We start from the raw sequence: 56,203 nt of genomic DNA on the forward strand, positions 1-56,203 counted from the left end.
GCAGCACGTGCTGATCTGGGTGGGCGAGCGCAATGACGTGCGCGGCGACCTGGTCTCACGCATCGTGCGCCACACCCTGGCGCCCTTCCTGGTAGGCAGCCTGGCCCTGGCGCTGCTGGTCTGGCTGGCCATCGGCTGGGGCCTGAAACCGCTGCAGAACATGGCGCGGGTGATCCGCGCGCGGCACGCCGAATCCCTCGAACCGCTGCAACTGGTGCCGCTGCCCCGGGAGCTGGAACCCATGCAGGCGGCCCTGAACCGCCTGCTCGGGCAGATCGACGCGCTGCTGCGCCGCGAGCACCGCTTCATCGCCGATGCCGCCCACGAAATGCGCACGCCGCTGGCCATCCTCCGGCTGCACGCGCAGAACGCCCTGCAGGCGGAGAACGAACAGGACCGGCGCAAGGCGCTGGATTTCCTCATCGGCGGGGTGGACCGGCTCAGCCGGGTGGTCAACCAGCTGCTGACCATGGCCCGGGTCGAGCCACTGCTGGCCCAGCGCCCCTGCACCCCCATCGACCTGGCCAAGGTGGTCACCGACACCCTGGCCGAACTCACCCCCTGGATCATCGGCAAGGGCATGGAGCCGGCCATGGAGATCGAGCCCGGCGACTACCACCTGGACAGCGATGCCGGGGTGATCGGCATCGCCGTGCAGAACCTGGTGGCCAATGCGGTCAACCACTCGCCCCCCGGCGGGCTGATCCGGGTGTCGCTGCGGCGGGAAGGGGATGAACTGCTGCTGGCCGTGGACGACCAGGGCCCAGGCATCGAGCCGGACAAGCTGGAGCGGGTGTTCCAGCGTTTCTACAGCGAGGGCAACAGCCACGGCGCCGGCCTCGGCCTGTCCATCGTGGCGATGATCATGGAGCGCCTGGGCGGCAGCGCCAGCCTGCACAACAAGCCGGAAGGCGGCCTGGTGGCGACGCTGCACCTGCCCCTGGCGCGGCCGCTGGCGGCCTGAACCGCCTCAGGCAGTCGGCAGCAGCAGGCTGAAGGTGGAACCCACCCCCGGTGTGCTGCACAGCTCGATGCGGCCGCCGTGGGCGAGCATGATCTGCTCGGAAATGAACAATCCCAGCCCCAGCCCCGCCACCTTGTCGGCGCCGCCGGCCCGTTCGAACTGCTGGAAGATGCGCTTCTGGTCCTCGGCGCAGATGCCGATGCCCTGGTCGCGCACCTCCACCCGCGCCCATTCGCCGTCACGCCGCACCACCACCTGCACCGGGTTGCCGGTGCCGTAGCGCAGGGCGTTGCTGAACAGGTTGCTGACCACCTGCTCGATGCGGAAGGCATCCCACACGCCGGTGACGCCGTCCTCCACCTGCAGGTCCAGCGCGCAGTCGGCGGCCTCCATCTGCGCGGCGAAGTTCTCCGCCACATGGCGCACCAGTTGCCCCAGCTCGCAGGGCTCGGGGCGGATGGAGAGCTTGCCGGTGCGGATGCGGGAGACGTCGAGCATGTCCTCGATCAGCCGGACCAGGCTGCGGATCTGCCGCTCGTCCCGGTCGAACAGGGTGCGCAAGCGGGCCTCGGTGAACACCGCGACGTTGCCCTTGGCCAGGTGGTTCTGGCGCAGCTGGGTGTCAAGCATCAGGCCGTTGAGCGGGGTGCGCAGCTCGTGGGAGACGATGGACATGAAGTCGTCGCGCATCTGCACCGCGCGCTGCAGCTCGGCCTGGGTGGCGCGCAGTTCGGCCAGCAGGGTGTCCTGCTCGCGGCGCGCCGCCTCCAGGGCTTCCAGCTGCTGGGCCATCAGCTTGCGCTGGCGGTGCAGCTCGACGAACACCGCCACCTTGCTGCGCACGGCGTGGGTGTCCAGCGGTTTGTAGAGGAAGTCCACCGCGCCGCTCTCGTAGCCCTTGAAGGCGTAGTTCAGCTCGCGGCCGGCGGCGCTGACGAAGACGATGGGGATGTGCTTGGTCTTCTCCGTGCCGCGCATCAGTTCGGCCAGCTCGAAGCCGTTCATGCCCGGCATCTGCACGTCGAGGATGGCCAGGGCGAACTCGTGCTCCAGCAGCAGGGCCAGGGCCTCGTCGGCGGAGGCGGCCTGGTGCACCTCGCGGCCGTCCTCCTTGATCAGGGCTTCCAGGGCCAGCAGGTTCTCCGGCAGGTCGTCGACGATCAGCAGCTTGCTTGGTGGATTACTCGGCATGGGTAGGGTCCAGTCGTGCCAGGAGGTCGCGGATGCCCCGCAACGGGAGGATGTGGTCGGGACGGTGAGTGGCCAGCGCGGCCTCGGGCATGGTCGGCACCTGGGCGTCGTGCGGGTCCTGCACGACGCTGAGGCCGCCCTGTTGCTGGATATAGGCCAGCCCGCGGGCACCGTCTTCGTTGGCGCCGGTCAGCAGCACCCCCACCAGGCGCTCGCCGTAACAGTCAGCGGCGGACTCGAAGAGGATGTCGATGGAAGGCCGGGAGAAATGCAGCGGCTCCTCGCGGCTGAGGGAGAAGCTGGCGTCGCGTTCGATGGACAGGTGGTAGCCCGGCGGGGCGACGTAGAGGGTGCCGGGGGCCAGGCTCTCCTTGTCCCGGGCCTCGCGCACGCGCACCGCCAGGCGCCGGGCGAACAGGTCGGCCAGCAGGCTCTCGCGCCCTTCGGGCAGGTGCAGCACGCAGGCCAGGGTGAGCGGGTAGCCCGCCGGCAGCCCGGCAAACACCTGAAGCAGGGCCTCCACCCCTCCGGCGGAGGCGCCCACCACCACGGCCGTGCGCTCGGGCCCGTTCATAGCTTGCGGAACACCCGTTCCGGGCGGTTGAGGGCTTCGAAGTGGCCGGCGTAGGCGGAGAAGTCGAGGCTCTCCTTGCTGCCCAGGCCGAGGAAGCCGCGGTGGCAGAGCGATTCGTGGAACAGGCCGAGGGCGCGGTCCTGCAGCTGCTTGTTGAAGTAGATGAGCACGTTGCGGCAGGAGATCAGCTGGGTCTCGGAGAACACGCTGTCGGTGGCCAGGCTGTGGTCGGCGAAGGTCACGTTCTCGCGCAGCAACTTGTCGAACAGGGCGCCGTCGTAGGCGGCGGTGTAGTAGTCCGACAGCGAGCCCTGGCCGCCGGCCAGGCGGTAGTTCTCGCTGTACTTGCGCATGTCGTCGAGGGCGTAGATGCCGCGCCGGGCCTTCTCCAGGGAGCGCGGGTTGATGTCGGTGGCGTAGATCAGGGTGCGCTCCAGCAGCCCTTCCTCGTGCAGCAGGATGGCCATGGAATGCACCTCCTCGCCGGTGCTGCAGCCGGCGATCCACACCTTGAGCGAGGGGTAGGTGCGCAGGATGGGCACCACTTCCTGGCGCAGGGCGAGGTAGTAGGAGGGGTCGCGGAACATCTCGCTGACCGGGATCGTCAGGTACTGCAGCAGCTCGTGGAAGGCCTGCGGGTCGTGGATGATGCGCTCCTGCAGGGCCGAGATGGTGGCGCAGTCGAACTGCCGCAGGGCGTAGAGCACCCGGCGCTTGAGGGAAGCGCCCGAGTAGTCGCGGAAGTCGTAGCTGTACTTGAGGTAGATCGCCTCGATGAGCAGGCGCAGCTCGATTTCCTGGGTGCGGTCGGCCATCTAGATGCGCTCCAGACGCGGTAGCCAGACACGGATCAGCGAGAACAGGCGATCCAGGTCGATGGGTTTGGCCAGGTAGTCGTTGGCGCCGGCGCGGATGCACAGGTCCTGGTCGTCCTTCATCGCCTTGGCGGTGACGGCGATGATCGGCAGCTTGGCCCAGCGTGGCTGCTGGCGGATGCGCCGGGTGGCTTCGTAGCCATCCATCTCCGGCATCATCACGTCCATCAGCACCAGATCGATATCGTCCACGGCTTCGAGCTTGTCCAGCGCCTCACGTCCGTTGCGAGCGATTTCCACCCGCGCGCCCTTCTGTTCCAGGGCGCTGGTGAGGGCGAAGATGTTGCGCACGTCGTCGTCCACCAGCAGGATCCGCCGCTCTTCGAACACACGGTCGCGGCTGCGGGCGGTCTTGAGCATCTTCTGCCGTTCGCTGGAGAGTTCCGACTCGACCTTGTGCAGGAACAGGGTGACCTCGTCCAGCAGGCGCTCCGGCGAGCGCGCGCCCTTGATGATGATGGAGCGGGAGTACTTGAGCAGCTCGGCCTCTTCGTCCCGGGAGAGGTTGCGCCCGGTGTAGACGATCACCGGCGGGAAGGAGCAGATGTCCTCGCTGCCCATGCGCCGCAGCAGCTCGTTGCCCTGCATGTCGGGCAGCTTGAGGTCGATGATCATGCAGTCGAACAGGGTGCTGCGCAGCAGCTCCAGGGCCTGTTCGCCGAACTCGACGGCGGTGATCTGGATGTCGTCGTCACCGATCAGCCGGGCGATGCTGTCGCGCTGCAGGGCGTCGTCCTCCACCAGCAGCACGCGCTTGACCTTCTGGGTGAGCTTGGCTTCGAGGCGGGCGAACACGTCCTTGAGCTGCTCGCGGGTGGTGGGCTTGACCGCGTAGCCCACCGCGCCCAGGTGCAACGCGGCCTCGCTGAGGTCCTCCACCGAGATGACGTGCACGGGAATGTGGCGGGTGCGGGGCGTGTCCTTGAGGCGCTGCAGCACCGAGAGGCCCGGCTCGTCGGGCAGGCGCATGTCCAGCAGGATGGCGTCCGGTGCATGGCGCTCGGCGAGATGGAAGCCTTCATCGGCACCGTGGGCCACCAGGCAGCGGTAACCCAGTTCGTGGGCCAGGTCGTAGAGGATCTGGGCGAACTTGGGCTCGTCCTCGATCACCAGTACACAGCGCTCATCCGACGAGGCCTGGTCACGGTCGTCGGGGAAGGTGGGGATCGGCGCGTGGGTGGCCGGTGCCAGGGTCGCAACCACGGCCGGGCGGGCGGGCGGCGGAGTCGGCGCACTGGGCTTGGGCGCGGGCAAGGGCGCCGGCGGCTCCTCGGCCGGCGTCCAGTGTTCCGGCAGCACCAGGGTGAACAGGCTGCCCCGGCCCGGCTCGCTGCTGGCCTGGATGCTGCCGCCAAGCAGCTGCGCCAGGTCGCGGGAGATGGACAGGCCGAGGCCAGTGCCGCCGTAGCGGCGGTTGGTGGTGCCGTCGGCCTGGCGGAAGGCCTCGAAGATCAGGTCCAGCTGGTCGGCGCGGATGCCGATGCCGCTGTCGCGCACGGCGAAGGCGATGCCCTCCGGAACCCGCTCGACCCGCAGGGACACGGCGCCCTGGTCGGTGAACTTGATGGCGTTGGACAGCAGGTTCTTGATGATCTGCTCCACCCGTTGCCGGTCGGTGCAGAGCTGGTCGGGCACGTCGTCGGCCACCTCGACGCTGAAGGCCAGGGCCTTCTGCTCGGCCAGCGGGGTGAACAGCTCGCGCAGGCCGTCCACCAGGCGCCGCACCGGGGCATTCTCGGCGCGCAGGTCGAGCTTGCCGGCCTCGACCTTGGAGATGTCGAGGATGTCGTTGATCAGGTTGAGCAGGTCGTTGCCGGCGGAATAGATGGACTCGGCGAACTTGACCTGCTCGTCGTTGAGGTTGCCCTCGGGGTTGTCGGCCAGTAGGCGGGCGAGGATCAGCGAGCTGTTCAGCGGGGTGCGCAGCTCGTGGGACATGTTGGCGAGGAACTCGGACTTGTAGCGGCTGGCGCGCTGCAGCTCTTCGGCACGGGCCTCCAGCTCCAGGCGGGCCTGCTGCAGGGCGGTGTTCTTGTCGTCCAGGTCATCGCGCTGGGCGGCCATCTCCTGGGCCTGTTCGGCCAGGCGCTCGTTGGTCTGCTCCAGCTCGGCCTGCTGGGCCTCCAGGCTGGCCTGGGACTCGCGCAGCACGCGGGACTGTTCTTCCAGTTCCTCGTTGGCGGTCTTCAGCTCTTCCTGCTGCACCTGCAGCTCTTCGTTGAGCTGCTGGGTCTCGCCCAGCACTTCCTGCAGGCGCTGGCGGTAGCGGGATGCGTCCATGGCGGTGCCGAGGTTGCCGGCGATCAGCGGCATCAGCGCCTGGTCGCGGGCGGAGAGGCGCCGCAGGAAGCCCAGCTCCAGCACGCCGTTGACCACGCCGTCACTGTGGGTGGGCACCAGCAGCACGCCTTCGGCGTCGGTCTGGCCGAGGCTGGTGGCGACCCTGAGGTAGCCGGCGGGCAGGTCGTCCAGAGCCATCACGCGGTTCTCCTGGGCCGCCTGCCCCACAAGGCTTTCGCCCGGCAGGATCTGGTCGGGCGCCTGGTCGTCGCGCTCCAGGCCGTAGCTGGCGACGCGCCGCAGGGCGCCGCCCTCTTCCCGCAGGTACAGGGCGCCCACGGCCATGCCCAGGTACGCGGCAAGGAATTCCAGGGCGTTGCGCCCGATCACCGGCAGCGACTGCTGGCCGAGCAGGCGCTCCGACAGGGCCGCCTGGCCGTCCCCCAGCCAGCGCTGCTGGGTGAGGTGCTCGCTGTGGGCACGCTGCTGGGCGAGGGACTCGCCGTAGGTGCTGGACAGCGCCACCAGCTCACGGCGCCCGAAGTACGCCAGCGCCCCCGCGAAGGTCAGGCTGAACAGCAGGTAGAGGCTGATGGTGAAGATGGCGGTGGAGTTGGCCTTTTCGTTGCGCTCGTGGCGCAGCTGCCGCTCCATGTTGATGAAGGTGCGGTACTGCTCGCGGATGGCGTCCACCAGTTGCTTGCCACGGCCTTCGCTGACGGTGTCGGAGACGTTCTCGCCGTTCTGCTTGCGGCTGATCATCTGGGTGGCGAAGCGGTCCCACTCGGCCTGCAGGGCTTCGATGGCGCGCACCCGCTCGACCTGGGCGGGGTTGTCCGCCACCAGTTCGCGCAGGCCCTCCATGGCGGCCTTGATCCGCGGCCGCGCCTGTTCGTAAGGCTGCAGGAAGGCTGCATTGCCGCTGATCAGGTAGCCGCGCATGCCGGATTCCTGGTCGACCGACAGGCGCAGGCCATCGTTGGCATTGCTGATCACCTGGTCGGTGTGCTCGACCCAGCTGAGGACATAGAGCAGGTAGGAGATCAGGGCCACGAACAGGGCGGCCCCGGCGACGCCCACCCCCAGCGGCAACGCAACGTTGCGCGCGAGGATGCGACGGAAACGCGTCTCGTCTGTCAGATCATTGGTCATCTGGCTTCCCTGGCTTAGCGCCGAAAATCACCGATATGAAGGGTAAAAATGCGGGTCCGGCATGGTAATGCGAGTTTTTGCATTAACCAATCGAATCCTGGGCGACGATGGGGTGCCGCATTATCGCTTCGCTTGGAGCACCTTAAGCGTGGGAAAGGTTCACATAAATTGTGGGAATTTTTTCTGCCCGTGTTCTTCTAAACTGCCGTACCCGGTCACGCACTGTCCGGGTGCCCGCGCACCGATGCGGCGCGGACACGGGGGCGCCACGGCGCCAACCGTGCTATATCGCCCAGCCCGGCGCCGGCAAGCGCCCGCCATGAACCCGTCGGAGGTTTCCTTGCCCATAGAAGAACGTCACGCCGATGCCCTCGGGCAGGGCACCCCGCCCCTGGGGCGCGTGCTGGTGGTGGAGGATGCCGAGGTGGTCCGCATGCTCACCGTGGAAGTGCTGGAAGAGCTCGGCTACGAGGCGCTGGAAGCCGGCGACGCGGCACAGGCCCTTGCACTGCTGGAGCATGAGTCGGTGGACCTGCTGCTCACCGATGTCGGCCTGCCCGGGATGAACGGCCAGGAACTGGCGACGCGGGCTTGCACCCTGCACCCGTCATTGCGCGTGCTGTTCGCCACCGGCTACGCCGAATCGATCCGCCCCGACCCCGCCCGCGCCGCCCTCCAGGACGTGATCGCCAAGCCCTTCGGCATCGAGGAACTGCGCGGCAAGGTCAGCGCCCTCCTCGCCCGCTGACCGCGACGGCCTGGCACTGGAATTGCCAGGCGTTTGCGCGTAGGGTGCGCCGCACCCGCTTTTCCAGGCCTTCTTGCGTCCGCGCGACAATCGCCTGCAATGATGCGACAAGCCAGCGAAACCGCCCGGTCACGCCCCGGAAGCGCCCTTGGCGCCCCCTGGGGCCTATGCTAGGTTGCCCCCTCGCCAGGAAGGCCGATCGCAGCCGGAGCGCATCCGAACAATAAGAGGAACCCCCATGGCCGAGGCCACGCCCGCGCTAGAAATCCGCGACCTGCATAAACGCTACGGCGAACTGGAGGTGCTGAAGGGCATTTCCCTGACCGCCCGCGACGGTGACGTCATTTCCATCCTCGGTTCCTCCGGTTCCGGCAAGTCCACCTTCCTGCGCTGCATCAACCTGCTGGAGAACCCGCACAAGGGCCAGATCATCGTGGCCGGCGAGGAACTCAAGCTGAAGGCCGCCCGCTCCGGCGAACTGGTGGCCGCCGACAACCGCCAGATCAATCGCCTGCGCAGCGAGATCGGCTTCGTCTTCCAGAACTTCAACCTCTGGCCGCACATGACGGTCCTCGACAACATCATCGAGGCGCCGCGCCGCGTGCTCGGCCAGAGCAAGGCCGAAGCCACCGAGGTGGCCGAGGCCCTGCTGGCCAAGGTCGGCATCGCCGACAAGCGCCACGCCTACCCCGCCCAGCTCTCCGGCGGCCAGCAGCAGCGCGCGGCCATCGCGCGGACGCTGGCGATGCAGCCTAAAGTGATCCTGTTCGACGAGCCCACCTCGGCCCTCGACCCCGAGATGGTACAAGAAGTGCTTAACGTGATCCGCGCACTCGCCGAAGAGGGCCGGACCATGCTGCTGGTGACCCACGAGATGAACTTCGCCCGCCAGGTGTCCACCGAGGTGGTCTTCCTCCACCAGGGCCTGGTGGAGGAACAGGGTCCGCCGCAGCAGGTGTTCGAAAACCCGACCTCGGCGCGTTGCAAACAATTCATGTCCAGCAATCGCTAAAACACGGAGCAAGTACGCATGAAGAACTACAAGAAGATCCTGCTGGCCGCTGCCGCCACCCTGGCCTTCGGCACCCACGCCGTGGCCGCCGACAAGCTGAAGATCGGCACCGAAGGCGCCTACCCGCCCTTCAACCTGATCGACGCCAGCGGCAAGGTCGGTGGCTTCGACGTCGAGGTCGCCCAGGCCCTGTGCGCCAAGATGAAGGTGGAGTGCGACGTGGTCACCTCCGACTGGGACGGCATCATCCCGGCCCTGAACGCCAAGAAGTTCGACTTCCTCGCCGCCTCGATGTCCATCACCGAGGAACGCAAGCAGGCCGTCGACTTCACCGACGCCTACTACACCAACAAGCTCCAGTTCATCGCCGCCAAGGACGCTGACTTCAAGACCGACAAGGCCAGCCTGAAAGGCAAGGTCATCGGTGCCCAGCGTGCCACCATCGCCGGCACCTGGCTGGAAGACAACATGGCGGACATCGTCGACATCAAGCTCTACGACACCCAGGAGAACGCCTACCTCGACCTGGCCTCCGGGCGCGTCGACGGCGTGCTGGCCGACAAGTTCGTGAACTGGGAATGGCTCAAGAGCGATGCCGGCAAGGGCTTCGAATTCAAGGGCGAGCCGGTGTTCGACAACGACAAGATCGCCATCGCCGTGCGCAAGGGCGACCCCCTGCGCGAGAAGCTGAACGCGGCCCTGAAGGAAATCGTCGCGGACGGCACCTACAAGAAGATCAACGACAAGTACTTCCCTTTCAGCATCTATTGATGCCCGCCTGACCGGCGCCGCCCACGCGGCGCCGGTCCCCAGCAGTAGCCTTGCAGATGAACCTCGACCTCTACGGATTCGGCCCCGCCCTGGCGGCCGGCACCCTCATGACCATCAAGCTGGCGCTCTGCGCGCTGTCGCTCGGTCTGGTGCTGGGTCTGCTCGGTGCGCTGGCCAAGACTTCCCCCAAGAAGCCGCTGCAGTGGCTTGGCGGGACCTACTCCACCCTGGTGCGCGGGGTGCCCGAGCTGCTCTGGGTGCTGCTGATCTACTTCGGCACCGTGAACCTCATGCGCGCCATCGGCGACAAGATCGGCGTGCCCGGTCTGGAGCTGTCGGCCTTCGCCGCCGGTACCATCGCCCTCGGCCTGTGCTTCGGCGCCTACGCCACCGAGGTGTTCCGCGGCGCCATCCTGGCGATCCCCAAGGGGCACCGTGAGGCCGGCCTGGCGCTGGGCCTGTCCAACGGGCGCATCCTCTGGCGCCTGATCCTGCCGCAGATGTGGCGCATCGCCCTGCCGGGCCTGGGCAACCTGTTCATGATCCTGATGAAGGACACCGCGCTGGTCTCGGTGATCGGCCTCGAGGAAATCATGCGCCGTTCGCAGATCGCCGTGACCGCCAGCAAGGAGCCCTTCACCTTCTACCTGGTGGCGGCCTTCATCTACCTGGGCCTGACCGTCCTCGCCATGATCGGCATGCACTGGCTGGAAAAACGCGCCGGACGCGGCTTCAAGAGGAGCGCGGCATGAACTGGGACGTGATCATCAAGTACCTGCCGCGCCTGTTCGACGGGGCGCTGCTGACCCTGGAGCTGGTGGCCATCGCCGTGGTCGCCGGGCTGATCCTGGCGCTGCCCATGGGCATCGCCCGCGCCTCCCGCCACTGGTACGTGCGCGCCCTGCCCTACGGCTACATCTTCTTCTTCCGCGGCACGCCGCTGCTGGTCCAGCTGTTCCTGATCTACTACGGCCTGGCCCAGTTCGAGGCGGTGCGCCACAGCGACCTGTGGCCGTACCTGCGCAGCCCGTTCTGGTGTGCGGTCATCACCATGACCCTGCACACCGCCGCCTACATCGCCGAGATCATCCGCGGGGCCATCCAGGCCATCCCGCCGGGCGAGATCGAAGCGGCGCGGGCCCTGGGCATGTCCCAGGCGAAAACGCTGGTGCACATCATCCTGCCGCGTGCCGCACGCATCGGCCTGCCGGCCTACAGTAACGAAGTGATCCTGATGCTCAAGGCCAGCGCCCTGGCCAGCACGGTGACCCTGCTGGAGCTGACCGGCATGGCGCGCACCATCATCGCCCGCACCTACCTGCCGGTGGAGATCTTCTTCGCCGCCGGGGTGTTCTACCTGGTGATCGCCTTCGTACTGGTCCGCGCCTTCCGCCTGCTGGAGAAATGGCTGCGGGTCGACGCCTGCCAGGGCCGCTGACCCTGAGCGCCGCTCCCACCCGGGAGCGGCGTATACTCCGGCTCCCCGCCATCACCCACGTCCTCCCAGATGCCTCATCCCGCCCCGCTCCAGGGCGCCGAACTGCTGGAACGCTTCCAGGCGCTCGACCGTTTCCTCGTCGACGGGCAGCGCTTCTGGCAACCCGAGCCCTTCACCGAGCCCGTCCTGGCCTGGGAATCCGAGCTTCCCGAACTCGCGGCCTGGCTGCGCAGCCGGACACTGGAACAGGCCGAAGCCGCCCATGGTGAGCTGGACCTGCCCGACGCACCGACGCCCTTCGCCGAACTGGCCGCCACAGCCCGTGCCCTGACCGCACTGCCGCCACTGGACAGCCTGGGCAACGGCGAATGGCCGGCCAAACTGGAACTGGATGTACCCGGGCGCAAGTGGCAGCAGATCCGCGCCTTTGCCGATCACCTCGCCTTCCAGCGCCAACCCCGGCACTGGCTGGACTGGTGCGCCGGCAAGGGCCACCTCGGCCGCGCCCTGGCCTGGCGCCACGGCGAGCTCACAGCCCTGGAGCTGGACCCGCAGCTGGTGGAGGACGGGCAACGCCTGAGTGATCGCGTACCGATCAAGGCCCAGCACCGCCAGCAGGACGTACTGGCACCCGACACGGGCAGTTGCCTGGCCCCGGAACACACCACCGTCGCCCTGCATGCCTGCGGCGACCTGCACGTGCGCCTCATGCAGCTGGCCAGCCAGGCCGGATGCCAACAGCTCGCCATTGCACCCTGCTGCTACAACCGCATCGCCAACGAGGCCTACACCCCGCTCTCCGCCGCCGCACAAGCCAGCAAACTCCACTTGGACCGCCGGGACCTGCGCCTGGTGCAGAGCGAAACCGTCACCGCAGGCGCGCGCGTCCGCCGACAGCGCGACCGCTCCATGGCCCGCCGCCTGGCCTTCGACCACCTGCAGCGGCATCTGCGCGGCAGCGACACCTACCTGACCACGCCCTCCTTGCCGGTCGCCTGGCTGGACAAGCCATTCGACCGGTACTGCCATGACCTGGCAGCCCTTCGCGCGCTCACCATCACCACCGAACCGGATTGGGCAGCGCTGGAAGCCCTCGGCTGGCAGCGCCTGGCCCAGGTACGCAACCTGGAGCTGCTGCGGGCCCTCTACCGGCGGCCCCTGGAATGCTGGCTGCTGCTGGATCGGGCGCTGTACCTGGAGGAGCAGGGCTACCGGGTCAAGGCCGGCCCTTTCTGCGCCCACCACCTGACGCCGCGCAACCTGATGCTCCTGGCCGAACGCGAAAAGTTGCCCACAGAACCTGTGGATAACTCTGTTGATGCTTTCTGAGCAACACCCCGGAACGCCTTCAAGCCGCCACGCCGGTCGAGTCGGTCATTTTCTGGCCAGGTCGGCAAAGCGCCTGTGAAACAGCCACTTGCGGCATTTCCATGAACAGCGTCACAGGTTTGCTGCACGATCGTCCCAGCTTCATGCCTTTTGTGCATAAGCATCGGCCGACATCACGCCCTCCCTCTGAGGGAGGTTTACTCGGCCCAGCCAATCGCTATAATGGCGCCCCTCGCCGGTATAGCTCAGCAGGTAGAGCAACTGACTTGTAATCAGTAGGTCCCGGGTTCGATTCCTGGTGCCGGCACCAATTATCTAAAATCCTCGCACTGCGAGGATTTTTTCTATCAGAGGTTTAATAACTTAGAGCCGTCAATTTACTCTCTGCGAACACATCAACATCCACCCAAGGGACTCGGAAGGCCCCGCACATTCAACGACCATTCCTGTTCGCGGCCCACGCCCCCAACGTTAATCATCTGGTCCAAGATATGCGCATTCTTATCACCGGCGGAGCCGGTTTCATCGGTTCGGCTCTCGTCCGACACCTGCTGAACGAGACGGACCATGAAGTCCTCAACCTCGACAGACTGACCTACGCCGGCAACCTGGAATCGCTGGTCAGCATCGAAGGCCATCCCCGTTACCGCTTCCTCAAGGCCGATATCGCCGACAGCGAGGCAGTAAGCAATGCACTGGCCCAGTTCCAGCCGGACGCCATCATGCACCTGGCCGCCGAGTCCCATGTGGACCGCTCCATCGACGGCCCGGCGGCCTTCATCCAGACCAACATCGTCGGCACCTATGCCCTGCTGGAAAGCACCCGCGCCTACTGGTCGTCCCTGGACGCCGAGCGCAAGGCAGCCTTCCGCTTCCACCACATTTCCACCGACGAGGTGTATGGCGACCTGCATGGCGTGGACGACCTGTTCACCGAGACCACGCCCTACGCCCCCAGCTCGCCCTACTCCGCGAGCAAGGCCGCGTCCGACCACCTGGTCCGTGCCTGGCACCGCACCTATGGCCTGCCGGTGCTGCTGACCAACTGCTCGAACAACTACGGCCCCTATCACTTCCCCGAGAAGCTGATCCCGCTGATGATCCTCAACGCCCTCGAAGGCAAGCCGCTGCCGGTCTATGGCGATGGCCTGCAAGTGCGCGACTGGCTGTTCGTGGAGGATCACGCCCGCGCCCTGGTGGAGGTGGTGACCCGTGGCCAGGTGGGCGAGACCTACAACATCGGCGGCCACAACGAGCAGAAGAACATCGGGGTGGTGCGCGGCATCTGCGCCCTGCTGGAAGAGCTGGCCCCGGCCAAGCCCGCCGGCATCGCCCGTTTCGAGGACCTGATCACCCACGTCAAGGACCGCCCGGGCCACGACCTGCGCTACGCCATCGACGCCGGCAAGATCGAGCGCGAACTGGGCTGGAAACCCCAGGAGACCTTCCACAGCGGCCTGCGCAAGACCGTTCAGTGGTACCTCGACAATCTGGAATGGTGCCGCCACGTACAGGACGGCAGCTATCAACGCGAACGGCTGGGAGCCCACGCATGAAAGGCATCATCCTCGCGGGGGGCTCAGGCACCCGTCTGCACCCCATCACCCTCGGCGTGTCCAAGCAGCTGCTGCCGATCTACGACAAGCCGATGATCTACTACCCCCTCTCGGTGCTGATGCTCGCCGGCATCCGCGAGATCCTGGTGATCTCCACCCCCCAGGACCTGCCGCAGTACCGCAACCTGCTGGGCGATGGCAGCGCCTTCGGCGTCAGCCTCCATTACGCCGAACAGCCCTCGCCCGATGGCCTGGCCCAGGCCTTCCTGATCGGCGAGGATTTCATCGGCGACGACTCGGTGTGCCTGATCCTCGGCGACAACATCTTCCACGGCCAGCACTTCACCGAAAAGCTCAAGCGCGCGGCCAGTGGCGCCAAAGGCGCGACCGTGTTCGGCTACTGGGTCAACGACCCGGAGCGCTTCGGCGTCGTCGAGTTCGATGCGCAAGGCCAGGCCCTTTCCATCGAGGAGAAGCCTGCCAAGCCCAAGTCCAGCTATGCCGTTACCGGGCTGTACTTCTACGACAGCGACGTGATCCGGATCGCCAAGGCCGTGAAGCCCTCGCCGCGTGGTGAACTGGAGATCACCGACATCAACAATGCCTACCTCGCACGCGGTGATCTGCGGGTGGAAAAACTCGGTCGCGGCTTCGCCTGGCTCGACACCGGCACCCACGACAGCCTGCTGGAAGCCGCCCAGTACGTGCAGACCATCGAGCACCGCCAGGGGCTCAAGGTGGCCTGCCTGGAAGAGATCGCCTACCAGAACGGCTGGATCGACAAGACGCTGCTGCTGGAGCGGGCCAAGGCCTTCGGCAAGACCGGCTACGGCCAGTACCTCTTCAAGCTGGCGGGAGAACAGGCATGAACGTCATCAAGACCGACCTGCCGGACGTACTGATCCTCGAACCCCGCGTCTTCGGCGACGAGCGCGGCTTCTTCATGGAAAGCTTCAACGCCCGCTCCTTCGAAGAGGCCACAGGCCTCAAGCGGGACTTCGTGCAGGACAACCACTCCCGCTCGCAGAAGGGCGTGCTGCGCGGCCTGCATTACCAACTGCAGCAGCCCCAGGGCAAGCTGGTGCGGGTCACAGCAGGTGAGGTATGGGATATCACCGTCGACATCCGCCGCAGCTCGCCCACTTTCGGCCGCTGGGCCGGTGTGCACCTGTCCGCCGAGAACAAGCGCCAGCTCTGGGTTCCGGAAGGCTTCGCCCACGGTTTCGTGGTGCTCAGCGAGTTCGCCGAGTTCCTCTACAAGACTACCGACTACTACGCCCCGGCCCATGAACGCTGCATCCGCTGGGATGACCCGACGCTCGCCATCGACTGGCAACTGGGCGAAGCCCCCCAGCTCTCCGCCAAGGACCAGGCCGGCGTGCGCCTGGAAGACGCCGAGGTGTTCCCGTGAAGATCATCGTCACCGGGCATAGCGGCCAGGTCGCCCGTGAACTGGCACTGGCCCTCGCCGGCCAGGGCGAACTGCTGGTTTTGGGCCGCGACCGTCTCGATCTTGCCGACAGCGAGGCCATCCGCCAGCGGGTCCGTGCCGAGCGCCCGGAGCTGATCATCAACGCCGCCGCCCACACCGCCGTGGACCAGGCCGAGAGCGAGCCCGAGGCCGCCTTCGCCCTCAACGCCACCGCCCCCGGCGTGCTGGCCGAAGAGGCCGCAGCCCTGGGCGCGCCGCTGATCCACTACTCCACCGACTACGTCTTCGATGGCCGCAAGACTGCGCCCTACACCGAGGACGACCGACCCAACCCGCTGGGCGTCTATGGCCGCAGCAAGCTGGCCGGGGAAGAGGCGATCCGCGCGGTGGGCGGTGCACACCTGATCCTGCGCACCAGCTGGGTCTACTCCCTGCACGGGCGCAACTTCCTGCTCACCATGCAGCGCCTGCTGCAGGAGCGCGAACAGCTGAACGTGGTGGACGACCAGGTCGGCGCACCCACCTGGTCCGGCGACATCGCCACCGCCACCGTTGCCCTGATCCAGCGCTGGCAACAAGGCCGCCAGGCCTGGGGCACCTACCACTTCACGGCCGGCGGCGAGACCTCATGGTTCGGTTTCGCCAGCGCCATCGCCGAGACGCTCAAGACCCAAGGCAAGCCCTGCGCCCGCCTGGAGCCCATCCCCAGCAGCGCCTACCCGACGCCCGCCCAACGGCCGCTCAACTCGCGGCTGGACGGCAGCAAGCTGCGGCGCGACTGGGACGTCGCCCTGCCCGGCTGGCGCCAGGGGCTGGAGGCGTGCCTGCGCCACCCTCGCTGAGCCCGCCGGTGTCATAATGCGCCCCACCCCGGGCGCATCCTGACACCATGACCGCGAACACCCTCCCCTACCGACCCCGCTGGCGCAGCCTCGTGCTGCTGGCACTGGTGCTCGCGCCCCTGCTCTGGCCCGCGCACCACCTGGCCGACCGCTACTACAACCGCACCCTGGCCGAGCAGAACCGGCAGACCCTCGACCTCTACGTCGCCAACCTGCTGGGCACCCTGCGCCGCTTCGAGGTGCTGCCGCCGATCCTCGCCGACCTCCCGGCCCTGCGCGAACAACTGGCCGCCCCCCAGGACAAGGCCCGCCTGGACGCCGCCAATCGCCTGCTGAGTGAGGTGCGCGAGGAAACCGGGGCCGACGTCATCTACCTGATGAACCCAGAAGGCCGCACCCTCAGCTCCTCCAACTGGGACAAGGCCGACAGCTTCGTCGGCCGCGACTTCTCCTTCCGCCCCTACTTCCGCGAAGCCCTGCAGGGCCGCCAGGGGCGCTTCTTCGGCCTGGGCACCACCTCCGGCAAGCGCGGCTACTTCTACGCCAGCCCGGTGCAGGAGCAGGGCCGGGTGATCGGCATCCTGGTGGTCAAGGTCGACCTGGACGACGCCGAAACCCTCTGGGGCAACACACCCGAGCAACTGATGGTCACCGACGGCAACGGCGTCGCCATCATCACCTCCCGCCCCCAGTGGCGCTTCCACGCCACCCGCGAGCTGGACGCCGCCGAGCGCGCCGCCATCGCCGCCAACCAGCCCTACCCGACCCAGGTGCCAGAGCCCCTGCGCCTGCGCAGCCAGGACTGGATCACCCAGAGCCGCGAACTGCAGGAAACCGGCTGGACCGTCAGCATCCTCGCCCCGCGCCTGCTGATCGACCGCCAGGTGCGCACCACCGACGCCATCGTCGCCGCCACCCTGCTCGCCCTGCTGCTGCTCATCGGCCTGATGATGCAGCGCCGCCGGCACTACCTCGACCGCATCGCCCTCGACGCCCGCGCCCGCCAGGAGCTGGAAGCCCGCGTGCAGGAGCGCACCCGCGACCTGGAGGCCCTGAACAACCGCCTCAAGGACGAAGTGCTCGAACGCGAGCAGGCCCAGCAGGAACTGGTGCGCGCCCAGGACGAACTGGTGCAGTCCGGCAAGCTCTCCGCCCTCGGCACCATGTCCGCCAGCATCAGCCACGAGCTCAACCAGCCCCTGGCGGCCATCCGCAGCTACGCCGACAACGCCGTGGTGCTGCTCGACCACCAGCGCCACGACGACGCCCGCGCCAACCTCAACCTGATCAGCGAACTGACCGGGCGCATGGCCTCGATCATCGCCCACCTGCGCGCCTTTGCCCGGCGCGACCGCCACGCCCCCGAGAGCGTCGCCCTGCAGCCGGCGGTGGACGACGCCCTCGCCCTGCTGGCCAAGCGCCGCCGCGCCATGGACGTGGAACTGGTCCGCGACCTGCCCGAGGCCCAGCTCTGGGTACAGGCCGGCGAAACCCGCCTGCGCCAGGTGCTGGGCAACCTCCTGGCCAACGCCCTAGACGCCCTGGGCGAAAAGCCCCAGCCACGGCGCATCTGGATCAGCACCGCCGCCCCCGAACCCGGCATCGTCGAACTGCACCTGCGGGACAACGGCCCCGGCTTCAGCGCCGAGGCCCTGCAACGGGCCCGTGAACCCTTCTTCACCACCAAGACCAGCGCCCAGGGCCTGGGGCTCGGCCTGGCCATCTGCGACAGCCTCATGCGCGCCCTGGGTGGCGAGCTGCTGTTCGACAACCACCCCGAAGGGGGCGCCCTGCTGACCCTGCGCCTGCGCACCGCCGTACCCGGCGCCAACCCCCTGTCGCCCGAGGACATCGCCTCATGACCGTACCCCTCGACCCCACCGTCCAGGTCCTGCTGATCGACGACGACCCGCACCTGCGCCAGGCCCTCAGCCAGACCCTCGACCTGGCCGGCCTCAAGGTCGCCAGCCTGGGGGATGCCAAGGGCGTCGCCGACACCCTCGACCCCGACTGGCCCGGCGTGGTGGTCAGCGACATCCGCATGCCCGGCATCGACGGCCTCGAGTTGCTGCGCCAGCTCCACGCCCGCGACCCGCAGTTGCCGGTGCTGCTGATCACCGGCCACGGCGACGTGCCCCTGGCCGTGCAGGCCATGCGCGCCGGCGCCTACGACTTCCTGGAGAAGCCCTTCGCCAGCGACGACCTGCTGGACAGCGTGCGCCGCGCCCTCGACCTGCGCCGCCTGGTGCTGGAGAACCGCAGCCTGCGCCTGGCCCTCTCCGACCGGCAGCAGCTCAGCGCCCGCATCATCGGCCAGTCCGCCGCCAGCCAGCGCCTGCGCGACCAGGTCGGCGCCCTCGCCGCCACCCAGGCCGACGTGCTGATCCTCGGCGAGACCGGGGCCGGCAAGGAGGTGGTCGCCCGCGCCCTGCACGACCTGTCGAGCCGGCGCGACGGCCCCTTCGTCGCCATCAACGCCGGCGCCCTGGCCGAATCGGTGGTGGAAAGCGAGCTGTTCGGCCACGAGCAAGGCGCCTTCACCGGCGCCACCAAGCGCCGCATCGGCAAGTTCGAGTACGCCAACGGTGGCACGCTGTTCCTCGACGAGATCGAGAGCATGAGCCCCGATGTCCAGGTCAAGCTGCTGCGCCTGCTGCAGGAGCGGGTGGTGGAGCGCCTCGGGGCCAACCAGCTGATCCCGCTGGACATCCGCATCATCGCCGCCACCAAGGAAGACCTGCGCCAGGCCGCCGACCAGGGCCGCTTCCGCGCCGACCTCTACTACCGTCTCAACGTCGCCAGCCTGCGCATCCCGCCGCTGCGCGAGCGGGGCGAAGACATCCTCCTGCTGTTCCGCCACTTCGCCGAAGCCGCCTCGGCCCGCCACGGCGGCCAGCCGCGCCCGCTGGACGCCGGCCAGCGCGCCACCCTGCTGGCCCACAACTGGCCGGGCAACGTGCGCGAACTGCAGAACGCCGCGGAACGCTTCGCCCTGGGCCTGGACCTGGCGCTGGACAACAGCGCGCCGGAGGTGCCCCTCAGCGGAGGCGGCCTCAGCGAACAGGTGGAAGCCTTCGAGAAGGCCCTGATCCAGGCCGAGCTGGCCAACCCCCACAGCTCCATGCGCAGCCTGGCGGAAGCCCTCGGCCTGCCGCGCAAGACTCTCTCGGACAAGCTGCGCAAGCACAACCTGGCCTTCATCGGCGGAAATCCGAACGACGACGGCGAAAGCTAGGCGGAAAACCGCCCAGCGCCACACGCGCTCTGCAGCCACAGGGCACGCCGGGCAAGGGTTTCAGCCATGGAATGGGCCTGGCACAGCCCTTGCTCAGTCGCACGTGCCCGGCACGCGCCGGGCCTGGGCACCCGCCACCGGCCGGCGCCCGCCCGCAACGGCCACAAGCCGCCAGCGGGTCACTCCCTCGATCGGCTGCCCTGCAGCCAGGCGCCGGGCCACACGCCTGCCGTCACCGGTGAAGAGCCCGGCCATCCGCCGGGCTCTTCGTCACTCCTCCCGCTCCCGCAGGAATCGCTCCAGGTCCACCGGCGTCCCCGGTGCCGCGTGGAGCTGCGCGCGAAGGTCATCGAACACCCGCACGTAGTCCCGGTGATGGGCCAGGGGTTCGAGCGCGCCCGGTGCCAGGCCGTGCCGTCGCAGGCAGCGGCAGGTGCGGTGGAGGAAGTTGTAGGCAACGTCGCGGTGCAGGCGGAAGCGATCCTGGAAGGGCTGGCCACTGACCTCACCGACCAGGTCGAAGTGCACATAGGGGCCGTCGTCGTCCTGACGCAGTGCGTAGTCCAGGTCGAAGCGATAGGCCGGGAACGCGCCCAGCGCCTCGCTGCGGATATCCAGGTGTCCGGGGCGGAACATCATTCACCTCCACCGATGTCGAGAAGTCGGGGGTATGCCCTGTCCCTGGGCCTGCTTATAGCGGAACGCAATTACCGCCTCGCAGCGTCATTCCCTTCGGCAGCAAGGCGAAACCGCTCACCCGCGCCGTCACCAATCCCCGCAACTTGAATTGAAATGAAAACCGTCTAGCTTGAATCGGACGCTGCTCCAGGGAAGGCCAAAAGCCCCGCCAATCGCGGCTCGCAGTCCTTCATGGAAAGCTGTCGAGCTGTTCAGGTTTTCTGTCGGAAATTGTTCCTCGCACATCGTTAGCTGGCTATTGACCCACGTCATCACTCTTCCATGAAAGGAAGAGCCAACTAAGCACAGTTCCTACTCGAATGGAGGTGCAAGATGTCAGACTCCACGCACAAACTCCGACTTGGCGCGCTCGTCGCCCTGGTGGTCGGTTCCATGATCGGCGGCGGGATCTTCTCCCTGCCCCAGAACATGGCAGCCAGTGCAGATGCCGGCGCGATCCTCATCGGCTGGGCGATCACCGCCGTCGGCATGCTGACCCTGGCGTTCGTCTTCCAGACCCTGGCCAACCGCAAGCCCGACCTCGACGGCGGCGTCTACGCCTACGCCAAGGCCGGCTTCGGCGACTACATGGGCTTCTCCTCGGCCTGGGGCTACTGGATCAGCGCCTGGCTGGGCAACGTCGGCTACTTCGTCCTGCTGTTCGGCACCCTCGGCTACTTCTTCCCGATCTTCGGCGAGGGCAACACGCCCGCAGCCATCGTCGGCGCCTCGGTGGTGCTCTGGGCGGTGCATTTCCTGGTGCTGCGCGGCATCCGGGAAGCGGCCTTCATCAACCTCGTGACCACCATCGCCAAGGTGGTGCCGCTGTTCCTGTTCATCCTCATCTGCCTGTTCGCCTTCAAGCTGGACATCTTCACCGCTGACATCTGGGGCACCAAGAACCCCGAGTTGGGCAGCGTGATGAACCAGGTGCGCAACATGATGCTGGTCACCGTCTGGGTGTTCATCGGCATCGAAGGCGCGAGCATCTTCTCCGCCCGCGCCGAGAAGCGCAGCGACGTCGGCAAGGCCACCATCCTCGGCTTCGTAATCGTGCTGCTGTTGCTGGTGCTGGTGAACGTGCTGTCCCTCGGCATCATGACCCAGCCGGAACTGGCCCAGCTGAAGAACCCCTCCATGGCGGCCGTGCTGGAGCACGTGGTGGGGCACTGGGGCGCGGTGCTGATCAGCGTCGGCCTGGTGGTCTCGCTGGTGGGGGCGCTGCTGTCCTGGGTGCTGCTGTGTGCGGAGATCCTCTTCGCCGCCGCGAAAGACCACACCATGCCGGAGTTCCTGCGTCGCGAGAACGCCAACCACGTTCCCGCCAACGCGCTCTGGCTGACCAACGCCATGGTGCAGCTGTTCCTCATCGTCACGCTGTTCAACAACAGCACCTATCTGTCGCTGATCTACCTGGCCACCTCGATGATCCTGGTGCCGTACTTCTGGTCCGCCGCCTACGCCGTGCTGCTGCCGCTGCGGGGCGAGACCTACGAGCAGGACGCCAGCGAGCGCGGCAAGGACCTGGCCATCGCCGGCCTCGCCCTGGTCTACGCCACCTGGCTGCTGTACGCCGGCGGCGTGAAGTACCTGCTGCTCTCGGCGCTGCTCTACGCCCCCGGCGCCATCCTCTTCGCCAAGGCCAAGCATGAACTCGGCCAACCGGTATTCACCCCTGTCGAGAAGCTGATCTTCGCCGCCGTCGTCATCGGCGCGCTGGTAGCGGCCTATGGCCTCTACGACGGCTTCCTGACCCTCTGATCCGCAAGGAGACCTGCCATGTCCAACGTCAAACTCGGCGTCCACTCCGAAGCCGGCAAACTGCACAAAGTGATGGTTTGCTCCCCGGGCCTCGCCCACATGCGGCTGACCCCGAACAACTGCGACGAACTGCTGTTCGACGATGTCATCTGGGTCAACCAGGCCAAGCGCGACCACTTCGACTTCGTCACCAAGATGCGCGAGCGCGGCATCGAGGTGCTGGAGATGCACAACCTGCTCACCGACATCGTGCAGAACCCCGAGGCCCTGAAGTGGATCCTCGACCGCAAGATCACCCCCGACCAGGTCGGCGTCGGCCTGGTCAACGAAGTGCGCGCCTGGCTCGAAGAGCAGGAGCCGCGCAAGCTCGCCGAATACCTGATCGGCGGCGTCGCCGGCTCCGACCTGCCGGACAGCGAAGGGGTCAGCGCGATCAAGATGTACCGCGACTACCTGGGCCACTCCAGCTTCATCCTGCCGCCGCTGCCCAACACCCAGTTCACCCGCGACACCACCTGCTGGATCTACGGCGGCGTCACGCTCAACCCCATGTACTGGCCGGCGCGACGCCAGGAAACCCTGCTGACCACCGCCATCTACAAGTTCCACCCGCAGTTCACCGGCGCCGACTTCGAAGTCTGGTACGGCGACCCTGACAAGGACCACGGCATGGCCACCCTCGAAGGCGGCGACGTGATGCCCATCGGCAACGGCGTGGTACTCATCGGCATGGGCGAGCGCACCTCGCGCCAGGCCATCGGCCAACTGGCGCAGTCGCTGTTCAGCAAGGGCGCGGCGCAGAAGATCATCGTCGCCGGCCTGCCCAAGTCCCGCGCCGCCATGCACCTGGACACCGTGTTCACCTTCTGCGACCGCGACCTGGTGACCATCTTCCCGGAAGTGGTGCGCGAGATCGTGCCCTTCATCCTGCGTCCGGACGAGAGCCGCCCCTACGGCATCGACATCCGTCGCGAAGAGAAGCACTTCGTCGACGTGGTCGCCGAGTCCCTCGGCCTCAAGCAACTGCGCGTGGTGCAGACCGGCGGTGACAGCTTCGAGGCCGAGCGCGAGCAATGGGACGACGGCAACAACGTGGTCTGCCTGGAGCCCGGCGTGGTCATCGGCTACGACCGCAACACCTACACCAACACCCAGCTGCGCAAGGCGGGTGTCGAGGTGGTCACCATCAGTGCCAGCGAACTCGGCCGCGGCCGCGGCGGTGGCCACTGCATGACCTGCCCGATCCTGCGCGACCCGATCGACTACTGAGACCAGGCGGCGGCCGTCACCCACGGCCGCCCCCGCCCCGCCGACGCCACGAGCAGTACAGGCGGGGCCCTTCTTCCGACCTGCCCAAAAGGAGAACGACCATGGCCTTCAACATGCACAACCGCAACCTGCTGAGCCTGATGCACCACAGCACCCGCGAGCTGCGCTACTTGCTGGACCTCTCCCGCGACCTCAAGCGCGCCAAGTACACCGGCACCGAGCAGCAGCACCTCAAGCGCAAGAACATCGCGCTGATCTTCGAGAAGACCTCCACCCGCACCCGCTGCGCCTTCGAGGTCGCCGCCTATGACCAGGGCGCCAACGTCACCTATATCGACCCTAATTCCTCGCAGATCGGCCACAAGGAGAGCATGAAGGACACCGCCCGGGTGCTCGGCCGCATGTACGACGCCATCGAGTACCGCGGCTTCCACCAGGACATCGTCGAAGAACTGGCCACCTACGCCGGCGTGCCGGTGTTCAACGGCCTCACCGACGAGTACCACCCGACCCAGATGCTCGCCGACGTGCTGACCATGCGCGAGCACAGCGACAAACCCCTGCACGACATCAGCTACGCCTACCTGGGCGACGCCCGCAACAACATGGGCAACTCCCTGCTGCTGATCGGCGCCAAGCTCGGCATGGACGTGCGCATCGCCGCGCCGAAGGCCCTCTGGCCCAGCGATGAACACGTCGCCGCGTGCAAGAAGTTCGCCGAGGAAAGCGGCGCCCGCATCACCCTCACCGAAGACCCGAAGGAAGCGGTGAAGGGCGTGGACTTCGTCCACACCGACGTGTGGGTCTCCATGGGCGAGCCGGTGGAAGCCTGGGGCGAACGCATCAAGGAGCTGCTGCCCTACCAGGTGAACATGGACATCATGAAGGCCACCGGTAACCCCCGGGCCAAGTTCATGCACTGCCTGCCGGCCTTCCACAACAGCGAGACCAAGGTCGGCAAGCAGATCGCCGAGCAGTATCCGAACCTGAAGAACGGCATCGAAGTCACCGAGGACGTCTTCGAGTCCCCCTACAACATCGCCTTCGAGCAGGCGGAAAACCGCATGCACACCATCAAGGCGATTCTCGTCTCGACCCTCGCCGACATCTGATTCCAGTTCGCCACGGGGCATCCATCCCCGTGGCGCTCAGGACCCTCAGTGATCCCGGGAGGCGGCGGCCAACCGCCCCTCTCACTGCACTAGGAGAACCACCATGCGAATCGTCATCGCGTTGGGCGGCAACGCCCTGCTGCGCCGAGGCGAAGCCATGACCGCCGACAACCAGCGGGACAACGTCCGCGTCGCCTGCGAGCAGATCGCCAAGGTCGCCCCCGGCAACGAGCTGGTGATCGCCCACGGCAACGGCCCGCAAGTGGGCCTGCTGGCCCTCCAGGGCGCCGCCTACGACGCCGCCAACCCCTACCCGCTGGACGTGCTCGGGGCCGAGACCGAGGGCATGATCGGCTACATGATCGAACAGGAGCTGGGCAACCTGCTCCCCGTCGAAGTGCCCTTCGCCACCCTGCTCACCCAGGTGGAAGTGGACCCGGCCGACCCCGCCTTCCAGCACCCCAGCAAGCCCATCGGCCCGGTCTACCCCCGCGAGGACGCCGAGCGCCTGGCCGCTGAAAAAGGCTGGGCCATCGCTCCTGACGGCGACAAGTTCCGCCGCGTGGTCGCCAGCCCCCGGCCCAAGCAAATCTTCGAGATCCGCCCGATCAAGTGGCTGCTGGAGAAAGGCTCGGTGGTCATCTGCGCCGGCGGCGGCGGCATCCCCACGATGTACGAGAACGGCAAGCTCAAGGGTGTCGAGGCGGTCATCGACAAGGACCTCTGCTCCGCCCTGCTGGCCCGCCAGCTGGAGAGCGACCTGCTGGTGATCGCCACCGACGTGGACGCCGCCTACGTCGATTGGGGCAAGCCCACCCAGAAGGCCATCGCCCAGGCCCACCCCGACGAACTGGAGCGCCTCGGCTTCGCCGCCGGCTCCATGGGGCCCAAGGTCCAGGCCGCCTGCGAGTTCGCCCGCGAGACCGGCCGTCCTGCGGTGATCGGTGCCCTGAAGGACATCGAAGCCATCGCCCGGGGCCAGGCCGGCACCCGCGTCAGCACCGCCACCCCCGGCCTCAGCTACCGCTGAAGCCCAGGCCCGGCGCGCCCTCGCGGGCCGCCGGGCGCCTTCTCGGCCGGCAGCACCGGCCGCCCTCCAAGTGACTCGACGGTCATAGGCCGCGTCAGGTATGGCATTCGGTTCGTACGAGCTGCCACCCGGTCCGTGACCGGGCCCCGACCTCGCACCCCTGGCCAGCCGCTCCTGCGGTCTCCTTGGCCCGTCTTCACCGCGTCGTCACCGGGCCCTGCCACGCCATGGTCATTTGAGGAGTGTTCCAGTCATGTCCCGACTTCCGGTCATCGTTGGTTTTGGCGGCTACAACGCGGCAGGACGCAGTTCCTTCCACCACGGATTCCGCCGCACCGTGATCGAGAGCCTCGATGCCGCCACCCGCCAGGAAACCCTGGCCGGCCTCGCCGTGATGACCAAGCTGGTGACCGTGGTCGACGGCCAGTACCTGGACGCCGACGGCAAGCCCCTGGACCTGCCCGCCATCGAAGCCCGCTACGGCGAGCGCGTGCTGGCCTCCACCCTGGTGCGCCGCATCGAGAAGAGCTTCCTCGACGTGGACGCCGCGCCCTGGCAGAAAAGCATCGGCGTGACCCCCGAGGACGGCGCCCGCATCACCTTCATCACCTCGCGCAAGCAGCTGCCCGAGCCCCTGCCGGCCAGCTGGAGCGTGGAAACCCTGGATAGCGGCGAGGTGCGCGTCACCCTCGGCGGCACCAGCGAATTCAAGGTCGAGAGCTTCCGCGCGCTGCCGGTGAAATCCGCCGGCCAGCTGCCCAGCGGCTTCGAGCCCGGCGAGCTGTACAACTCCCGCTTCCACCCCCGCGGCCTGCAGCTGTCGGTGGTGGCCGCCACCGACGCCATCCGCTCCATCGGCCTGCCCTGGCAGCAGATCGTCGACCAGGTGCAGCCCGACGAGATCGCCGTGTTCTCCGGCAGCATCATGAGCCAGCTCGACGAGAACGGCTTCGGCGGCCTCATGCAGTCGCGCCTCAAGGGTGGCCGCGTCACCGCCAAGCAGCTGCCCCTGGGCCTGAACACCATGCCCGCCGACTTCATCAACGCCTACGTGCTGGGCAGCGTCGGCACCACCGGCAGCGTCACCGGCGCCTGCGCCACCTTCCTCTACAACCTGCAGAAGGCCATCGAGCAGATCACCAGCGGCCGCGCCCGCGTCGCCCTGGTGGGCAACGCCGAAGCACCGATCAACCAGGAATGCATCGACGGCTACGGCGCCATGGGCGCCCTGGCCACCGAAGACGGCCTGCGCCAGGTCGGCGGCCGCGACGACGTGGACTTCCGCCGCGCCAGCCGCCCGTTCGGCGAGAACTGCGGCTTCACCCTGGCCGAATCCAGCCAGTACGTGGTGCTGATGGATGATGAACTGGCCCTGCAGCTGGGCGCCGACATCCACGGCGCCGTCACCGACGTGTTCATCAACGCCGACGGCTTCAAGAAATCCATCTCCGCCCCCGGCCCGGGCAACTACCTGACCCTGGCCAAGGCCGTGGCCAGCGCCACCCAGCTGTTCGGCAGCGACGCCGTGCGCCAGCGCAGCTTCGTCCACGCCCACGGCTCCAGCACCCCGGCCAACCGCGTCACCGAATCCGAGCTGCTGGACCGCGTGGCCGGCGCCTTCGGCATCGACAACTGGCCGCTGACCGCCGTGAAGGCCTTCGTCGGCCACTCCCTCGCCGCCGCCAGCGGCGACCAGCTGATCTCCGCCCTCGGCACCTTCCGCTACGGCATCCTGCCGGGCATCAAGACCATCGACCGGGTCGCCGACGACGTCCACCAGCAGCGCCTGGCCATCCCCCTGGCCGACCAGCGCGACCGGGCTAACCTGGACATCTGCTTCATCAACTCCAAGGGCTTCGGCGGCAACAACGCCACCGGCGTGGTGATCAGCCCGCGCCTGGCCGAGCGCATGCTGCACAAGCGCCACGGCGCCGACGCCTTCGCCGCCTACCTGGACAAGCGCGAGGCCACCCGCGCCGCCGCCCGCGACTACGACGCCCGCGCCCTGATGGGCGAGCTGGACATCATCTACAACTTCGGCAACGACCTGATCGACGACCGCGAGCTGGAAGTCTCCACAGACGGCGTGAAGGTCCCCGGCTTCGCCCGCCCGCTGCTCTACGCCCGCGACGAACGCTTCAGCGACATGCTCGATTGATCCTGACTGACTGAACTGAGCCTGGTGGGCTTTGGCGGAACACCACCCGGCCCACCCGGTTCAGGGAGCCGGCTCACGCCAGCTCGCGGGCCAGCGCCAGCAGTTCGCCGCGCCATGCGGCCTGCGCCGGCAGGGCCAGGAAGGAGGGATTGAGGAAGGATTCCCGCGCCCCGTAGCCCAGCGGCGCACCCGCCAGGTCCAGCACCTCGCCACCGGCCCCCTCCAGCACGCCCTGGGCCGCTGCCGTGTCCCACTGGGACGTCGGCGCCAGGCGCGGGTAGCAATCCGCCGCCCCCTCGGCCAGCAGGCAGAATTTCAGGGAGCTGCCGATGTTGGCCAGCGAGAGTTCGCCGAAACGCTCGCCGAGCCCCGCCAGCAGGCGCTCCTGGGCCGGGCTTGAGTGGCGCTTGCTGGCCACCAGGGTGAAAGCCTCGGCCGGCTGCGGGCGCACGCGGATGGCATGGGCCACACCGCCGACATCCTGCTGCCAGGCCCCCAAGCCGGCGCCACCGTAGTAGCGACGGCCGCTGGCCGGGATGCCGACCACGCCGAACACCACGCGACCCTGTTCGATCAGCGCGACGTTGACGGTGAATTCATCGGACCCGGCGATGAACTCCTTGGTGCCGTCCAGCGGGTCCACCAGCCACCAGCACTGCCACCCCGCGCGGGTTTCCAGGGGGATGTCGGCGGCCTCTTCAGAGAGCACCGGGATCTCCGGCGCCAGCGCCGTCAGGCCCTCCACCAGCACGCGGTGGGCGGCCAGGTCGGCGGCGGTGACGGGGGAGGCATCGGCCTTTTCCTCAACGGCCAGTTCGGCACGCCAGAACGGCAGGATGGCGTGACCGGCGCGGTCCACCAGATCGAGGACAGCGGGCAGCAAAGGGTGGCTCATGCAGGGAATTCTCCACGGCGGGTCAACAGGTCTCGGGCAAGGTACAGCGCCGCCAGGGCGCGCCCCTCGCTGAATTGCGGATGTTCGTTGAGGGTGATGAGGTCATGCAGGCTGGCCTGCTCCACCCGCAGCGGCTCGGGCTCGTCGCCCGGCAGGCGCTCCTCGTAGAGGTCGCGGGCCAGCACCACCTGGATCTTCTGGCTCATGTAGCCGGGGGACAGCGACAGCTCGGTGAGCAGCTCCAGGCGGCGGGCGCCGAAGCCCGCCTCTTCCTTCAGCTCGCGGTTGGCGGCTTCCAGCACGTCCTCGCCGGGCTCCACCAGGCCCTTGGGCAGGGACAGCTGGTAGTCGTCGGTGCCGGCGCAGTACTCCTCCACCAGCAGCACGTGCTCCGGATCGGGCAGCGCCACCACCATCACCGCGCCATAGCCGGAGCCCTTGCCCACCAGGCGTTCATAGGTGCGTTCCACGCCGTTGGCGAAGCGCAACTGGAGCTCCTCGACGCTGAACAGGCGGCTGCTGGCAACGATCTCGCGGGCCAGCACGGTGGGCTTCTGACGCATGACGAACTCCTGGTTGGGACCGGCGGGTTATCATACCCCGGCTTTTCCGATTGTCCGTGTCGGAGATTGCACCCTGACGACCGTGCAGGGCGCACCCACGGCCACCACCCTCGACCCAGCCCGGACACCCATGCCCACCCTCAACTGGCCCGCCATCGACACCGTGCTGCTGGACATGGACGGCACGCTGCTCGACCTGCACTTCGACAACCACTTCTGGCTCGACTACCTGCCCCAGCGCTACGCCGAGCACCACGGCATCAGCCGCGCACTGGCGGACGCCGAGCTGGTGCCGCTGTTCCGCCAGCACGCCGGGCAGCTGAACTGGTACTGCACCGACTTCTGGAGCCGCGAGCTGGGCCTGTCGATCCGCGACCTCAAGCGCGAAGTGGCGCACCTGATCGCCCTGCGCCCGGACGCCGACCTGTTCCTCGCCACCCTGCGCCGCGCCGGCAAGCGCGTGGTGCTGATCACCAACGCCCACCGCGACTCCCTCTCGCTGAAGATGGAGCGGGTCGAGCTGGCGCCCTGGTTCGACCGCATGATCAGCTCCCACGACTACGGCTACCCCAAGGAAGACCCGCAGTTCTGGCAGGCCCTGCAGGCCGACTGCCCGTTCGACCCGGCCCGCGCGCTGTTCATCGACGACAGCCTGCCGATCCTGCGCGCCGCCGGCGCCCATGGCGTCGCCCACCTGCTGGCCGTGCGCCGCCCCGACAGCCAGGGCGCCGACAAGGACACCGAGGAATTCGACGCGGTGGACGACTACCGCCAGCTCTGCACCGGCCTCTGAGGACCGCTGGCATGGACATCAAGCAGCTCAAGTTCCTCGTCGCCCTGGACGAGACGCGCCACTTCGGCCAGGCCGCTGCGCGCTGCCACATCACCCAGCCGACCCTGTCCATGCGCCTGCGCAAGCTGGAGGAGGAGCTGGGCCTGGAGCTGGTCCAGCGTGGCCAGCGCTTCGAAGGCTTCACCGAGGCCGGCCAGCGCGTGCTCGCCTGGGCCCGCACCCTGCTCGCTGCTCACGACGGCCTGCAGGCCGAGGCCGCCGCCTGCCGCGGGCAACTGGTCGGCACCCTGCGCCTGGGGCTGGTGCCCCTGGCCGGCTACGACCCCATGGGGCTGATCCGCGCCTTTGCCGAACGCCACCCCAACCTGCGCTTCCAGCTCTTCGCCCTCAGCTCCGAGCAGATCCTCGAACGCCTGGCGAGCAACCAGCTCGACCTCGGCCTGTGCTACCTGGACCGCCTCGACCGCGAGCACTTCGAGTACCTGGAGATCGCCGACACCCGCATGGGCCTGCTGCACGACCGTCGCCACTTCCCCTTCAGCGACGCCGCCCTGACCTGGGAACAGCTGGCCACCCTGCCCCTGGGCCTGCTCTCCGGCAGCATGCATTTCCGCCAGTCCATCGACCACGGCTTCCGTAGCCGGGGCCTGACGCCCCGCCCGCGCCTGGAGACGGACGCCGTGCACCAGTTGCTGCAGGCCGTCAGCGCCGGCCTGTGCTGCGCCATCATGCCGTTGGCCAGCGGCCTCGACGCCCTCGCCGAGCACCTGGCGCTGACACCCATCGAGCAGGCCAATACCCTTGCCCCGTTCGGGCTCATCCAGCGCCGTGGTTTGCCCCGCTCCACCCTCGCCGACACCTGCTTCAGCGAAGCCCGGGACCTTCTGGCAAGCACCTGAGCCCGAGCCAGAGGCGCGCAAACCTGACCGATAGACAACATCGATCACAGCATCGGGCAAAGCGATTAGACGGCGCCCCCCGACCGGCCTAGGCTGCCTGAGTCAATCCGCCGCAGGGGAGACCCCGCCATGCCCCGTCGCGCCTCCCGCCGTCCGTTCAGCGCCGTCGAGCCACCGCCACCGCCCACCGATTACCAGTACGTCGAACTGGGTGGCAGCGCACAGCCCGGCGAGGCCGCCCTGGCCGAGGAAAGCGCCCTGGCCATCGCCTACAACGGCATCAGCCACGCCGTGATGATGGTCTCGCCGCGCAACATCGAGGACTTCGTCGTCGGCTTCAGCCTCAGCGCCGGCATCATCGGCAGCCTCGACGACCTCTACGACATCCAGGTCAGCGGCGCCGGCGAAGCCCTGCGCGCCGAGGTGGAGATCGCCAGCCGCGCCTTCTGGGCCCTCAAGGACCAGCGCCGCCAACTGGCCGGCAACACCGGCTGCGGCCTGTGCGGCGTCGAGGCCCTGGAGCAGGCGCTGCCCAACCTCGACGTGCTCGCCCGCAGCCCGCTACCGCCCCTGGAACACCTCGCCGACCTGCGCCAGCGCATCGCCGACCAGCAGGACCTGGCCCGGCGCAGCGGCGCCCTGCACGCCGCCCTGTTCGTCGACAGCAACGGCACCCTGGCCCTCTGCCGTGAAGACATCGGCCGCCACAACGCCCTCGACAAGCTGATCGGCGCCCTGCTGCAAAGCGAGCAGGACCCACGTGCCGGCTTCGCCGTGGTCACCAGCCGCTGCAGCCTGGAACTGATCCACAAGGCCGTGCGTGCCGGGCTGTCCACCCTGGTCAGCCTGTCCGCGCCCACCGCACTGACCGTGCAATGGGCCCGCCGCCACCGCCTCAATCTCATCCACCTGCCCCACCACAGCGCACCCCGGGTCTACAGCCCGGCGCCGCGCCACGAGAACGACACCCCGCAATGAGCCTGCAACCCGTGCAACCCCGCTACAAACCCTACCGTGGCGCCGCCGCCGGCTGGGGCGCGCTGAAGAGCGTCACGCGCTTCTGGCTGGACAGCAAACAGCCGTTCAAGAACCTGCGCGCCCTGCTCAAGACCAACCAGAATGGCGGCTTTGACTGCCCCGGCTGCGCCTGGGGCGACTCCCCCGAAGACGGCCGCGTGAAGTTCTGTGAGAACGGCGCCAAGGCCGTGAACTGGGAAGCCACCAAGCGCCGCGTGGACCGCGCCTTCTTCGCCCGCTACAGCGTCAGCCAGCTGCGCGAGCAGAGCGACTACTGGCTCGAATACCAGGGCCGCCTCACCGAGCCGATGCGCTACGACCGCGACAGCGACCACTACGTGCCCATCGACTGGGACGCCGCCTTCGCCCTCGTCGCCAGCCACCTCAAGCGCCTGCCCGACCCGAACCAGGCCGAGTTCTACACATCCGGCCGGGCCAGCAACGAAGCAGCGTTCCTCTACCAGCTGTTCGTCCGCGCCTACGGCACCAACAATTTCCCCGACTGCTCGAACATGTGCCACGAGGCCAGCGGCGTCGCCCTCGGCCAGAGCGTCGGCATCGGCAAGGGCACCGTGACCTTCGGTGACTTCGAGCATGCCGACGCCATCTTCGTGTTCGGCCAGAACCCCGGCACCAACCACCCGCGCATGCTCGAACCGCTGCGCGAAGCGGTGAAGCGTGGTGCCCAGGTGGTCTGCTTCAACCCGCTCAAGGAGCGCGGCCTGGAACGCTTCCAGCATCCCCAGCACGCCCTGGAGATGCTCACCAACGGCTCCGCCCCGCTGAACACCGCCTTCTTCCGCCCGGCCTTGGGCGGCGACATGGCCGCCATCCGCGGCATCGCCAAGTTCCTCCTGCAGTGGGAGCGCGAAGCCCAGGCCAAGGGCGAGCCGGCGGTGTTCGACCACGCCTTCATCGCCGAGCACACCGACGGCCTCGACGCCTACCTGGCCGAGCTGGACGCCACCGATTGGGCCCACATCGAGGCGCAGTCCGGCCTCGCCAAGGCCGAGATCGAGCAGGCGGCGCTGATGTACCGCCGCGCCGACCGCGTCATCGTCTGCTGGGCCATGGGCCTCACCCAGCACCACCACTCGGTGCCGACCCTGCAGGAACTGGTCAACCTGCAACTGCTGCGCGGCAACATCGGCCGCCCCGGCGCCGGCCTGTGCCCGGTGCGCGGCCACAGCAACGTGCAGGGCGACCGCACCATGGGCATCAATGACCGCCCGCCGGTGGCCCTGCTGGACGCCATCGAGCAGCGCTTCCGCTTCAAGGTCCCGCGGGAGAACGGCCACAACACCGTGGAAGCCATCAACGCCATGCTCGAAGGCCGTGCCAAGGTCTTCATCGGCCTCGGCGGCAACTTCGCCCAGGCCACCCCGGACAGCCCGCGCACCCACCAGGCGCTGATGAACTGCGACCTCACCGTGCAGATCAGCACCAAGCTCAACCGCAGCCACCTCACCACCGGCCACGACGCGCTGATCCTGCCGTGCCTGGGCCGCACCGACATCGACGAGCAGGCCCACGGCCCGCAGGCGGTGACGGTGGAGGACTCCTTCAGCATGATCCACGCTTCCTACGGCCAACTGGCCCCGCTGTCGAAGCAGATGCGCTCGGAGCCGTCCATCGTCGCCGGTATCGCCAAGGCCACCCTGGGCGACCACCCGGTGGAGTGGGACGCGCTGGTGGCCAACTACGACCGCATCCGCGACCTGATCGCCGAAACCATCCCCGGCTTCCACGACTTCAACCAGCGGGTGAAGCACCCGGGCGGCTTCCACCTCGGCAACTCCGCAGCGGACCGCACCTGGAAGACCGCCACCGGCAAGGCCAACTTCAAGGCCCACGCCCTGCCGGCCACCCTGCTGCACGAGCGCGTGCGCGCCACCGGCCAGCAGCCGGACCTGATCCTGCAGACCCTGCGTTCCCACGACCAGTACAACACCACCATCTACGGCCTCGACGACCGCTACCGGGGCGTGCGTGGCCAGCGCCACGTGGTGTTCGCCAACGCAGCCGACATCGACCGCCTGGGTTTCCAGCCGGGGCAGAAAGTGGACATGGTGTCGCTGTGGGACGACGGCGTGGAGCGCAAGGTGGAAGGCTTCACCCTGCTGGCCTTCGACATCCCCGCCGGGCAGGCCGCCGCCTACTACCCGGAGACCAACCCGCTGGTGCCGCTGGACAGCCACGGCGTGGGCAGCCACACCCCCACCTCCAAGTTCGTGGCCATCCGCCTGCAACCGAGCCGGGAAGGCAACCGCATCCTGTGAGGCGCCGACGGCGTCGCCGGAAACCCCGGCGGCGCTGTCGCGGTGCCAGCATGGATGCACCGGAAACGGTGTGTCGGAATAAGCCTCAGACAGCGCCAGACACCGCAAGTTCTCCCGCAAAAACAAATACTTAGGGAATGTGAAAAAAGCCGCGCAACTCGTCGGCAAGGGCTTCCGCATGCCGCTTCGCCGTGGCACATATCGCCCCACGTTCCCTACAGAGGCGTCACCTCCATGAAGCAATCCTCGGTCCTTCTCCTCTCCCTCTGCCTCGCCAGTGGCGGCGCCTTCGCCGGCGGCACTCTGGAGGCGGGCGTCGGGGGTGCACTGGGCGGGGCACTGGGCTCGGTCGTCGGCCAGTCCATCGGCGGCAACACCGGCTCGGCCATTGGCGCCGGCGTCGGCGGCGCGGCCGGCAGCGTGGTGGGGGCTGACCGCCGCAACCGTACCGAAGCCGCCATCGGCGGCGCCCTGGGCGCTGCCGGCGGCAACGTGCTCGGCCGCCAGGTCGGCGGCGACACCGGCTCGGTGGTGGGGGCCGCAGCAGGCGGTGGTGCCGGCGGCGCGCTGGGCAACTACATGGGCAATGAAAGCCGCCAGGACGAAGGCTGGCGCGACGGCCGCCATCGCGGCGAGCGCCACCACCCCGGCCGTGGCTGGGGCCCGCGCAAGCACAGGCACCACCATTGACCGCGGATGATCGACCGCAACCGCCGGCCCTGACCCGGGCCGGCACCTACCTGCACCTGCAGCGCTGGATACGGGCCGACGCCCAGCGCCTGCTGGCCCTGCGCTGCCTGGCCAGCCTCGGCCTGAAGGACGCCTGGCTGGCCGCCGGCTTCGTCCGCAACCTCGCCTGGGACCAGTTGCACGGCTACCGCCATCCCACCCCGCTCAACGACATCGACCTGATCCACTTCGACCCCGACCAGCCCGACGCCGAAACCGACGCCCGCATCGAGGCGCACCTGCACCAACAGGCCGGGCACCTGCGCTGGTCGGTGAAGAACCAGGCACGCATGCACCTGCGCAACGGCGACGCCCCCTACCGCGACAGCTGCGACGCCATGGCCCGCTGGCCCGAAGTGGAAACCGCCATCGGCGTGCGCCTGCGCCCCGGCGGCGGCATCGAGATCGCCACGCCCTTCGTCCAGACCGGCCTGCTTGCGTTGCGGTTGACCCCCAACCTGCGGCATCGCCACCCGCACACCTTCGCCGAGCGCGTGCAGGCAAAAGGCTGGCTGCGCCAGTGGCCACGGTTGCAGGTAGAAGACCTGCCAAGGGCCGGCGCATGGCACGCCGCCCCCAGGAACGGCAACCCGTCGCCCTAGCCGGTACGCCGGCCCAGCTGCGCCCGCAGGGCCATCGCCACGGCGTCCGGCCGCTGCTCGACACGGCGGTACTCGCGCCCGTCGGGGGTCCGCACCAGCCAGCCCGCATCCACCAGTTCGCGCCTCAGCAGCACGTGATCGCCCAGGCTCGCGGCAGTGCGGATATGAGCGTCCACCTCGCGCTCGCTCATCCGCGTGCGCGGCGGCAAGGCCATCCAGATCGCCGACAGGCAGGGTCGCCGGTGGCTGTGCTTGCCCGGCCAGCTACGCAGGCGGCCCTGCTCGTCGAAATAGCGCAGCAACCGGCGCACCAGCACGTAGTCCACCGCCTCGGCGCGGACGGGTTCGGCCAATTGGCGCTCGGCGACCTGGCTCGCGCGCAGGGCCTGGTAACTGCGAAAGCCACGGGCACGGGCCAGCAGGTTGAGCATGTCCACATGGCTGGGCGGCCCCTCGCGCTCGCCAAGCTGGCGGACCAGCGATCGGGCCAGGGCGGACAGGTCGGGGGTGGAGAAGGGAATGAGCGTCTTGGACACAATGCGTTCCTCGTGTGTGCCAAGTCCTCGCAGGGAGGATGTCGGGGGTCACCGGCTTCCGACGCGGCACAGGACGAGTGTCGGTCGAGGATGAGCCTGAGGCTCGTGGCAGGTTTAGCTGCCCGAATGGGCACCGGTGACGCCTGGGTGAACTGCCGACCGCGGGCGAGCATAGCGCTGGGGGACGAGCGGCTCAACCCCGTTTGGGTGAAACGCCGGGAAGCCTGTAACCTTGCACCCTTATTGTGCTGGTGCCTGTTCGCCGACTGCCGTGGAACCGTCATGGGTCCTGTCCGCCACACCCTGATCCTGCTGTGCTGCCTGTTGCTGCTGCCTGCCCTGCCCGCCCGAGCGGAACGCCTGCTGCGCGTCTGCCAATACCACGGGGCGAACTACGCCTACCGCATCGAGCTGGCCAACCTGATCCTCGCGCGCACCGCCGACCGCTACGGTGCCGCCCGCATCGCCCCCGGGGATGAGCGCCCCGATCCGTCCCAGGACCGCTGCCTGGCGCTGCTGCGCGAAGGCCAGGTGGACCTCGCCTACGTACCGCCCAATGCCGAGCGCCTGGGCACCCTGGACATGCTGCCGGTGGACATGCACGCCGGCATGCTCGGCTACCGGGTGCTGATCATCCGCCGCGACCGCCAGGCCGACTTCGCCCAGGTCCAGGACGTGGAAGGCCTGCGCCAGCGCATCGGCGGCTTCGGCAGCCAGTGGAGCGACTTCCCGATCTTCGAGCGCAACCACCTGCCGGTGCTGGGCATGGCCAACCCCGGCAACCTGCTGCCGATGCTGGAACAGCGCCGCTTCGACTACTTCCACCGCGCCCTGAGCGAGGCCTGGATGGAGGTGCAGGGGCACCCGGACCTGATGGTCGAGCCGCATCTGGCCCTGCGCTACGCCATGCCGGTGTACTTCGCCTTCAACCGGGGCGATGCCGAGCTGGCCCGGCGCTTTGCCGAGGGCTTCGAACAGGTGCGGGAGGACGGCAGCTTCCGCGCGCTGTTCCTGCGCCACTACGGACACCTGGGTGACCTGGCACGGCTCGGCGAGCGGCGGATCATCGAACTGGACAGCGGCCTGCCGGCGACGGATGCCAGCCTCTGGCTGGACCCGCCGACGGCGGACGGGAAAGACGGCACGCCCTGAGCGCGGGCGTGCCGGAGGGGATCAGCCGGCGTTGCCGACCTGAGCCGGGTCGCGCACGTCACCGTTGGCCATGCAGGCCGCGGCGGTGAACAGCACGTCGGTGGAGGAGTTCAGCGCGGTCTCGGCGGCGTCCTGCAGGATGCCGATGATGAAGCCCACGGCCACCACCTGCATCGCCACTTCGCTGGGGATGCCGAACAGGCTGCACGCCAGCGGGATCAGCAGCAGCGAACCACCGGCCACGCCCGAGGCGCCGCAGGCGCAGACGGAGGCCACCACGCTGAGCAGGATGGCGGTGGGGATGTCCACGGCGATGCCCAGGGTCTTCACCGCCGCCAGGGTCAGCACGGTGATGGTGATGGCCGCGCCGGCCATGTTGATGGTCGCGCCCAGGGGGATCGATACCGAGTAGGTGTCCTCATGCAGGCCGAGCTTCTCCGACAGTTGCAGGTTCACCGGGATGTTGGCCGCCGAGCTGCGGGTGAAGAAGGCGGTGATGCCGCTCTCGCGCAGGCAGGTCAGCACCAGCGGGAAGGGGTTGCGGCGGATCTTCCAGTAGACGATCAGCGGGTTCACCACGAAGGCCACGAACAGCATGCAGCCGATCAGCACCGCCAGCAGGTGGGCGTAGTCCGCCAGCACCTTCAGGCCGTTGGTCGCCAGGGTCGAGGCCACCAGGCCGAAGATGCCCAGCGGAGCGAAGGCGATCACCACGCGGACGATCAGCGACACGCCGTGGGACAGGTCGCTGAACACCGCGCGGGTGGTCTCGCTGCCCTGGCGGATGGCGATGCCCAGGCCCACGGCCCAGACCAGGATGCCGATGAAGTTGGCCTCCATCAGCGCCTTGACCGGGTTGGCCACCGCGCTGGAGAGCAGGCTCAGCAACACCTCGGAGATGTTCCCGGGCGGGGCCAGCTCGTTGGCGGCGGCGCTCAGGTGCAGGGTCGAGGGGAACAGGCTGGAGGCCAGCACCGCCACCACGGCGGCGGAGAAGGTGCCGATCAGGTAGAGGAACAGGATCGGGCGGATGTGGGTGCGCTCACCGGGCTTGTGGTTACCGATGGCGGCGATCACCAGGACGAACACCAGCACCGGCGCAACGGCCTTCAGGGCGGTGACGAACAGGGTGCCGAGCAGGCCGACGGCCGCAGCCGCCTCGGGCTTGAGCACCGCCAGGAGAACGCCGGCCACCAGCCCGACGAGGATGCGCGTGACCAGGCTGGTGCCCTTCAGACGCTGGAGGATGGAGCGGTTGGCTTGGGACATGGCAGGTTCACAGACAGGGGCCGCCGCAGCGACCGTACCAATGGACCCCCCTGCGCTCCCCCGGCCTTCACGGGAAAAAATCCCACGGGCCGCAGGGTCTTGTCGCCCTGCAGTCTGGAAGCGCAGCGGATTTGGCTGCGCATTCTGCGTGCTTGCGGCGCTTTAGGGTAGAGCGACCGGTCGGCGCACCCCGCAGGATGTCGCCATTCCGGCTGTTTAGGGTCGATCTGGTGAAAAACCCGCCGGCAAAGGCAAGAGCCGTAGCCCGGGCTTCAGCCCGGGAAGGGTCCTGCCGGCACCACGATCAGCCCGCCACCACCAGCTCCGCCAGGGCCGCGCGCAGGCGCTCGGGGATCGGCACCGGGCGGTTGCTGGCTCGGTCGACGAAGACATGGACGAAGCGGCCGGCGGCGCAGGCGTCGTCTTCGCCGGCCTTGAAGATGGCCAGTTCGTACTGCACCGAGCTGTTGCCCAGCTTGCCGACCCGCAGGCCCACCTCGATGCGCTCGGGGAAGGCGATGGAGGCGAAGTAGTCGCAGGCGGAGCTGACCACGAAGCCGACGACGTCGCCATCGTGGATGTCCAAACCGCCCACTTCGATCAGGTAGGTGTTCACCGCCGTGTCGAAGAAGCCGTAGTAGACGACGTTGTTCACGTGGCCATACACGTCGTTGTCGTGCCAGCGGGTGGTGATCGGCTGGAAGTGGCGGTAGTCGCTGCGCAGGTGCTGGGGCTGGTTCATGACGCGTCGTCTCAATAGGCGGCTTGGTAGATCGCCAGCGCATCGCGCTCGCTGACATCGCGCGGATTATTCACCAGCAGGCGCTGTTGCAACATGGCGTCCTTCGCCAGCTGCGCCAGCATCGCCTCGGCCACGCCGGCATCGCGCAGGCGCGTGGGCAGGCCGCTGCGCTCGCTGCAATCGGCCAGCTCGACGATGAGTTGCTCGGTGAGGTGCAGCACGTTGCCCGGTTGCAGCTTGCGGCCCAGCACCAGCGGCGCCAGTTCGGCGTAGAGCGGCGCGGCCACCTCGGCGTTGAAGCCCAGCACGTGGGGCAGCACCAGCGCATTCGAGAGCCCGTGGGGGATGTGGTAGTGCCCGCCCAGGGGATAGGCCAGGGCGTGCACCGCCGCCACCGGGGCATTGGCGAAGGCCTGCCCGGCCAGGCAGGCGCCCAGCAGCATGGCCTGGCGCGCTTCGCGGTTGCGGCCGTTGTGTACCGCCTCGTCGAGGTGGGCGCAGAGCAGGCGCAGGGCCTCGCGGGCGAGCAGGTCGGACAGCGGGTTCTTCTTGTGGCGGCTGGTGTAGGCCTCGATGGCGTGGACCATGGCGTCGATGCCGGTGGCGGCGGTGACGGCAGCGGGCAGGCCGAGGGTGAGGTCGGCGTCCAGCAGCGCCAGGTCGGGCAGGAGCAGGGGCGACACTACGCCCAGCTTGGTGGTCTCACCGGTGGTGACGATGGCGATGGGGGTGACTTCCGAGCCGGTGCCGGCGGTGGTCGGCACCTGGATCAACGGCAGGCGCCGGCCCCGGGCGTTGCCGACGCCGTAGAGGTCCTGAAGCTCCTGCCCGCACGCCGGGTGGGCCAGCAGCGCCACCAGCTTGGCCACGTCCATAGAGCTGCCGCCACCGAAGCCGATCACCAGTTCGGCGCGCAGGGCCTTCGCCTGGTCCACCGCCTGCAGCACCACCGCCTCCGGCGGATCCGCCTGCACCTGGTCGAACACCTCCACCGCCAGGCCGGCGGCGGCGAAGCCCGGGAGGATCGGGTCGAGCATGCCCAGGCGGGTGATGCCCGGGTCGGTGACGACCAGTACGCGTCGGGCCTCGCGTTCGCGGCACAGCTCGGCGAGGCGGGTGGCGGAGCCGGATTCGCAGAGGATCTGCGCGGTGGTGGCAAAGCTGAAGGGCTGCATGGGGCGTCCTCTTGTTGTTGTGTGGCCCGGGCTCAGAAGGCGAAGTGCGCCTCCGGCAACGCCATCAGGCAGTCGGCGCCGCCGAGCAGCGCCTCGCGGTGGCCGCTGGCCCGTGGCAGCACGCGGCGCAGGTAGAAGCGCGCGCTGTGCAGCTTGGCCTGGTAGAAGTCGGCCTCGCCGGTGCCGCCGGCCAGGGCCTGGCGGGCACGGCCGGCGGCCTGCAACCAGAGCGCGGCGAGCAGCACGTAGGCGGCGTACTGAAGGTAGTCCACCGAGCAGGCGCCGATCTCCTGGGGGTCGTGCCGGGCGCGGTCGAGCACCGTGGCGGTGAGGTCGCGCCATTCGTGCAGGCGCGCCAGCACGGCGCCCGCCGCTTCGGCCAGCTCGGCATCGCCCAGCAGGGCGTCGGCCTGGGCGGTGAGTTCGTCCACCAGTGCGAACAGTTCGGCACCGCCGTCGCCCATCAGCTTGCGGCGGATCAGGTCGAGGGCCTGGATGCCGTTGGTGCCTTCGTAGATCTGGGTGATGCGGCTGTCGCGCATCAGCTGCTCCATGCCCCACTCGCGGATGTAGCCGTGGCCGCCGTAGACCTGCACGCCGAGGCTGGCGACCTCCTGGCCCATGTCGGTGAGGAAGGCCTTGACGATGGGGATCAGCAGCGCGGCCCGACGGCTGGCGGCGCGGCGCACGTCGGCGTCCGGGGCGGCGTGTTCCAGGTCCAGCTGGCGCGCGCAGTAGGCGGCCAGCATGCGGCTGCCTTCGGTGAGGGTCTTCTGCGTCAGCAGCATGCGCCGCACATCGGGGTGCACGATGATCGGGTCGGCCGCCTTGCCCGGCTCGGCCGGGCCGGTCAGCGCGCGGGATTGCAGGCGCTCGCGGGCATAGGCCAGCGCGCCCTGGAAGGCGCGTTCGGCGATGCCCAGGCCCTGCAGGCCGACCTGGAAACGGGCGTCGTTCATCATGGTGAACATGCAGGCCAGGCCCTGGTTGGCCTCGCCCACCAGCCAGCCGGTGGCGCCGTCGAAGTTCATCACGCAGGTGGCGGCGCCCTTGATGCCCATCTTGTGCTCGATGGCCCCGCAGGACAGGGCGTTGCGCGCCCCCGGGGTGCCGTCGGGGTTGGCGATGAACTTGGGCACCAGCAGCAGCGAGATGCCCTTCACCCCGGCGGGGGCATCGGGCAGGCGCGCCAGCACCAGGTGGACGATGTTCTCGGAGAAGTCCTGCTCGCCACCGCTGATGAAGATCTTGCTGCCGCTGACCGCGTAGCTGCCGTCGGCCCGGGGCTCGGCGCGGGTGCGCAGCAGGGCCAGGTCGGTGCCGGCCTGGGGCTCGGTGAGGCACATGGTGCCGGTCCACACGCCGCTGACCATCTTGCCCAGGTAGTCGCGCTTGAGGGCCTCGCTGCCGTGTGTGTGCAGCGCCAGCACCGCGCCTTCGGTAAGGCCGGAATAGACGCGGAAGGACAGGCTGGCGGCCATCAGCATCTCGTGGAAGTTGGCGGCCACCAGCTGCGGGAAGCCCTGGCCGCCGTGCTCCACCGGGCCGGTCATGCTGGCCCAGCCGTTGTCGCAGTACTGCTGGTAGGCCTCGCGGAAGCCCGTGGGGGTGGTGACGGCGCCGCTTTCGAGGGTCACGCCCTCTTCGTCGCTGGCGCGGTTGAGCGGGGCGATGACTTCGCCGGTGTAGCGCGCGCCTTCTTCCAGCACGCCGTCGATCAGCTCGCGGTCCAGGCCATTGCCCAGCCGTTCGCAGTGGCCGGCGGCGTCGAACAGTTCATGGAGCACGAAGCGCATGTCGCGCAGGGGGGCGGTGTAGCTCATTTCAGGCCTCCAGGCGGTAGTCGGCGAAGCCCCGGCCTTCGGCGGCCAGACGCTGGATCAGGGCGGCGGGTTGCCAGTGCAGGCCGTGGCGGCCGGCGAGGTATTCCAGGCGCTCGCGCAGGGCCTCCAGGCCCTGACCGTCGGCCCAGCTCATGGGGCCGCCCTTGTCGGCAGGGAAGCCGTAGCCGTTGAGGTAGACGGTGTCGATGTCGGCGCTGGAGGCGGCGATGCCCTCTTCGAGGATCTTCGCGCCTTCGTTGACCAGGGCCAGCAGGCAGCGCTCGAGGATTTCCTCCTGGCCGATGGCCCGGCGCTGGAAGCCGAGCTGCTCGGAGACGGCCAGCACCAGGGCGTCCACTTCCGGGTCATGCTCGGCCTGGCGGCTGCCTTCGGCGTAGCGGTAGTAGCCCATGCGTGACTTCTGGCCGAAGCGGCCAAGGGCGCAGAGGCGGTTGTCCACCTGCACCGCCGGGTCATCCTGGCCCTTGCCGGACAGCTCGCGGGCGCGCCATTCGAGGTCGATGCCGACCACGTCGTACATGCGGAACGGGCCCATGGCGAAGCCGAAGGCCTGCAGGGCGGCGTCCACCTGGTGGGGGAAGGCACCTTCCAGCAGCATCATCCGCGCCTCGCGGACGTAGGTGTGGAGCATGCGGTTGCCGATGAAGCCGTCGCAGTTGCCGGCGACGACGCTGACCTTGCCCATGCGTTTGCCCAGGTCCAGGGCCGCGTCCAGCACCGGCTGGGCGGTCCTGGCGCCGCGCACGATCTCCAGCAGCTTCATGATGTGCGCCGGGCTGAAGAAGTGCAGGCCGAGGACCTGCTCGGGACGGGCGGTGACGGCGGCGATGGCATCGATGTCCAGTGCCGAGGTGTTGCTGGCGAGGATGGCCGAGGGCTTCAGCCGGGCGTCCAGCTCGCGGAAGATCTGCTGCTTGAGGTCGAGGTTCTCGTAGACCGCTTCGATCACCAGGTCCACCTCGGCCAGGTCGGCGTAGCCCTGCACCGGCTGGATGCGCGCGCGGCGGGCGGCGGCCTCGGCTTCGTCGATGCGGCCCTGGCGCACGTTGTGGGCGTAGGTGTCGGCCACCACGCCCAGTCCCTGCTCGAGCATCTGCGGGTTGCTGTCCAGCCAGCGCACGGGAATGCCGGCGCTGGCCAGGCTCATGACGATGCCGCGGCCCATGGTGCCGGCGCCGATCACGGCGGCGTGCTGGATGTCGTAGGGGGTGCGGGTCATTGCCTCGTCCTCTTGTTGTTCTGGGGGTGGGGAGCGTGAAAGCCGTGGAACACAGTAAGGAAGCCGGTACTATTTTTGAAATTTAGTCTTGTGATAGGCCGCATTCCCGTCGTGAATATTTCCAACTTCGACCTGAACCTGCTGCGGGTGCTCGATGCCCTGCTGCGCGAACGCAGCGTGTCCCGCGCGGCGGAACGCCTGGCGCTGAGCCAGCCGGCGGTGAGCAATGCCCTGAACCGCCTGCGGGAACTGCTCGGCGACCCGCTGCTGACCCGCGTGGGCCGTGGCATGCAGCCCACGGCACGGGCCCTGGCACTGGAGATGCCGATCCGCTCGGCGCTGCGCCAGATCGAGCAGAGCCTGGTGACCGGCGAGGGCTTCGACCCGGCGCGCAGCCAGCAGCGCTTCACCATCGCGGTGACCGACTACGTGGAGCTGATCGCCATGCCCCGGCTGCTGCAGCAGCTGGCCCTGGAGGCGCCGGGGCTGCGCATCGCCATCCGCCACCTGACCCCGAGCCTGCCGGCCGAGGCGCTGGACCAGGGCGAGCTGGACCTGGTGCTGGGGCGCTTCGAGCGCATTCCGGCGCGCTTCCGGGCACGGCGCTGGATGAGCGAGAGCCTGCGCCTCGTGGCCCGTCGCGATCACCCGCAGCTGCAACAGACGCCGGACCTGGCGACCTTCCTGAGGCTACGCCACCTGTGGGTGCATGGGGGCCAGACCAAAGGCATGGTGGACCAGTGGCTGGGGGAACAGGGCCTGGCGCGGGACATCGTCTACACCACGCCGAACTACCTGCAGGCGGCCCACATCGTGGCCGGCACCGACCTCACGGTGGTGCTGCCGGCGCGGCTGGCGGCGCACTTCGCGCGGTTGCTGCCGCTCGCGGTGCACCCCCTGCCCTTCGCCCTGGGGCCGTTCCACCTGGACCTGGTGAGCCTGGCCCAGCGCGACTCCGACGCGGCGCTGGGCTGGCTGGTGGAGCAGTTGATGGGGGTCGGCCAGGCCTGAACGGCCGGGCCGGGTGGGGTGCGGGTCAGGGCAGGATGGCGAAGACGCGGGCGGGGAAGCCGGTGCCACGGGCTATCTTCGGGAAGCTGACCACGGCCAGGGCGCCGGCCTCGGGCACCTGGTCGAGGTTGGCGAGCAGCTCGATCTGGTAGTGGTCCTTGCCGAGGATGTAGGACTCCAGGGAGTAGTCGTCCTTGCTGGTGGCGATGCCCGGGTCGGTGTCGGTGGTCTCGTGGCCGGAGGCGGTGATCTTGCGCGTCTCGTAGAGGTACACCAGGGCCTCCTTGCTCCAGCCGGGGTAGTGGGCCACGCCCTGGGCGTCGGCGTTCTGGATCTTCTCCTGGCTCGGCCAGCGCTTGGACCAGTCGCTGCGCAGGGCGACGAAGGCGCCTTCGGGCACCGGGCCGTGCTTGGCCTCCCAGGCCTTCACGTCGGCCAGGGTCAGCACGTAGTCGGGGTTCTTCGCCACCTGCTGGTGGATGTCCAGCACCACCAGGGGCAGCAACTGCTCCTTCACGTCGATCTGGTCGATGCTGCGCAGGCCCTTGTGGAAGTGCACGGGCGGGTCGACGTGGGTGCCCCATTGGCCGACGTGGGTGTAGAGGTCCACCTGGAAGCCGTCCTTGTCGACGGTGTAGAGGGTCTTGCGCTGGGCGTTGTCGAAGCCCTTCCAGTGCGGGACCTGTTCGTCGTAGGGGTGGGTCAGGTCGACCCAGGTCTTGCTCTTCAGCGTGGCGTAGGTGTCCCAGAGCCCGGGTTGGGCGGCCTGGGCCAGCAACGGCAGCAACAGGGGAAGGGTGAGGGCCAGACGGCCCAGACGGTGTTTCGACATGACCATGCTCCTGGGTGGTATGACGATACGGGCGGCTGCCTATACTGCGTTGCCTAATAACCTAAAAGGAGAAACACCATGTCTTCTAAGCACTTGATCGAATATGCAAATGCCTCGCCTGAAGTCCGTGCGGTCTACGACGACATCATGGCCACCCGCCAGGTGGACCAGGTGAACAACTTCTGGAAGGCCCTCGCCCGGCACCCGCAGACCCTGCGCCGTACCTGGGAAAGCCTGAAGGAGGTGATGGTGACGGACGGCGAGCTGGACCCGCTGTCCAGGGAGCTGATCTACATCGCGGTGAGCGTGACCAACAACTGCGGCTACTGCGTGGGCTCGCACACGGCGGCGGCGCGCAAGGCGGGCATGAGCGAGGCGATGTTCGGCGAGCTGCAGGCGGTGGTGGCGATGGCCAACGAGACCAACCGGCTGGCCATCGGCTACCGGGTGCCGCTGGACGCGGCGTTCGAGGAGTGACTCAGGCGATGCGCGGCGGGCGCTGCAGTTCGTACTGGTCATGGCCGTCGTCCCAGCCGGCCTCCCAGGCCGCTGCGAGGACGTCCGCCGCGTAGGGTTGCGGGTCGATGGGCTGGCCGGTGAGACCGGCCATGTAGCCCTGCTGGTAGGCCTTGTTCAGGTCTTCCAGGCTCCACAGCGGCGGAGCGGGCTCTTGATCGTGATCGGGCGGCGCCATGACGCAGGCTCGCAGAAGGGTTCAGGCACCATGCTAGCCGTCGGCTTTCCGGCATGGATGGCCACTTGTCCCACCTGGAGCCCCAGCTTGTCGGTTTTGTGACGCGGCGCTCGCTCCGTTTGCCTCAGTTGCTCAGCAGCCCGAGGATGCTGGCCTGGTAGGCGGCGACGAAGGTGTCGAAGTCCCCCTCGGGCTCGGCCTCCAGGCGTGCCTGCTCCTCCAGCGACGAGCGGGCCATGGCCTCGAAGCGCTCCACGTCGGCAGCGTCCAGCGGGCGCTCGCGGAACGCGCGGGCATGGGCCTCGCTCTGGCGCAGGGCGAACTGGCTGAAGCTCTCGCCCCGCTCGCGCAGCTCCGCCAGTACCTGGGCCGACGGCGTCAGGGACGGGTCCTCGACCTTGCGACGCTGTTCGGCCAGGGCCTGGGCGTGGGCCTCGCCGCCCTGGGCGCGGTCCAGCAGCGCGGCGGTCTGGGCGATGCGGTCCAGCAGTTCGCCGGCCCACTCCACCAGGCCGATCTCGCCGTCAGGGCGCTGCAGGCGCAGGCCCGGACGGCGGCCTTCCTTGACCACCCGCTGGAAGTTGTCGGTGCAGGCGCGGCACTCGTCGCCGGCCATCGGCGGGCTGTCGGCCAGGGCGCAGTAGAGCAGGAAGGCGTCGAGGAAGCGCGACTCGGTGAGGTCGATGCCCAGCGGCAGGAAGGGGTTGATGTCCAGGCAGCGCACTTCGACGTACTGCACGCCACGGGCCATCAGGGCCTGGATCGGGCGTTCGCCGGTGTAGGTGACGCGCTTGGGGCGGATCGAGGAGTAGTACTCGTTCTCGATCTGGATGACGTTGGTGTTCAGCTGCACCCACTCGCCGTTCTGCTTGGTGCCGATCTCGGCATAGGGCGGGTACGGCGTGGAAACGGCCTGGCGCAGGCTCGACAGGTAGCTGTCGAGGCTGTTGTAGCAGGGCGTCAGGCCGGCCTGGGCGTTGTTCTGGTAGCCCAGGTCGCTCATGCGCAGGCTGGTGGCCCAGGGCAGGTAGAGGGTGTCGGCGTCGAGGCGGTCGAGGTCGTGGGGACGGCCGCGCAGGAAGTTCTCGTCCAGCGCCGGGGCGGCACCGAACAGGTACATCAGCAGCCAGCTGTAGCGGCGGAAGTTGCGGATCATGGCGATGTAGCGCGCCGACTGGTAGTCGCGCTCGCTCTGGGTATCGCCCTCGGCCGCCTTGAGCAGCGGCCACAACGCCTCGGGCAGGGAGAAGTTGTAGTGGATGCCGGCGATGCACTGCATGGTCTTGCCATAGCGCACCGCCAGGCCACGCCGGTAGACGTACTTCAGCCGGCCGATGGGCGAGGTGCCGTAGTGGGCGATGGGGATGGCCTCCTCGCTCGGCAGGCGGCCGGGCATGGAGGCGCTCCACAGGTATTCGCCGTCCAGCTTCTGGTAGGTGAAGCGGTGGATGCGGTCGAGGTCATCGAGGGTGGCGGCGGGGTCGTGCTCGGTGGGGGTGATGAATTCGAGCAGCGACTCGGAGTAGTCGGTGGTGATCTGCCCGTGGGTCAGGGCCGAGCCCAGGGCCACCGGGTGGTCGGTCAGGGCCAGCTGGCCACGCGGGTCGACGCGCAGGCATTCACGCTCGATGCCGTGCAGGCACTGGGTCAGCAGGGACAGGTTGGCTCGCTCGCCAAGCAGCGCCAGGCGGCGGGAGAGAAGGTCGCTCAATTTGGAATCCTGTGGGTCCCAGTGGACAGTCGCCCCAATATGAGGGTGGACTGATCGGTCTACAAGGGGCGGACATGACTGCGTTGTCGCTTCGTCCAGAATAGAGCGTCGCCGTCCTGGCGCTTACAGCTGGGCGAAGGTGCCTTGTCCCTTGGCGACCAGCTTGTCGCCCTGGAGCACGTCGGCCTCGACCACCAGGGTGCGCGAGCCGGCGTGCAGCACGCGGGCCCGGCAGGTGATCTCGCCGTCGGCCACGGGGCGGATGTAGTTGATCTTGCATTCGATGGTGGCGCTGCGCCGGTCGAAGCCGTGGACGCTGGTGCAGGCCAGGCCCATGGCGATGTCCAGCAGGGTGAAGATCGCCCCGCCGTGCATCACCTGGCCCCGGTTGCGCAGGTGCTCGCCCATGGGCAGGCGGGCCTCGGCGACACCGTCGCCGAGGCTCACCGCTTCGATGCCGAGCAGCCGGCTGAAGGCGCTGGCGGTCTGCGGGTCATCGAGTGCCATGGCCTTACTTCTTCTTGATCTGCTTGGCGTTGGCGAACAGCGAGGCCATGGCGTTGTTCGCCGGGGCCGCCTGCTGCTGGCGCGGGGCACTGCGATCAGGGCGCTGGCCGCCCTGCGGACGACCGCCGCCGCGCGGGCCCTCGACCTTCTCGCCGGGGGTGTCGCTCATGCGCATGGACAGGCCGACGCGGTTGCGCGGGATGTCCACCTCCATGACCTTGACCTTGACGATGTCGCCGGCCTTGACCACCTCGTACGGGTCCTTGACGAACTTCTCCGACAGCGCGGAGATGTGCACCAGGCCGTCCTGGTGGACGCCGATGTCGACGAAGGCACCGAAGTTGGTGACGTTGGTCACCACGCCCTCCAGCACCATGCCGGGCTTGAGGTCCTTGAGGCTCTCGACGCCGTCCTGGAACTCGGCGGTCTTGAACTCGGGACGCGGGTCGCGGCCGGGCTTGTCCAGTTCCTTGAGGATGTCGGTGACGGTGGGCAGGCCGAAGGTCTCGTCGGTGAACTTGGCCGGGTCCAGGCGCTTGAGGAAGCCCGAGTCGCCGATCAGGGTGCGGATGTCGCGGCCGGTATCGGCGGCGATGCGCTGCACCAGCGGGTAGGTCTCCGGGTGCACGCCCGAAGCGTCCAGCGGGTTGTCGCCGTTCATCACGCGGAGGAAGCCGGCGGCCTGCTCGAAGGTCTTCTCGCCGAGGCGGCTGACCTTCTTCAGTTCGTCGCGGGTCTTGAACGCGCCGTTGGCGTCACGGTAGGTGACGATGTTCTGCGCCAGGGTGCTATTGAGGCCGGAGATGCGCGCCAGCAGGGCGGCGGAGGCGGTGTTCACGTCCACGCCGACGGCGTTCACGCAGTCCTCGACCACGGCGTCCAGGCTGCGCGCCAGCTGCAGCTGGGAGACGTCGTGCTGGTACTGGCCGACGCCGATGGATTTCGGGTCGATCTTCACCAGCTCGGCCAGCGGGTCCTGCAGGCGGCGGGCGATGGAGACGGCGCCACGCAGGGACACGTCCAGCTCGGGGAACTCCTTGGCCGCCAGTTCCGAGGCGGAGTACACCGAGGCGCCGGCCTCGCTGACCATGATCTTGGTGAGCTTCAGGCCCGGCAGCTTGCGCACCAGCTCGCCGGCCAGCTTGTCGGTCTCGCGGCTGGCGGTGCCGTTGCCGATGGCGATCAGCTCGACGCCGTGCTTGGCGCAGAGCTTGCCGAGGGTGGCCAGGGTCTCGTCCCACTTGTTGTGGGGCACGTGGGGGTAGACGGTGGCGGTGTCCAGCAGCTTGCCGGTGGCATCCACCACGGCCACCTTGCAGCCGGTGCGCAGGCCCGGGTCCAGGCCCAGGGTGCAGCGCGGGCCGGCCGGGGCGGCCAGCAGCAGGTCATGCAGGTTGCGGGCGAAGACGTTGATCGCCTCGGTCTCGGCGGCTTCGCGCAGCTCGCCCAGCAGGTCGGTCTCCAGGTGGGTGTAGAGCTTGACCTTCCAGGTCCAGCGCACCACCTCGCCCAGCCACTTGTCGGCGGCGCGGCCCTGGTCCTTCACGCCGAAGCGCTCGCCGATCATCACCTCGCAGGGGTGCATGGTGCCCGGCAGCTCCTCGCCCACCTTCAGGGCGATGCTCAGCACGCCCTCGTTGCGCCCGCGGAAGATCGCCAGGGCACGGTGGGACGGCACGCCCTTGAGGGCTTCGTCGTGCTCGAAGTAGTCGCTGAACTTGGCGCCTTCCTGCTCCTTGCCGGCCACCAGGCGGGCGGACAGGGTGGCGTTGTCCTTGAGGTAGCTGCGCAGGCTGGCCAGCAGGGTGGCGTCCTCGGCGAAACGCTCCATGAGGATGTACTTGGCGCCTTCCAGCACGGCCTTGGTGTCGGCGAAGCCCTTCTCGGCATCGATGAAGCGCGCGGCCTCGGCCTCCGGGGCCAGGCTCGGGTCGGCGAACAGCGCATCGGCCAGCTCGCCCAGGCCGGCTTCCAGGGCGATCTGGCCCTTGGTGCGGCGCTTCTGCTTGTAGGGGAGGTAGAGGTCTTCGAGGCGGGTCTTGGTGTCGGCCAGCTTGATCTCGCGGGCCAGTTCCGGCGTCAGCTTGCCCTGCTCCTCGATGCTGGCGAGGATCGCGCCACGGCGGTCCTCCATCTCGCGCAGGTAGCGCAGGCGCTCTTCCAGGGTGCGCAGCTGGGTGTCGTCCAGGCTGCCGGTGACTTCCTTCCGGTAACGGGCGATGAAGGGCACGGTGGAGCCCTCGTCGAGCAGGGCAACGGCGGCGGCGACTTGCTGCGGGCGTACACCCAGCTCTTCAGCGATACGGTTGTTGATGCTGTCCATTGAGAAAAAACACACCTGTAAGCAACGGAAGAACCGGCCGGCAAGGCCCGGCCGGGCAAAAGAGCGGCGCATTATAAACACCGGCCCGCGCCGGCCAGGGAACCGTTGGGGGAAAAATCTGCTAACAATGGACGGGCCGCCGCACCGGTGGCCTGAGCGATAATGCCGCGCCGAAGAATCTGGAGTGACCATGAGCAGCATCCCCAACGCCGAGGGTGAAAAGATCCTGATCGTCGACGACGACGCGCGCCTGCGCCGTCTGCTCGAACGCTTCTTCGAGGAACAGGGCTACCGCGTGCGCGCGGTGGAAAACGTCGAGCAGATGGACCGCCTGCTGGCCCGCGAGCTCTTCCACCTGCTGGTGCTGGACCTGATGCTGCCCGGCGAGGATGGCCTCTCCGCCTGCCGCCGCCTGCGCGCCTCGAACAACCAGGTGCCGATCATCATGCTCACCGCCAAGGGCGACGAATCCAGCCGCATCCAGGGCCTGGAGCTGGGCGCCGACGACTACCTGGCCAAGCCCTTCAACCCGCGCGAGCTGCTGGCCCGGGTCAAGGCCGTGCTGCGCCGCCAGGCGCCCCAGGTGCCGGGCGCGCCGTCCAGCGAGGACGAGGTGGTCAGCTTTGGCGAGTACGAGCTGTCCCTGGCCACCCGCGAGCTCAAGCGCGGCGATGACGTGCACATGCTCACCACTGGCGAATTCGCCGTGCTCAAGGCCCTGGTCCAGCACGCCCGCGAACCGCTGACCCGCGACAAGCTGATGAACCTGGCCCGTGGCCGCGAGTGGGACGCCCTGGAGCGCTCCATCGACGTGCAGATCTCGCGCCTGCGCCGGCTGATCGAACCCGACCCGTCCAAGCCGCGCTACATCCAGACCGTCTGGGGCGTCGGCTACGTCTTCGTGCCGGACGGCAACAAGTGAACCTTCCCGCCGCGCGCCCTCCGCGCGGCACGTCCGCCCCCGGCACCCGCCCGCCCATGAAAGCGCCCTACTGGTTCCCGCAGAGCTTCTTCTCCCGCACCCTCTGGCTGGTGCTCATCGTCGTGCTGTTCTCCAAGGCGCTGACCCTGGTGTACCTGATGATGAACGAGGACGTGCTGGTGGACCGCCAGTACAGCCACGGCGCGGCGCTGACCCTGCGCGCCTACTGGGCCGCCAGCGAGGGCGAGCGCGACCAGCTGGCCCGCGCCGCCGGCCTGGCCCGGGTGAGCCAGGAGGATGTGCCACAGACGGAACAGCACTGGCCCTACAGCGAGATCTTCGAACGGCAGATGCAGACCGAACTGGGCCCGCAGACCGAAGTCCGCCTGCGCGCCAAGAGCCCGCCGGCGCTCTGGGTCCATGCTCCCAGCCTCGGCCCGGACTGGGTGCGCATCCCGCTCTACCCGCACCCGCTGCGCGGCCAGCGCATCTGGAGCGTGCTCGGCTGGTTCCTCGGCATCGGCCTGCTGTCCACCGCCGCCGCCTGGATCTTCGTGCGCCAGCTCAACGCCCCGCTCAAGCGCCTGGTGTTCGCCGCCCGCCACCTCGGCCAGGGCCGCAGCGTGCGCCTGCCGGTGAGCGACACACCCAGCGAGATGACCGAGGTGTACCGCGCCTTCAACCAGATGGCCGAAGACGTCGAGCAGGCCGCCCGCGAGCGCGAGCTGATGCTGGCCGGCGTCTCCCATGACCTGCGCACGCCGCTGACCCGCCTGCGGCTGTCCCTGGAGCTGATGAGCGCCGACTCGGAGCTGACCGAGGACATGGTCCGCGACATCGAGGACATGGACGCCATCCTCGACCAGTTCCTCGCCTTCATCCGCGATGGCCGCGACGAACGCGTGGAGGAAATGGACCTGGGCGAACTGGTGCGCGAAGTGGTGGCGCCCTACAACCAGCAGGAGGAACAGGTGCGCCTGTGCCTGGAGCCGGTGCCGCCGGTTCCGCTGCGCCGGGTGTCGATGAAGCGCCTGCTCGCCAACCTCATCGAGAACGCCCTGCGCTACGGCAACAACGGTGTGGAAGTGGCGGCCTACGTGGCCGGCGACCACGCCGCGCCCTACGTGGTGTTGAGCGTGCTGGACCGCGGCCAGGGCATCGACCCGGCCGAGCTGGGCGACATCTTCAACCCCTTCATTCGTGGCGACCGCGCCCGGGGCGGCAAGGGCACCGGCCTGGGGCTGGCCATCGTCAAGCGCATCGCCGCCCAGCACGGCGGCAGCGTCGAGCTGCGCAACCGCTCCGGCGGCGGCCTGGAAGCCCGCGTCTGCCTGCCCCTGGGGCTGCTGCTGCCGCGCGACGCGGCCTGAGTCCATCCCACCTGCAAGCCCCGGGTCGCCTGGCCGGCCCGGGGCCCGCCTGCCTTCTGTCGACGCGCCGCAAAGGCGCTCATTTCGATAGTGTCACTTTGCCCTGATCCACGTACTCTAGGCGCCCTGAACCCTGCCCAGCCCTGCGTCGACAAGAGGCCCCCATGCCCGACGCCCACGCCCTTGCGCCCCGATGGACCTGGTGGGTGCCCTTGCCCCTGCTGCACCTGGCCACCTGGATGTCGCTGGGCACCCAGATTTCGGGCGGTGTCGCGCTCTGGTACCTGCCATTCGCCCTCGGCCTGGTGCTGACCCTCTGGTGGGGCCCCCGGGTACTGGCCAGCGTCTACCTCAACGCCGTCGCGAGCATCCCGCTGTGGGGGCTGGACTGGCACCTGGCACCGTTTTACGCCCTGCCCGAAACCCTCTCCATCGGCGTCGCCTGGCTGCTGTTGCGCCGGCACCAGGCCGAAGCCGGCCTGCCGGACTTCGCCAGCCTGCTGCGCTTCATGCTGCTGGGCGTGCTGGTGCCGGTGACCCTGGTCAGCCTCGGCGTCCAGGCCAGCCTGCTGGCCACCGGCGTCATCACCCGCCAGGCCTGGCTGCTGGCCAGCCTGCAGATGTGGCTGGGCGACAGCCTCACCACCCTGGTATTGAGCCTGCCGCTGCTGGTCTACGGCACCCCCTGGCTGCGCCGCAACGGCTGGGCGCTCGGCGTCTACGAGCCGCTGCCGGAGGCCATCCGCCGCCTGCCACCCTGGCCCGTCCTGCTGCTGCCGGCGGTGGCATTGCCACTGCTGATGGCGGTGATGCCGCTGCCCATGACCCTGCCGGTGATCGGCCTGGCGATCCTCGGCCTGGCCCTCGGCTGGGGCTTCAGCGGCGCACTCTGGGGCGCGGTGGTCACCACCATCAGCGTGCTGGCGCTGCCGGCCCTGCGCGAGCTCGGCGACGCCAGCCAGTGGCTGGAGACGCGGCGCATCGAGCTGCAGTTCAGCGTGTTGCTGCTGATGGTCTCCGCCCTGCTGGTGGGGCGCAGCCTCAGCGACCTGCGCCTGAACCTGCGGCGCCGCGCCGAGATGCAGCGCGAGCTGGCCATGACCAACCTGGCCATGGAGGCGACTCCGCTGGGCGTCACCATCGCCGACGCCCGTGACCCCGACTTCCCGCTGATCTACTGCAACAGCGCCTTCGAGCGCATCACCGGCTACCGCCGCGAGGACGCCCTCGGTCGCAACTGCCGCTTCCTCGTCGGGCACGACCGCAACCAGCCCGCCCTGCGGCACCTGCGCGCCGCCATCGAAAAAGGCGAGCCGACCCAGGTGATCCTGCGCAACTACCGCAGGGACGGCAGCCTGTTCTGGAACGAGGTGACCCTGGCGCCGATGCGCGACGGCGAGGGCATCAGCCACTTCGTCGCCCTGCAGCACGACGTCAGCACCCGCGAGCTGCTGTCCGAAGAGCTGGCCATGCGCCGCGAGGAACTGCTGCGCCAGACCCACCTGCTGAGCCAGACCGAAGCCATCGCCGACCTCGGCGGCTGGGTGCTGCAGCTGCCGGCACGCACGCTGTTCTGGAGCGAGGGCACCTTCCGCATCTTCGACCTCGACCCCGCCGACGGCGCCCCCAGCTTCGAACGGGTGCTGGAGTTCTTCGACGCCGCCAGCCGCCAGCAGGCCGAAGCCACCCTGCAGCGGGTGCAGGAGACCGGCACCCCCTTCGACCTGGAGCTGCGCATCACCAGCGCCAAGGGCATCCCGCGCACCCTGCGCTTCAAGGGCCTGGCCGAGAGCGACGGCGACCAGGTGATGCGCATCTACGGTGCGGTGCAGGACCTCACCGAGCAGAAACGCACCGAACGCCGCCAGCGCGAGCGCGACGAGCACCTGCACCTGTTCTTCGAAGCCCCGCTGATGGGCATGGCCCTGTGCTCGCCGGAACAGGGCTGGCAGGAAGTGAACTTCAAGCTGTGCAGCATCCTCGGGCGCTCCCGCGAGCAGCTGCAGGGCCACGACTGGATGAGCATCACCCACCCGGACGACCGCCCCCAGGAAAGCGAGCTGCTGGTGGAGCTGCGCCAGGGCCTGCGCGACGGCTACGAACTGGACAAGCGCTTCCTGCGCCCGGACGGCAGCGCGGTGGACACCCGCGTCAACGTCCGTGGCGTGCGCGACGCCGAGGGCCGGCTGTACGCCCTGCTGATCCTGGTGGAAGACGTCAGCGCCCGGCGCGAGGCCGAGGACCGCTACCGCGTGCTGGTGGAACACGCCCCCGAGGCCATCCTGGTGTTCGACCTGGAACGCGGCATCACCGATGCCAACGAGAACGCCGCACGGCTCTACGGCCTGCCCCGCGAGCAGCTGCTCGGGCGCATGCCCGACAGCTTCAGCCCGCCCTACCAGGCCGACGGGCGCAGCTCCCAGGAGGTCGGCCGCGCCCACGCCCGCGCCGCCCTGGCCGGCGAAACGCCGCTTTTCGAGTGGCTGATGCGCGACTTCGCCGGGCGCGTGCGCCCCTGCGAGGTGCGTCTGGTGCGCCTGCCGGGCCGCGACCGGCAACTGATCCGCCTGAGCATCACCGACATTTCCGAGCGCCAGCGCTACCAGCGCGAGATCGAGCGCCTGGCCTACAGCGACGAACTCACCGGCCTGCCCAACCGCCGCCTGCTGCTGGACCGCCTGCAGCACGCCATGGCCCGCGAGGTCCGCGACAGCCGCTTCGGTGCGTTGCTGTTCATCGACCTGGACCACTTCAAGACCGTCAACGACAGCCTCGGCCACCCGGTGGGCGACGCCCTGCTGCGGGAAGTCACCGCGCGCCTGGCCGGCTGCCTGCGTGCCGAGGACACCCTGGCGCGGCTGGGCGGCGACGAGTTCGTGGTGCTGCTGGAGGCCCTGGCACCGGAGGCCGACGGCGCGGCCGACCACGCCGCCGAAGTGGGCGCCAAGCTGCTGCAGAGCCTGCGCGGCAGCTACCGCGTGGGCGAGCATGAGCTGGCGGTCAGCGCCAGCATCGGCATCGCCCTGCATCCCTTCGACGGCCAGGGCGCCGCCGACGTGCTCAAGCAGGCCGACACCGCCATGTACCGGGCCAAGCAGGGCGGGCGCAATGCGCTGCACTTCTTCGCCCCGGCCATGCAGGCCGCCATCGACCAGCGCCTGCAACTGCAGAGCGACCTGCGCCAGGCCCTGGCGCGGGGCCAGCTGTTCCTGGAATTCCAGCCGCAGCTGGAACTGGCCGGCGGCCAGGTGGTGGGCGCCGAGGCGCTGCTGCGCTGGCGCACGCCCAGCCGCGGCGTGGTGTCACCGGCGCAGTTCATCCCCCTGGCGGAAGAGACCGGTCTGATCCTCGAACTGGGCAGCTGGGTGCTGGACCAGGCCTGCGCCAACCTCGCCCAGTGGCTGCCGCACCGGCCCGCCCTAGTGCTGGCGATCAACATCAGCCCTCGCGACCTGCGCCAGCCGGACTTCGTCGAGCGGGTCCGCGCCTGCCTGCAGCGCCACGGCGTACCGGCCCATGCGCTGGAGCTGGAGATCACCGAGGGCAGCCTGATGGAAGACGTGGAACGCTGCATTGCCACCATGCTGGAGCTGAAGCAACTGGGGGTGCGCTTCGCCATCGACGACTTCGGCACCGGCTACTCCTCGCTGATCTACCTCAAGCGCCTGCCGCTGGACCGGCTGAAGATCGACCGCAGCTTCGTCGAGGGGCT

The 56,203-nt window shown here is 68.6% G+C and carries 48 protein-coding genes and 1 tRNA gene (2 of these 49 cut by a window edge); 31 read left to right on the forward strand and 18 right to left on the reverse strand.

Going from position 1 to position 56,203, the window contains the following annotated elements:
* Window positions 1–964 carry the 3' portion of a sensor histidine kinase gene (locus PotMrB4_RS26630; RefSeq protein WP_172434891.1) on the forward strand. It extends 416 nt beyond the left edge of the window, so only the last 964 of its 1,380 coding nucleotides appear in the window; the start codon falls outside the window, past its left edge; the stop codon is at window positions 962–964.
* 6 nt (window positions 965–970) lie between these two features.
* Here the strand turns inward: PotMrB4_RS26630 and PotMrB4_RS26635 are convergent, their stop codons facing one another.
* From PotMrB4_RS26635 to PotMrB4_RS26650, 4 genes are read right to left on the reverse strand one after another with little or no spacing between them, the layout of a single operon-like run.
* Window positions 971–2,155, reverse strand: a complete 1,185-nt coding sequence (locus tag PotMrB4_RS26635; protein ID WP_107330309.1) for a hybrid sensor histidine kinase/response regulator — start codon at window positions 2,153–2,155, stop codon at window positions 971–973.
* Entirely contained in the window at window positions 2,145–2,729 is a 585-nt protein-coding gene (locus tag PotMrB4_RS26640; RefSeq protein ID WP_044405376.1) for a chemotaxis protein CheB, read from the reverse strand. Before PotMrB4_RS26640 ends, PotMrB4_RS26635 begins: the two co-directional genes overlap by 11 nt.
* On the reverse strand, window positions 2,726–3,544 hold the full coding sequence (locus PotMrB4_RS26645) for a CheR family methyltransferase (RefSeq protein ID WP_044405374.1): 819 nt from the start codon (window positions 3,542–3,544) through the stop codon (window positions 2,726–2,728). The genes PotMrB4_RS26640 and PotMrB4_RS26645 overlap by 4 nt, the downstream gene beginning before the upstream one ends.
* Entirely contained in the window at window positions 3,545–7,036 is a 3,492-nt protein-coding gene (locus tag PotMrB4_RS26650) for a response regulator (RefSeq protein WP_172434892.1), read from the reverse strand.
* A 340-nt stretch (window positions 7,037–7,376) separates the two neighbouring features.
* On the opposite strand from PotMrB4_RS26650, the gene PotMrB4_RS26655 reads away from it, so the two are divergent.
* The 13 genes from PotMrB4_RS26655 (at window position 7,377) to dctD (ending at window position 19,399) form a co-directional block, all read left to right on the forward strand.
* Window positions 7,377–7,784 carry a response regulator gene (locus PotMrB4_RS26655; protein ID WP_268193484.1) on the forward strand — a complete coding sequence of 136 codons (408 nt, stop codon included), beginning with the start codon at window positions 7,377–7,379 and terminating at the stop codon, window positions 7,782–7,784.
* Window positions 7,785–8,022: 238 nt separating this feature from the next.
* A complete protein-coding gene (locus PotMrB4_RS26660; protein ID WP_044405371.1) occupies window positions 8,023–8,796 on the forward strand; it encodes an ABC transporter ATP-binding protein in 774 nt (257 codons plus the stop codon).
* An 18-nt stretch (window positions 8,797–8,814) separates the two neighbouring features.
* Complete coding sequence (locus PotMrB4_RS26665; RefSeq protein WP_044405369.1) at window positions 8,815–9,567, forward strand: ABC transporter substrate-binding protein; 753 nt, start codon at window positions 8,815–8,817, stop codon at window positions 9,565–9,567.
* 56 nt (window positions 9,568–9,623) lie between these two features.
* Window positions 9,624–10,319: an ABC transporter permease gene (locus PotMrB4_RS26670; protein WP_044405367.1), complete on the forward strand. Its 696-nt coding sequence runs from the start codon at window positions 9,624–9,626 to the stop codon at window positions 10,317–10,319.
* Window positions 10,316–11,005 carry an ABC transporter permease gene (locus tag PotMrB4_RS26675; RefSeq protein ID WP_074973882.1) on the forward strand — a complete coding sequence of 230 codons (690 nt, stop codon included), beginning with the start codon at window positions 10,316–10,318 and terminating at the stop codon, window positions 11,003–11,005. Before PotMrB4_RS26670 ends, PotMrB4_RS26675 begins: the two co-directional genes overlap by 4 nt.
* A 69-nt stretch (window positions 11,006–11,074) precedes the next feature.
* On the forward strand, window positions 11,075–12,334 hold the full coding sequence (locus PotMrB4_RS26680; RefSeq protein WP_172434893.1) for a methyltransferase: 1,260 nt from the start codon (window positions 11,075–11,077) through the stop codon (window positions 12,332–12,334).
* A 234-nt stretch (window positions 12,335–12,568) separates the two neighbouring features.
* Window positions 12,569–12,644, forward strand: a tRNA-Thr gene (locus tag PotMrB4_RS26685).
* Between the two features lie 181 nt (window positions 12,645–12,825).
* Window positions 12,826–13,890: a dTDP-glucose 4,6-dehydratase gene (gene rfbB / locus PotMrB4_RS26690; protein WP_172434894.1), complete on the forward strand. Its 1,065-nt coding sequence runs from the start codon at window positions 12,826–12,828 to the stop codon at window positions 13,888–13,890.
* The gene (rfbA, locus tag PotMrB4_RS26695) at window positions 13,887–14,759 is read left to right on the forward strand and encodes a glucose-1-phosphate thymidylyltransferase RfbA (protein WP_172434895.1); all 873 of its coding nucleotides are present in this window, start codon (window positions 13,887–13,889) and stop codon (window positions 14,757–14,759) included. Before rfbB ends, rfbA begins: the two co-directional genes overlap by 4 nt.
* Window positions 14,756–15,301 carry a dTDP-4-dehydrorhamnose 3,5-epimerase gene (rfbC, locus tag PotMrB4_RS26700; RefSeq protein WP_172434896.1) on the forward strand — a complete coding sequence of 182 codons (546 nt, stop codon included), beginning with the start codon at window positions 14,756–14,758 and terminating at the stop codon, window positions 15,299–15,301. The genes rfbA and rfbC overlap by 4 nt, the downstream gene beginning before the upstream one ends.
* Window positions 15,298–16,164 (forward strand): dTDP-4-dehydrorhamnose reductase, encoded by an 867-nt coding sequence (gene rfbD, locus PotMrB4_RS26705; protein WP_172434897.1) that lies wholly within the window; start codon window positions 15,298–15,300, stop codon window positions 16,162–16,164. The genes rfbC and rfbD overlap by 4 nt, the downstream gene beginning before the upstream one ends.
* Before the next feature lie 47 nt (window positions 16,165–16,211).
* Window positions 16,212–18,026 carry a sensor histidine kinase gene (locus PotMrB4_RS26710; protein WP_172434898.1) on the forward strand — a complete coding sequence of 605 codons (1,815 nt, stop codon included), beginning with the start codon at window positions 16,212–16,214 and terminating at the stop codon, window positions 18,024–18,026.
* Complete coding sequence (gene dctD, locus PotMrB4_RS26715; protein WP_172434899.1) at window positions 18,023–19,399, forward strand: two-component system response regulator DctD; 1,377 nt, start codon at window positions 18,023–18,025, stop codon at window positions 19,397–19,399. The genes PotMrB4_RS26710 and dctD overlap by 4 nt, the downstream gene beginning before the upstream one ends.
* Window positions 19,400–19,669: 270 nt before the next feature.
* Here the strand turns inward: dctD and PotMrB4_RS26720 are convergent, their stop codons facing one another.
* Complete coding sequence (locus PotMrB4_RS26720) at window positions 19,670–20,035, reverse strand: DUF5064 family protein (protein WP_160158617.1); 366 nt, start codon at window positions 20,033–20,035, stop codon at window positions 19,670–19,672.
* Between the two features lie 375 nt (window positions 20,036–20,410).
* Between PotMrB4_RS26720 and arcD the strand changes: the two genes are divergently transcribed.
* The 5 genes from arcD (at window position 20,411) to PotMrB4_RS26745 (ending at window position 27,407) form a co-directional block, all read left to right on the forward strand.
* Window positions 20,411–21,838: an arginine-ornithine antiporter gene (gene arcD / locus PotMrB4_RS26725; protein WP_107330345.1), complete on the forward strand. Its 1,428-nt coding sequence runs from the start codon at window positions 20,411–20,413 to the stop codon at window positions 21,836–21,838.
* 18 nt (window positions 21,839–21,856) lie between these two features.
* Complete coding sequence (gene arcA, locus PotMrB4_RS26730) at window positions 21,857–23,107, forward strand: arginine deiminase (RefSeq protein WP_044405347.1); 1,251 nt, start codon at window positions 21,857–21,859, stop codon at window positions 23,105–23,107.
* A 101-nt stretch (window positions 23,108–23,208) separates the two neighbouring features.
* Window positions 23,209–24,219, forward strand: a complete 1,011-nt coding sequence (locus PotMrB4_RS26735) for an ornithine carbamoyltransferase (RefSeq protein ID WP_074972264.1) — start codon at window positions 23,209–23,211, stop codon at window positions 24,217–24,219.
* A gap of 103 nt (window positions 24,220–24,322) precedes the next feature.
* Window positions 24,323–25,249, forward strand: coding sequence for a carbamate kinase (arcC, locus tag PotMrB4_RS26740; RefSeq protein ID WP_044405343.1), 927 nt, complete (start codon window positions 24,323–24,325; stop codon window positions 25,247–25,249).
* Window positions 25,250–25,502: 253 nt separating this feature from the next.
* Window positions 25,503–27,407, forward strand: a complete 1,905-nt coding sequence (locus PotMrB4_RS26745; RefSeq protein ID WP_172434900.1) for a beta-ketoacyl synthase — start codon at window positions 25,503–25,505, stop codon at window positions 27,405–27,407.
* A gap of 73 nt (window positions 27,408–27,480) precedes the next feature.
* On the opposite strand, the gene cysQ is transcribed toward PotMrB4_RS26745, so the two are convergent.
* Together cysQ and nudE are read right to left on the reverse strand one after the other, a co-directional pair.
* On the reverse strand, window positions 27,481–28,302 hold the full coding sequence (gene cysQ / locus PotMrB4_RS26750) for a 3'(2'),5'-bisphosphate nucleotidase CysQ (protein WP_172434901.1): 822 nt from the start codon (window positions 28,300–28,302) through the stop codon (window positions 27,481–27,483).
* Entirely contained in the window at window positions 28,299–28,865 is a 567-nt protein-coding gene (gene nudE, locus PotMrB4_RS26755) for an ADP compounds hydrolase NudE (RefSeq protein WP_044405337.1), read from the reverse strand. Before nudE ends, cysQ begins: the two co-directional genes overlap by 4 nt.
* Before the next feature lie 130 nt (window positions 28,866–28,995).
* Here nudE and yrfG point away from each other — a divergent pair, with 130 nt between their 5' ends.
* The 6 genes from yrfG to PotMrB4_RS26785 all read left to right on the forward strand — a co-directional run bounded on the left by yrfG (window position 28,996) and on the right by PotMrB4_RS26785 (window position 35,184).
* The gene (gene yrfG / locus PotMrB4_RS26760; protein ID WP_074972272.1) at window positions 28,996–29,658 is read left to right on the forward strand and encodes a GMP/IMP nucleotidase; all 663 of its coding nucleotides are present in this window, start codon (window positions 28,996–28,998) and stop codon (window positions 29,656–29,658) included.
* An 11-nt stretch (window positions 29,659–29,669) separates the two neighbouring features.
* On the forward strand, window positions 29,670–30,557 hold the full coding sequence (locus tag PotMrB4_RS26765; protein ID WP_172434902.1) for a LysR family transcriptional regulator: 888 nt from the start codon (window positions 29,670–29,672) through the stop codon (window positions 30,555–30,557).
* Window positions 30,558–30,686: 129 nt separating this feature from the next.
* Complete coding sequence (gene fdhD / locus PotMrB4_RS26770) at window positions 30,687–31,535, forward strand: formate dehydrogenase accessory sulfurtransferase FdhD (protein ID WP_172434903.1); 849 nt, start codon at window positions 30,687–30,689, stop codon at window positions 31,533–31,535.
* Window positions 31,532–33,853 carry an FdhF/YdeP family oxidoreductase gene (locus tag PotMrB4_RS26775; RefSeq protein ID WP_172434904.1) on the forward strand — a complete coding sequence of 774 codons (2,322 nt, stop codon included), beginning with the start codon at window positions 31,532–31,534 and terminating at the stop codon, window positions 33,851–33,853. Before fdhD ends, PotMrB4_RS26775 begins: the two co-directional genes overlap by 4 nt.
* A gap of 234 nt (window positions 33,854–34,087) precedes the next feature.
* Entirely contained in the window at window positions 34,088–34,543 is a 456-nt protein-coding gene (locus PotMrB4_RS26780) for a glycine zipper domain-containing protein (RefSeq protein ID WP_044405328.1), read from the forward strand.
* Window positions 34,540–35,184 carry a nucleotidyltransferase family protein gene (locus PotMrB4_RS26785; protein WP_232060774.1) on the forward strand — a complete coding sequence of 215 codons (645 nt, stop codon included), beginning with the start codon at window positions 34,540–34,542 and terminating at the stop codon, window positions 35,182–35,184. The genes PotMrB4_RS26780 and PotMrB4_RS26785 overlap by 4 nt, the downstream gene beginning before the upstream one ends.
* Here PotMrB4_RS26785 and PotMrB4_RS26790 read toward each other — a convergent pair.
* Entirely contained in the window at window positions 35,181–35,720 is a 540-nt protein-coding gene (locus PotMrB4_RS26790) for a DUF2087 domain-containing protein (protein WP_172434905.1), read from the reverse strand. The two genes, PotMrB4_RS26785 and PotMrB4_RS26790, sit on opposite strands and share 4 nt — an antisense overlap.
* 282 nt (window positions 35,721–36,002) lie before the next feature.
* On the opposite strand from PotMrB4_RS26790, the gene PotMrB4_RS26795 reads away from it, so the two are divergent.
* Window positions 36,003–36,872 carry a substrate-binding periplasmic protein gene (locus tag PotMrB4_RS26795; RefSeq protein WP_172434906.1) on the forward strand — a complete coding sequence of 290 codons (870 nt, stop codon included), beginning with the start codon at window positions 36,003–36,005 and terminating at the stop codon, window positions 36,870–36,872.
* A gap of 21 nt (window positions 36,873–36,893) precedes the next feature.
* On the opposite strand, the gene sstT is transcribed toward PotMrB4_RS26795, so the two are convergent.
* From sstT to PotMrB4_RS26820, 5 genes are all read right to left on the reverse strand, one after another.
* On the reverse strand, window positions 36,894–38,141 hold the full coding sequence (sstT, locus tag PotMrB4_RS26800) for a serine/threonine transporter SstT (RefSeq protein ID WP_044405325.1): 1,248 nt from the start codon (window positions 38,139–38,141) through the stop codon (window positions 36,894–36,896).
* A gap of 304 nt (window positions 38,142–38,445) precedes the next feature.
* Entirely contained in the window at window positions 38,446–38,883 is a 438-nt protein-coding gene (locus PotMrB4_RS26805; RefSeq protein ID WP_160480222.1) for an acyl-CoA thioesterase, read from the reverse strand.
* A gap of 11 nt (window positions 38,884–38,894) precedes the next feature.
* Complete coding sequence (locus PotMrB4_RS26810; RefSeq protein WP_172434907.1) at window positions 38,895–40,058, reverse strand: iron-containing alcohol dehydrogenase; 1,164 nt, start codon at window positions 40,056–40,058, stop codon at window positions 38,895–38,897.
* 32 nt (window positions 40,059–40,090) lie between these two features.
* Window positions 40,091–41,881 (reverse strand): acyl-CoA dehydrogenase C-terminal domain-containing protein, encoded by a 1,791-nt coding sequence (locus PotMrB4_RS26815; protein WP_172434908.1) that lies wholly within the window; start codon window positions 41,879–41,881, stop codon window positions 40,091–40,093.
* 1 nt (window position 41,882) lies between these two features.
* A complete protein-coding gene (locus tag PotMrB4_RS26820) occupies window positions 41,883–43,121 on the reverse strand; it encodes a 3-hydroxyacyl-CoA dehydrogenase (RefSeq protein WP_107331302.1) in 1,239 nt (412 codons plus the stop codon).
* A 111-nt stretch (window positions 43,122–43,232) separates the two neighbouring features.
* On the opposite strand from PotMrB4_RS26820, the gene PotMrB4_RS26825 reads away from it, so the two are divergent.
* Complete coding sequence (locus PotMrB4_RS26825; RefSeq protein WP_172434909.1) at window positions 43,233–44,132, forward strand: LysR family transcriptional regulator; 900 nt, start codon at window positions 43,233–43,235, stop codon at window positions 44,130–44,132.
* A 25-nt stretch (window positions 44,133–44,157) separates the two neighbouring features.
* Here PotMrB4_RS26825 and PotMrB4_RS26830 read toward each other — a convergent pair whose 3' ends face one another.
* On the reverse strand, window positions 44,158–44,964 hold the full coding sequence (locus PotMrB4_RS26830; RefSeq protein ID WP_197939501.1) for a cyclase family protein: 807 nt from the start codon (window positions 44,962–44,964) through the stop codon (window positions 44,158–44,160).
* A 78-nt stretch (window positions 44,965–45,042) separates the two neighbouring features.
* Between PotMrB4_RS26830 and PotMrB4_RS26835 the strand changes: the two genes are divergently transcribed.
* Complete coding sequence (locus PotMrB4_RS26835) at window positions 45,043–45,441, forward strand: carboxymuconolactone decarboxylase family protein (RefSeq protein ID WP_172434911.1); 399 nt, start codon at window positions 45,043–45,045, stop codon at window positions 45,439–45,441.
* Window position 45,442: 1 nt separating this feature from the next.
* Here PotMrB4_RS26835 and rmf read toward each other — a convergent pair whose 3' ends face one another.
* The 4 genes from rmf to PotMrB4_RS26855 form a co-directional block, all read right to left on the reverse strand.
* On the reverse strand, window positions 45,443–45,658 hold the full coding sequence (gene rmf / locus PotMrB4_RS26840) for a ribosome modulation factor (RefSeq protein ID WP_044405314.1): 216 nt from the start codon (window positions 45,656–45,658) through the stop codon (window positions 45,443–45,445).
* 124 nt (window positions 45,659–45,782) lie between these two features.
* Complete coding sequence (gene gshA / locus PotMrB4_RS26845; RefSeq protein ID WP_044405312.1) at window positions 45,783–47,369, reverse strand: glutamate--cysteine ligase; 1,587 nt, start codon at window positions 47,367–47,369, stop codon at window positions 45,783–45,785.
* Window positions 47,370–47,492: 123 nt separating this feature from the next.
* On the reverse strand, window positions 47,493–47,876 hold the full coding sequence (locus PotMrB4_RS26850; protein ID WP_044405311.1) for a PaaI family thioesterase: 384 nt from the start codon (window positions 47,874–47,876) through the stop codon (window positions 47,493–47,495).
* Between the two features lie 4 nt (window positions 47,877–47,880).
* A complete protein-coding gene (locus PotMrB4_RS26855) occupies window positions 47,881–50,199 on the reverse strand; it encodes a Tex family protein (RefSeq protein ID WP_172434912.1) in 2,319 nt (772 codons plus the stop codon).
* 190 nt (window positions 50,200–50,389) lie between these two features.
* Here PotMrB4_RS26855 and ompR point away from each other — a divergent pair, with 190 nt between their 5' ends.
* From ompR to PotMrB4_RS26870, 3 genes are all read left to right on the forward strand, one after another.
* Entirely contained in the window at window positions 50,390–51,121 is a 732-nt protein-coding gene (gene ompR, locus PotMrB4_RS26860) for an osmolarity response regulator transcription factor OmpR (RefSeq protein ID WP_044405307.1), read from the forward strand.
* Window positions 51,122–51,177: 56 nt separating this feature from the next.
* Entirely contained in the window at window positions 51,178–52,491 is a 1,314-nt protein-coding gene (locus PotMrB4_RS26865) for an ATP-binding protein (protein WP_044405305.1), read from the forward strand.
* Window positions 52,492–52,655: 164 nt separating this feature from the next.
* Window positions 52,656–56,203, forward strand: partial view of a bifunctional diguanylate cyclase/phosphodiesterase gene (locus PotMrB4_RS26870; protein WP_172434913.1) — the 5' portion only. It continues 229 nt past the right edge of the window; only the first 3,548 of its 3,777 coding nucleotides appear in the window; its start codon is at window positions 52,656–52,658; its stop codon lies beyond the right edge, outside the window.

Source organism: Metapseudomonas otitidis, assembly GCF_011397855.1.
GTDB lineage: Bacteria > Pseudomonadota > Gammaproteobacteria > Pseudomonadales > Pseudomonadaceae > Metapseudomonas > Metapseudomonas otitidis.

What these genes read in the sequence shown, in the direction of transcription:
- PotMrB4_RS26635 (WP_107330309.1), bottom strand. Translation starts at nt 2,155, where the DNA reads ATGCCGAGTAATCCACCAAGCAAGCTGCTGATCGTCGACGACCTGCCG.
- PotMrB4_RS26640 (WP_044405376.1), bottom strand. Translation starts at nt 2,729, where the DNA reads ATGAACGGGCCCGAGCGCACGGCCGTGGTGGTGGGCGCCTCCGCCGGA.
- PotMrB4_RS26645 (WP_044405374.1), bottom strand. Translation starts at nt 3,544, where the DNA reads ATGGCCGACCGCACCCAGGAAATCGAGCTGCGCCTGCTCATCGAGGCG.
- PotMrB4_RS26650 (WP_172434892.1), bottom strand. Translation starts at nt 7,036, where the DNA reads ATGACCAATGATCTGACAGACGAGACGCGTTTCCGTCGCATCCTCGCG.
- PotMrB4_RS26660 (WP_044405371.1), top strand. Translation starts at nt 8,023, where the DNA reads ATGGCCGAGGCCACGCCCGCGCTAGAAATCCGCGACCTGCATAAACGC.
- PotMrB4_RS26665 (WP_044405369.1), top strand. Translation starts at nt 8,815, where the DNA reads ATGAAGAACTACAAGAAGATCCTGCTGGCCGCTGCCGCCACCCTGGCC.
- PotMrB4_RS26670 (WP_044405367.1), top strand. Translation starts at nt 9,624, where the DNA reads ATGAACCTCGACCTCTACGGATTCGGCCCCGCCCTGGCGGCCGGCACC.
- PotMrB4_RS26675 (WP_074973882.1), top strand. Translation starts at nt 10,316, where the DNA reads ATGAACTGGGACGTGATCATCAAGTACCTGCCGCGCCTGTTCGACGGG.
- PotMrB4_RS26680 (WP_172434893.1), top strand. Translation starts at nt 11,075, where the DNA reads ATGCCTCATCCCGCCCCGCTCCAGGGCGCCGAACTGCTGGAACGCTTC.
- rfbB (WP_172434894.1), top strand. Translation starts at nt 12,826, where the DNA reads ATGCGCATTCTTATCACCGGCGGAGCCGGTTTCATCGGTTCGGCTCTC.
- rfbA (WP_172434895.1), top strand. Translation starts at nt 13,887, where the DNA reads ATGAAAGGCATCATCCTCGCGGGGGGCTCAGGCACCCGTCTGCACCCC.
- rfbC (WP_172434896.1), top strand. Translation starts at nt 14,756, where the DNA reads ATGAACGTCATCAAGACCGACCTGCCGGACGTACTGATCCTCGAACCC.
- PotMrB4_RS26710 (WP_172434898.1), top strand. Translation starts at nt 16,212, where the DNA reads ATGACCGCGAACACCCTCCCCTACCGACCCCGCTGGCGCAGCCTCGTG.
- dctD (WP_172434899.1), top strand. Translation starts at nt 18,023, where the DNA reads ATGACCGTACCCCTCGACCCCACCGTCCAGGTCCTGCTGATCGACGAC.
- PotMrB4_RS26720 (WP_160158617.1), bottom strand. Translation starts at nt 20,035, where the DNA reads ATGTTCCGCCCCGGACACCTGGATATCCGCAGCGAGGCGCTGGGCGCG.
- arcD (WP_107330345.1), top strand. Translation starts at nt 20,411, where the DNA reads ATGTCAGACTCCACGCACAAACTCCGACTTGGCGCGCTCGTCGCCCTG.
- arcA (WP_044405347.1), top strand. Translation starts at nt 21,857, where the DNA reads ATGTCCAACGTCAAACTCGGCGTCCACTCCGAAGCCGGCAAACTGCAC.
- PotMrB4_RS26735 (WP_074972264.1), top strand. Translation starts at nt 23,209, where the DNA reads ATGGCCTTCAACATGCACAACCGCAACCTGCTGAGCCTGATGCACCAC.
- arcC (WP_044405343.1), top strand. Translation starts at nt 24,323, where the DNA reads ATGCGAATCGTCATCGCGTTGGGCGGCAACGCCCTGCTGCGCCGAGGC.
- PotMrB4_RS26745 (WP_172434900.1), top strand. Translation starts at nt 25,503, where the DNA reads ATGTCCCGACTTCCGGTCATCGTTGGTTTTGGCGGCTACAACGCGGCA.
- cysQ (WP_172434901.1), bottom strand. Translation starts at nt 28,302, where the DNA reads ATGAGCCACCCTTTGCTGCCCGCTGTCCTCGATCTGGTGGACCGCGCC.
- nudE (WP_044405337.1), bottom strand. Translation starts at nt 28,865, where the DNA reads ATGCGTCAGAAGCCCACCGTGCTGGCCCGCGAGATCGTTGCCAGCAGC.
- yrfG (WP_074972272.1), top strand. Translation starts at nt 28,996, where the DNA reads ATGCCCACCCTCAACTGGCCCGCCATCGACACCGTGCTGCTGGACATG.
- PotMrB4_RS26765 (WP_172434902.1), top strand. Translation starts at nt 29,670, where the DNA reads ATGGACATCAAGCAGCTCAAGTTCCTCGTCGCCCTGGACGAGACGCGC.
- fdhD (WP_172434903.1), top strand. Translation starts at nt 30,687, where the DNA reads ATGCCCCGTCGCGCCTCCCGCCGTCCGTTCAGCGCCGTCGAGCCACCG.
- PotMrB4_RS26775 (WP_172434904.1), top strand. Translation starts at nt 31,532, where the DNA reads ATGAGCCTGCAACCCGTGCAACCCCGCTACAAACCCTACCGTGGCGCC.
- PotMrB4_RS26780 (WP_044405328.1), top strand. Translation starts at nt 34,088, where the DNA reads ATGAAGCAATCCTCGGTCCTTCTCCTCTCCCTCTGCCTCGCCAGTGGC.
- PotMrB4_RS26795 (WP_172434906.1), top strand. Translation starts at nt 36,003, where the DNA reads ATGGGTCCTGTCCGCCACACCCTGATCCTGCTGTGCTGCCTGTTGCTG.
- sstT (WP_044405325.1), bottom strand. Translation starts at nt 38,141, where the DNA reads ATGTCCCAAGCCAACCGCTCCATCCTCCAGCGTCTGAAGGGCACCAGC.
- PotMrB4_RS26805 (WP_160480222.1), bottom strand. Translation starts at nt 38,883, where the DNA reads ATGAACCAGCCCCAGCACCTGCGCAGCGACTACCGCCACTTCCAGCCG.
- PotMrB4_RS26810 (WP_172434907.1), bottom strand. Translation starts at nt 40,058, where the DNA reads ATGCAGCCCTTCAGCTTTGCCACCACCGCGCAGATCCTCTGCGAATCC.
- PotMrB4_RS26815 (WP_172434908.1), bottom strand. Translation starts at nt 41,881, where the DNA reads ATGAGCTACACCGCCCCCCTGCGCGACATGCGCTTCGTGCTCCATGAA.
- PotMrB4_RS26820 (WP_107331302.1), bottom strand. Translation starts at nt 43,121, where the DNA reads ATGACCCGCACCCCCTACGACATCCAGCACGCCGCCGTGATCGGCGCC.
- PotMrB4_RS26830 (WP_197939501.1), bottom strand. Translation starts at nt 44,964, where the DNA reads ATGTCGAAACACCGTCTGGGCCGTCTGGCCCTCACCCTTCCCCTGTTG.
- PotMrB4_RS26835 (WP_172434911.1), top strand. Translation starts at nt 45,043, where the DNA reads ATGTCTTCTAAGCACTTGATCGAATATGCAAATGCCTCGCCTGAAGTC.
- rmf (WP_044405314.1), bottom strand. Translation starts at nt 45,658, where the DNA reads ATGGCGCCGCCCGATCACGATCAAGAGCCCGCTCCGCCGCTGTGGAGC.
- PotMrB4_RS26850 (WP_044405311.1), bottom strand. Translation starts at nt 47,876, where the DNA reads ATGGCACTCGATGACCCGCAGACCGCCAGCGCCTTCAGCCGGCTGCTC.
- PotMrB4_RS26855 (WP_172434912.1), bottom strand. Translation starts at nt 50,199, where the DNA reads ATGGACAGCATCAACAACCGTATCGCTGAAGAGCTGGGTGTACGCCCG.
- ompR (WP_044405307.1), top strand. Translation starts at nt 50,390, where the DNA reads ATGAGCAGCATCCCCAACGCCGAGGGTGAAAAGATCCTGATCGTCGAC.
- PotMrB4_RS26865 (WP_044405305.1), top strand. Translation starts at nt 51,178, where the DNA reads ATGAAAGCGCCCTACTGGTTCCCGCAGAGCTTCTTCTCCCGCACCCTC.